This window comes from Vibrio sp. 10N.261.51.C6 (genome assembly GCF_041471785.1).
GTDB classification, from domain to species: Bacteria; Pseudomonadota; Gammaproteobacteria; order Enterobacterales; family Vibrionaceae; genus Vibrio; species Vibrio crassostreae_C.
On the sequence record NZ_JBFRPB010000019.1, the window covers coordinates 90,934 to 148,604 of the forward strand.

Annotated in this window: 48 protein-coding genes and 1 pseudogene (1 of these 49 running past the window's edge); 30 read left to right on the forward strand and 19 right to left on the reverse strand. The window is 44.9% G+C overall.

Going from position 1 to position 57,671, the window contains the following annotated elements; all coding sequences use genetic code 11:
- Window positions 1–79 precede the first annotated feature (79 nt).
- On the reverse strand, window positions 80–559 hold the full coding sequence (locus tag AB4375_RS04755) for an Sbal_3080 family lipoprotein (protein ID WP_017068825.1): 480 nt from the start codon (window positions 557–559) through the stop codon (window positions 80–82).
- A gap of 195 nt (window positions 560–754) precedes the next feature.
- Between AB4375_RS04755 and AB4375_RS04760 the strand changes: the two genes are divergently transcribed.
- The 3 genes from AB4375_RS04760 (at window position 755) to AB4375_RS04770 (ending at window position 2,471) form a co-directional block, all read left to right on the forward strand.
- Window positions 755–1,153, forward strand: a complete 399-nt coding sequence (locus AB4375_RS04760) for a hypothetical protein (RefSeq protein ID WP_102398497.1) — start codon at window positions 755–757, stop codon at window positions 1,151–1,153.
- 789 nt (window positions 1,154–1,942) lie between these two features.
- Window positions 1,943–2,191: a type II toxin-antitoxin system Phd/YefM family antitoxin gene (locus AB4375_RS04765; RefSeq protein WP_004730320.1), complete on the forward strand. Its 249-nt coding sequence runs from the start codon at window positions 1,943–1,945 to the stop codon at window positions 2,189–2,191.
- The gene (locus AB4375_RS04770) at window positions 2,181–2,471 is read left to right on the forward strand and encodes a type II toxin-antitoxin system RelE/ParE family toxin (protein ID WP_372051112.1); all 291 of its coding nucleotides are present in this window, start codon (window positions 2,181–2,183) and stop codon (window positions 2,469–2,471) included. The genes AB4375_RS04765 and AB4375_RS04770 overlap by 11 nt, the downstream gene beginning before the upstream one ends.
- 125 nt (window positions 2,472–2,596) lie before the next feature.
- Here AB4375_RS04770 and AB4375_RS04775 read toward each other — a convergent pair whose 3' ends face one another.
- Together AB4375_RS04775 and AB4375_RS04780 are read right to left on the reverse strand one after the other, a co-directional pair.
- Window positions 2,597–2,941, reverse strand: coding sequence for a hypothetical protein (locus tag AB4375_RS04775; protein WP_017038978.1), 345 nt, complete (start codon window positions 2,939–2,941; stop codon window positions 2,597–2,599).
- Window positions 2,942–3,274: 333 nt separating this feature from the next.
- Window positions 3,275–5,857 carry a molybdopterin oxidoreductase family protein gene (locus AB4375_RS04780; RefSeq protein WP_372051113.1) on the reverse strand — a complete coding sequence of 861 codons (2,583 nt, stop codon included), beginning with the start codon at window positions 5,855–5,857 and terminating at the stop codon, window positions 3,275–3,277.
- 473 nt (window positions 5,858–6,330) lie between these two features.
- Here AB4375_RS04780 and nirB point away from each other — a divergent pair, with 473 nt between their 5' ends.
- The 4 genes from nirB to AB4375_RS04800 all read left to right on the forward strand — a co-directional run bounded on the left by nirB (window position 6,331) and on the right by AB4375_RS04800 (window position 12,888).
- A complete protein-coding gene (gene nirB / locus AB4375_RS04785; protein WP_372051114.1) occupies window positions 6,331–8,913 on the forward strand; it encodes a nitrite reductase large subunit NirB in 2,583 nt (860 codons plus the stop codon).
- Window positions 8,914–8,971: 58 nt separating this feature from the next.
- Window positions 8,972–9,316, forward strand: coding sequence for a nitrite reductase small subunit NirD (nirD, locus tag AB4375_RS04790; protein WP_136977923.1), 345 nt, complete (start codon window positions 8,972–8,974; stop codon window positions 9,314–9,316).
- Window positions 9,317–9,459: 143 nt separating this feature from the next.
- Window positions 9,460–10,929: a NarK family nitrate/nitrite MFS transporter gene (locus tag AB4375_RS04795; RefSeq protein ID WP_017060867.1), complete on the forward strand. Its 1,470-nt coding sequence runs from the start codon at window positions 9,460–9,462 to the stop codon at window positions 10,927–10,929.
- A gap of 168 nt (window positions 10,930–11,097) precedes the next feature.
- The gene (locus AB4375_RS04800) at window positions 11,098–12,888 is read left to right on the forward strand and encodes a protein kinase domain-containing protein (RefSeq protein ID WP_372051115.1); all 1,791 of its coding nucleotides are present in this window, start codon (window positions 11,098–11,100) and stop codon (window positions 12,886–12,888) included.
- 67 nt (window positions 12,889–12,955) lie between these two features.
- Here AB4375_RS04800 and cra read toward each other — a convergent pair whose 3' ends face one another.
- Complete coding sequence (gene cra, locus AB4375_RS04805; protein WP_048608697.1) at window positions 12,956–13,960, reverse strand: catabolite repressor/activator; 1,005 nt, start codon at window positions 13,958–13,960, stop codon at window positions 12,956–12,958.
- Between the two features lie 363 nt (window positions 13,961–14,323).
- Between cra and fruB the strand changes: the two genes are divergently transcribed.
- The 3 genes from fruB to fruA are packed head-to-tail and all read left to right on the forward strand — an operon-like array spanning window position 14,324 to window position 18,202.
- Window positions 14,324–15,457, forward strand: coding sequence for a fused PTS fructose transporter subunit IIA/HPr protein (gene fruB, locus AB4375_RS04810; protein ID WP_050646611.1), 1,134 nt, complete (start codon window positions 14,324–14,326; stop codon window positions 15,455–15,457).
- 9 nt (window positions 15,458–15,466) lie between these two features.
- The gene (gene pfkB / locus AB4375_RS04815; RefSeq protein ID WP_017060871.1) at window positions 15,467–16,444 is read left to right on the forward strand and encodes a 1-phosphofructokinase; all 978 of its coding nucleotides are present in this window, start codon (window positions 15,467–15,469) and stop codon (window positions 16,442–16,444) included.
- A 15-nt stretch (window positions 16,445–16,459) separates the two neighbouring features.
- Window positions 16,460–18,202, forward strand: a complete 1,743-nt coding sequence (gene fruA / locus AB4375_RS04820) for a PTS fructose transporter subunit IIBC (RefSeq protein ID WP_371724824.1) — start codon at window positions 16,460–16,462, stop codon at window positions 18,200–18,202.
- Window positions 18,203–18,367: 165 nt separating this feature from the next.
- On the opposite strand, the gene AB4375_RS04825 is transcribed toward fruA, so the two are convergent.
- On the reverse strand, window positions 18,368–18,691 hold the full coding sequence (locus AB4375_RS04825) for a DOPA 4,5-dioxygenase family protein (protein WP_017079771.1): 324 nt from the start codon (window positions 18,689–18,691) through the stop codon (window positions 18,368–18,370).
- A gap of 176 nt (window positions 18,692–18,867) precedes the next feature.
- On the reverse strand, window positions 18,868–19,725 hold the full coding sequence (yghU, locus tag AB4375_RS04830; protein ID WP_017067033.1) for a glutathione-dependent disulfide-bond oxidoreductase: 858 nt from the start codon (window positions 19,723–19,725) through the stop codon (window positions 18,868–18,870).
- Window positions 19,726–20,009: 284 nt separating this feature from the next.
- Between yghU and AB4375_RS04835 the strand changes: the two genes are divergently transcribed.
- Entirely contained in the window at window positions 20,010–20,354 is a 345-nt protein-coding gene (locus AB4375_RS04835; protein ID WP_017060876.1) for a YajD family HNH nuclease, read from the forward strand.
- 180 nt (window positions 20,355–20,534) lie between these two features.
- On the opposite strand, the gene AB4375_RS04840 is transcribed toward AB4375_RS04835, so the two are convergent.
- On the reverse strand, window positions 20,535–20,915 hold the full coding sequence (locus AB4375_RS04840) for a hypothetical protein (protein ID WP_017064770.1): 381 nt from the start codon (window positions 20,913–20,915) through the stop codon (window positions 20,535–20,537).
- Between the two features lie 594 nt (window positions 20,916–21,509).
- Here AB4375_RS04840 and AB4375_RS04845 point away from each other — a divergent pair.
- The 3 genes from AB4375_RS04845 (at window position 21,510) to AB4375_RS04855 (ending at window position 27,047) form a co-directional block, all read left to right on the forward strand.
- Window positions 21,510–22,748 (forward strand): OFA family MFS transporter, encoded by a 1,239-nt coding sequence (locus AB4375_RS04845; protein ID WP_017067032.1) that lies wholly within the window; start codon window positions 21,510–21,512, stop codon window positions 22,746–22,748.
- Between the two features lie 57 nt (window positions 22,749–22,805).
- A complete protein-coding gene (locus AB4375_RS04850; protein ID WP_372051116.1) occupies window positions 22,806–24,470 on the forward strand; it encodes a VRR-NUC domain-containing protein in 1,665 nt (554 codons plus the stop codon).
- A gap of 222 nt (window positions 24,471–24,692) precedes the next feature.
- Window positions 24,693–27,047 (forward strand): fatty acid cis/trans isomerase, encoded by a 2,355-nt coding sequence (locus AB4375_RS04855; RefSeq protein ID WP_372051117.1) that lies wholly within the window; start codon window positions 24,693–24,695, stop codon window positions 27,045–27,047.
- A 133-nt stretch (window positions 27,048–27,180) separates the two neighbouring features.
- On the opposite strand, the gene AB4375_RS04860 is transcribed toward AB4375_RS04855, so the two are convergent.
- Window positions 27,181–28,095, reverse strand: a complete 915-nt coding sequence (locus AB4375_RS04860) for a LysR family transcriptional regulator (protein ID WP_372051118.1) — start codon at window positions 28,093–28,095, stop codon at window positions 27,181–27,183.
- Between the two features lie 105 nt (window positions 28,096–28,200).
- Between AB4375_RS04860 and AB4375_RS04865 the strand changes: the two genes are divergently transcribed.
- Genes AB4375_RS04865 through AB4375_RS04875 form a run of 3 tightly spaced genes read left to right on the forward strand, consistent with a single transcriptional unit; the run spans window position 28,201 to window position 32,241 of the window.
- Window positions 28,201–29,526: a cytosine permease gene (locus AB4375_RS04865; RefSeq protein ID WP_372051119.1), complete on the forward strand. Its 1,326-nt coding sequence runs from the start codon at window positions 28,201–28,203 to the stop codon at window positions 29,524–29,526.
- 5 nt (window positions 29,527–29,531) lie between these two features.
- A complete protein-coding gene (locus AB4375_RS04870; protein ID WP_372051120.1) occupies window positions 29,532–30,656 on the forward strand; it encodes a DUF917 domain-containing protein in 1,125 nt (374 codons plus the stop codon).
- Window positions 30,657–30,660: 4 nt separating this feature from the next.
- On the forward strand, window positions 30,661–32,241 hold the full coding sequence (locus AB4375_RS04875) for a hydantoinase/oxoprolinase N-terminal domain-containing protein (RefSeq protein WP_372051121.1): 1,581 nt from the start codon (window positions 30,661–30,663) through the stop codon (window positions 32,239–32,241).
- A gap of 135 nt (window positions 32,242–32,376) precedes the next feature.
- Here AB4375_RS04875 and torS read toward each other — a convergent pair whose 3' ends face one another.
- A complete protein-coding gene (gene torS, locus AB4375_RS04880) occupies window positions 32,377–35,382 on the reverse strand; it encodes a TMAO reductase system sensor histidine kinase/response regulator TorS (protein WP_017060885.1) in 3,006 nt (1,001 codons plus the stop codon).
- 92 nt (window positions 35,383–35,474) lie between these two features.
- Here torS and torT point away from each other — a divergent pair, with 92 nt between their 5' ends.
- Window positions 35,475–36,503, forward strand: coding sequence for a TMAO reductase system periplasmic protein TorT (gene torT, locus AB4375_RS04885; protein ID WP_372051122.1), 1,029 nt, complete (start codon window positions 35,475–35,477; stop codon window positions 36,501–36,503).
- A 60-nt stretch (window positions 36,504–36,563) separates the two neighbouring features.
- Entirely contained in the window at window positions 36,564–37,019 is a 456-nt protein-coding gene (locus AB4375_RS04890; protein ID WP_372051123.1) for a methylglyoxal synthase, read from the forward strand.
- Between the two features lie 120 nt (window positions 37,020–37,139).
- Here AB4375_RS04890 and AB4375_RS04895 read toward each other — a convergent pair whose 3' ends face one another.
- Both AB4375_RS04895 and helD read right to left on the reverse strand, forming a co-directional pair.
- Window positions 37,140–37,490: a VOC family protein gene (locus AB4375_RS04895; RefSeq protein ID WP_017060889.1), complete on the reverse strand. Its 351-nt coding sequence runs from the start codon at window positions 37,488–37,490 to the stop codon at window positions 37,140–37,142.
- An 87-nt stretch (window positions 37,491–37,577) separates the two neighbouring features.
- Entirely contained in the window at window positions 37,578–39,653 is a 2,076-nt protein-coding gene (gene helD, locus AB4375_RS04900) for a DNA helicase IV (protein WP_017064779.1), read from the reverse strand.
- Between the two features lie 177 nt (window positions 39,654–39,830).
- Between helD and yccS the strand changes: the two genes are divergently transcribed.
- From yccS to AB4375_RS04925, 5 genes are all read left to right on the forward strand, one after another.
- Window positions 39,831–42,014, forward strand: a complete 2,184-nt coding sequence (gene yccS / locus AB4375_RS04905; RefSeq protein WP_136982148.1) for a YccS family putative transporter — start codon at window positions 39,831–39,833, stop codon at window positions 42,012–42,014.
- A 332-nt stretch (window positions 42,015–42,346) separates the two neighbouring features.
- On the forward strand, window positions 42,347–42,532 hold the full coding sequence (locus AB4375_RS04910; protein WP_017064780.1) for a hypothetical protein: 186 nt from the start codon (window positions 42,347–42,349) through the stop codon (window positions 42,530–42,532).
- Between the two features lie 121 nt (window positions 42,533–42,653).
- On the forward strand, window positions 42,654–42,974 hold the full coding sequence (locus AB4375_RS04915; protein WP_372051124.1) for a hypothetical protein: 321 nt from the start codon (window positions 42,654–42,656) through the stop codon (window positions 42,972–42,974).
- Window positions 42,975–43,135: 161 nt separating this feature from the next.
- Complete coding sequence (locus tag AB4375_RS04920) at window positions 43,136–44,398, forward strand: hydroxymethylglutaryl-CoA reductase (RefSeq protein WP_029235254.1); 1,263 nt, start codon at window positions 43,136–43,138, stop codon at window positions 44,396–44,398.
- 75 nt (window positions 44,399–44,473) lie between these two features.
- Entirely contained in the window at window positions 44,474–45,385 is a 912-nt protein-coding gene (locus tag AB4375_RS04925) for a LysR family transcriptional regulator (protein WP_017060895.1), read from the forward strand.
- Between the two features lie 75 nt (window positions 45,386–45,460).
- Here AB4375_RS04925 and AB4375_RS04930 read toward each other — a convergent pair whose 3' ends face one another.
- The 3 genes from AB4375_RS04930 to AB4375_RS04940 form a co-directional block, all read right to left on the reverse strand.
- Window positions 45,461–46,375, reverse strand: coding sequence for a YjjW family glycine radical enzyme activase (locus AB4375_RS04930; RefSeq protein WP_136977910.1), 915 nt, complete (start codon window positions 46,373–46,375; stop codon window positions 45,461–45,463).
- 56 nt (window positions 46,376–46,431) lie between these two features.
- Window positions 46,432–47,997 (reverse strand): YjjI family glycine radical enzyme, encoded by a 1,566-nt coding sequence (locus AB4375_RS04935; RefSeq protein ID WP_372051125.1) that lies wholly within the window; start codon window positions 47,995–47,997, stop codon window positions 46,432–46,434.
- Between the two features lie 330 nt (window positions 47,998–48,327).
- Complete coding sequence (locus tag AB4375_RS04940) at window positions 48,328–48,927, reverse strand: class I SAM-dependent methyltransferase (RefSeq protein WP_017064785.1); 600 nt, start codon at window positions 48,925–48,927, stop codon at window positions 48,328–48,330.
- A gap of 161 nt (window positions 48,928–49,088) precedes the next feature.
- Here AB4375_RS04940 and AB4375_RS04945 point away from each other — a divergent pair, with 161 nt between their 5' ends.
- Window positions 49,089–49,967 (forward strand): LysR family transcriptional regulator, encoded by an 879-nt coding sequence (locus tag AB4375_RS04945; protein ID WP_016797108.1) that lies wholly within the window; start codon window positions 49,089–49,091, stop codon window positions 49,965–49,967.
- A gap of 71 nt (window positions 49,968–50,038) precedes the next feature.
- Here AB4375_RS04945 and AB4375_RS04950 read toward each other — a convergent pair whose 3' ends face one another.
- Entirely contained in the window at window positions 50,039–50,389 is a 351-nt protein-coding gene (locus AB4375_RS04950; RefSeq protein WP_017065904.1) for a hypothetical protein, read from the reverse strand.
- 288 nt (window positions 50,390–50,677) lie between these two features.
- On the opposite strand from AB4375_RS04950, the gene AB4375_RS04955 reads away from it, so the two are divergent.
- Entirely contained in the window at window positions 50,678–51,574 is an 897-nt protein-coding gene (locus AB4375_RS04955) for a cation diffusion facilitator family transporter (protein WP_372051126.1), read from the forward strand.
- A gap of 47 nt (window positions 51,575–51,621) precedes the next feature.
- On the opposite strand, the gene yddG is transcribed toward AB4375_RS04955, so the two are convergent.
- Window positions 51,622–52,554, reverse strand: coding sequence for an aromatic amino acid DMT transporter YddG (gene yddG / locus AB4375_RS04960; RefSeq protein ID WP_372051127.1), 933 nt, complete (start codon window positions 52,552–52,554; stop codon window positions 51,622–51,624).
- Between the two features lie 164 nt (window positions 52,555–52,718).
- Complete coding sequence (gene yjjG, locus AB4375_RS04965; protein WP_004740299.1) at window positions 52,719–53,393, reverse strand: pyrimidine 5'-nucleotidase; 675 nt, start codon at window positions 53,391–53,393, stop codon at window positions 52,719–52,721.
- A 214-nt stretch (window positions 53,394–53,607) separates the two neighbouring features.
- On the opposite strand from yjjG, the gene AB4375_RS04970 reads away from it, so the two are divergent.
- The 3 genes and pseudogenes from AB4375_RS04970 (at window position 53,608) to AB4375_RS04980 (ending at window position 56,289) form a co-directional block, all read left to right on the forward strand.
- Window positions 53,608–53,784, forward strand: a complete 177-nt coding sequence (locus tag AB4375_RS04970; protein WP_372051128.1) for a hypothetical protein — start codon at window positions 53,608–53,610, stop codon at window positions 53,782–53,784.
- A 237-nt stretch (window positions 53,785–54,021) separates the two neighbouring features.
- Window positions 54,022–55,170, forward strand: coding sequence for an L-threonine dehydrogenase (yiaY, locus tag AB4375_RS04975; protein ID WP_017069430.1), 1,149 nt, complete (start codon window positions 54,022–54,024; stop codon window positions 55,168–55,170).
- Between the two features lie 195 nt (window positions 55,171–55,365).
- Window positions 55,366–56,289: pseudogene (locus tag AB4375_RS04980) on the forward strand (hypothetical protein).
- Window positions 56,290–56,393: 104 nt separating this feature from the next.
- Here AB4375_RS04980 and AB4375_RS04985 read toward each other — a convergent pair.
- Window positions 56,394–56,828: a YccF domain-containing protein gene (locus AB4375_RS04985; protein ID WP_004730224.1), complete on the reverse strand. Its 435-nt coding sequence runs from the start codon at window positions 56,826–56,828 to the stop codon at window positions 56,394–56,396.
- Between the two features lie 247 nt (window positions 56,829–57,075).
- Between AB4375_RS04985 and AB4375_RS04990 the strand changes: the two genes are divergently transcribed.
- On the forward strand, window positions 57,076–57,201 hold the full coding sequence (locus AB4375_RS04990) for a hypothetical protein (RefSeq protein WP_017060906.1): 126 nt from the start codon (window positions 57,076–57,078) through the stop codon (window positions 57,199–57,201).
- 102 nt (window positions 57,202–57,303) lie between these two features.
- On the opposite strand, the gene AB4375_RS04995 is transcribed toward AB4375_RS04990, so the two are convergent.
- Window positions 57,304–57,671: the final stretch of a low specificity L-threonine aldolase gene (locus AB4375_RS04995; protein ID WP_017069428.1), read on the reverse strand. Its footprint extends 709 nt past the window's final position; the window shows 368 of its 1,077 coding nt (coding positions 710–1,077); its start codon lies beyond the right edge, outside the window; the stop codon is at window positions 57,304–57,306.

Consider the following 57,671-nt stretch of genomic DNA (forward strand, 5'->3'; position numbering starts at 1 on the left):
TTCGTCTATTCGTCTATTCGAGCAGAGCTTAAAGAAAAATAGAAAGCGAACAAAGGTATAAGTTAGTAAACTAATTAGACTAGTTCGTCGCTTTTGAATCTGATGAATTAGCTGCTTTCGTTGCTTCTTCAGCAGTTTTCTTACCAAATACCGTATCCATCATAAAACCAATACGCTTAGCTGCATTACCAAATTTGTTTGGGTTAGCCGTGTATGGGACTTTAAATTCTACTTCACCTACTCTTTGTCCGTTCTGATAAGCATTGATCTCCGCTTGCTTTAAGAACAACGCTAAGTCCCAGCTCCAATGGCCTTCATACTCCAATGTCAGCTTATCAAGATCGTGCTTCGACTTATCAGGTACGACGGTGTAGGTATAATCGTTATCTTGCAGCCACGTTTCCATAGTATTTAAAAACCCTTCACGTGTTTCAGCGTCTTTAACGATAACAACATCAACTTCAGTCGTAGGTTCTGGAATCGCGCTCCCAGTGTAACGAGGGGCTCCACAACCAGCCAAAATTAAAACCGAAAGCGATAATAGTAGGTATTTTTTCACGTTATATATCCATTAACAGTTAACTGCGTGAATGATACCACATCAAAAAAATGACATATTATATAAGCAAAGGTTAATCAGACATTCCTTGTTACATAAGGCACTAAAAAACAACGAAAGAAAATGCGAAGGCTATGGGTCTCCTTTGATGAACATTTAAATCATCGCATCATTGAATGCATCATAAGGGATATCATGGAAAAGACACTTCAAACCAAACTGGCGACTAGCCTACTACTGCTGAGAATCGGCATTTTTATCGTCTTCTTGTTCTGGGGCTTAGATAAGATCCTTGTCCCTGAGCACGCGACAAAAGTACTGTCTGGCTTTTACGGCATCGACATCTCGAACAATGCGATGATGGCTCTGGGTGTCGCGCAGCTCGGATTTTTAGGCGCATTCGTTGTGGGCATGTGGAAAAAGTACACCTACGGAGCCATTTTAGTCCTTCATGCAGGCTCAACTTTCGCCTCTTTTGGAAAATACATGGACCCGTTCAATAACCTTCTATTCTTCGCCTCTTGGCCAATGCTCGCAGCCTGTATCGCAATCTTCTTACTTCGCAATTACGACACTTACAGCGTGTCCAACTAACACAAAGGGCGCCGTTATTGGCGCCCTGTTTGGTTGGGTTGATTCTTATCAACCTAAAATACTCTGTTAGCTGTATGACCCTATTTTACATTTCTATAAGTTACTAGAAACCCTGTCAAACCTATTGAGAGAGCAGCAATACATACTCCCCTCAGTATTGCATCATTGAGATAAGCTGAGTAGAAAAGCATTGCAATAAATGCACTACATGACACCAAAAAAGGTGCAATTGAACGATGGGTAAAACGTGAAGTATCAACCACACTATAACGATCTAGAACCAAATCCAAGAGCAAGAGCATGTGCATAACAAACAAAACATTTAGTACTGGAAGTACCCAGTAAAACCAACTATCTACAGGAAAGCTAAATAGTTGAACAAAGGTAAGGTGAGCCAATATAAAAAAACAAAATACTTTTCCAACCATTCGAACTACTTTGTACTCTAATGCGGTATGTTCGTCGGGCGACAGAAGCAAGTGGCTTGACTGAAGAAACCCAAATAGCCAACCAAACTATAAGTAATACCATGGTTCAAGAGCCTCTAAATTAAGGTTTACGCAGCTATTTTGAATTAGATATCTAGAACTATTATCCCAAGATATCGACACTTTACGCCTTGCTAAGGTGTGAGCAAACCAATACCTTAGCCTCCGCATAATACCTTAAACACATAAACCAACGCATAGTAAAAATGCCACGCGTTGCGAATTATTCTTAAGCAACTTGTTATACCTCTTGGTTGAGGCTAAAATGACCAAAACAAAGACCACTTAAGAGACCTATTACATGACCACTAGAATTTTAGCCGATGTTGCTGCAAGCATTACTGAGTTGAAAGCTAACCCTATGAAAGTTGCAACTAGTGCTTACGGTGAACCTGTTGCTGTACTGAACCGAAATGAGCCAGCATTTTATTGCGTACCAGCCGAAGCGTACGAAATGATGATGGACAGACTCGAAGATCTTGAACTACTAACTATTGCGAAAGAGCGTGAATCTGAAGAGAGTATTTCGGTAAATATTGATGACCTATAAACTCGACTTTAAAAAGAGTGCACTCAAAGAGTGGAAAAAGCTTGGCTCAACGCTTCAACAACAATTTAAGAAAAAGCTAATCGAGCGTTTAGATAACCCGCATGTTCCGGCTTCAAAACTCTCTGGAGCTGACAACATGTATAAGATTAAGCTGCGCCAATCGGGCTACCGTCTCGTCTACAAAGTTGAAGACGATGTCATCATTGTAACCGTCTTAGCAGTCGGAAAACGCGAACGTAGCGATGTTTACCGTACAGCTATGAAAAGGTTAGATGATTGATTGCGGTAGCCGCATTAAGTGGTGAGCAACGCACGACCACTGAACTTAAAGTATTGTGCCGTAGACACTTAACTTGAAGCAAACCAAAAATGCCGAGCGTTGGGAATCCCTCTTAAATGCTTTTGTTATGTCACTTTCCCAAAGTTAGAGACTTTACTTACTATGTTTAATGTAAACCACACGATAATCGGAGGAGTTACGATAATTACAAATATCTCAAAACTATCTAGCCTATCGAGAAATTGGATAAAGTCCTGAGAGAAAAAATGAACCGTCAACAAGTTAAGTTTAGAACCAAGCCATAACGTCATTACAAGAACGCAAATCGCCCACCAAACTAAAAATGTATATTTAACAAAGCTCCATTTAAACACAGAAAAACCTTTAGGATTCTTATATGCAAATGTTACTAAGGGGATAATGATAGCAACAATAACCCCTATAACGGCAATCAAGTTTGATAAATTCAAATTACCTCCTTATCTGGTGACATAACAGCTATATTAGACAGAATAATTCTATATTTTGTCCCTGAAACAATTCTGTCTAGTTTCCAAGACACACTACACTTAGTCTAATAACTCATTTAATAACATTATCTTACCTACTTATCTTCGTATCAAACATGACGAAAAGCAGAAATTTTCCATATAGTTTCTGCAAAATGCAGAAAACTCCCTAATGTGTGAGTAAGCCGCAGTTCAGGCAATAAAGGTTTTATCTTGGGAATCGTATTCTCAAACAAAAACGCCGACGTAATTGTCGGCGTTTTTGTTATAGGTATGATGAGTGAGAGGTAGTAACTACTTCGCCATAGTACTCAAAAACTCGGCTTCGAACTCTTCATCGGCTTCTCTTGTTAGGCACTCCACCAGCCAGTCGATGCTTTGATGGTCTAGCTTACTGTTCACCACGAAGGCTTGCTTTACGCCAGACTGACCCAGCTTGGCAGAGCCGTAGTTCTTGAATGATTTATTGCCATGATAATGGAGTGATTTGATCGCTTCTGCGTCAGGTTCTGGCAAGGCATCGAGGGTATTAGCAAGCTGAATCACCAACTCCATTGGGTTCTTAGAGGAAGATATTCGATACAGAAAACCGCCCTCCACTCTTTGGCGAACCCAGTAATCAAAGCCACTGCAGTCCATCACTTTGTCGCTGACCAGTGCGGCTTCACTACGATAACCACACGGCTCTACGACAACAGGTGTGTGTTTGAATTCTGGCTGACCTGATGCGGCATCGGTATGAGGCAAGATTAGTTCGCATGGTTTGCTGTCTTTGGCGGTGGGTGCGTTCCAGTGGATAGGCATGAAGACTTGTTCACGGCGCATCTCTTTGGTCACCACTAAGCGGGCTTGGCACTCCCCTTGTGCGCTGCGCACTTTCACCACTGGATTAATAGTGGCGTGGTTGAAAGCATCTAGCCCAAACTCATCCAAGTTCAGTTCTGAAACGGTATCTGGGTGCATCGCAACAAAAGGCTCAGGGGTATGCTCACCTAAACCTGCCGCCAAGCCCGTGCGGCTCATGGTGTGCCATTGGTCTCGGATTCGCCCTGTGTTCATGATAAGTGGGAATTCAAGGCTGGTATCGGCAATCGGTTTGTCGTGCTCAACTGCAATAAACTGCGCTTTGCCTGATTCGGTAAAGAACTCACCATTGGTGAACATGCGCTGTTCGATGATCTCAGGTTGATACTCAAGTACTGGCCATTGCTGTGGAGTGAGTTCGCCATAGCCTTTTTCATCCAGTTGCGTGAGTCCAATTAAGCACAAGTCTCGCGCTTTGCCCGTTTCATTGCCGAGCGCTGTCATCTCGCAATACTCTTTGAAGATCTCGCCTTCGTGGCGGTAATCAAACTGCTCTTTGAATCCCATTTTTTGCGCCACTTCTTTCAAGATCCACCAATCCGGTTTGGCTTCTCCTGGGCTTGGTAATATACGGCGTTGGCGTGAGATTCGACGCTCAGAGTTGGTTACGGTGCCCGACTTCTCACTCCACCCTTGTGCGGGCAGCACCACATCGGCCAAGCGAGTGGTTTCAGTGTCGGCAATACAATCAGACACCACCACAAATGGGCACTTCTCTAATGCCGCTTTGATCTTTTCACTGTCAGGCAGGCTCACGACTGGGTTGGTTGCCATAATCCACACCGCTTTGATTTTGCCTTCATTCATGGCATCAAACAGGTCAATCGCTTTTAAACCCGCATGTGTGGCTAAGCTGTCGGTTTGCCAAAACTCGCTGACGGTTTGGTGTGATTGCGGATCACCAAATTCAAAATGCGCCGCTAAAGTATTGGCTAACCCGCCCACCTCACGTCCGCCCATCGCGTTCGGTTGTCCTGTGACAGAGAATGGCCCCATGCCCGGCTTGCCAATTTTCCCGGTGGCTAAATGGCAGTTAATAATGGCGTTTACCTTATCGCACCCTTGTGTCGATTGGTTCACGCCTTGGGAGTAAATGGTTAGCACCTTCTCGTTCGATGCAAACAAACTGTAGAACTGTTTCAGCTGCTGCTCTGTTAACCCTGTGAGCTCAGGAACGCTTTTGTCGCCCCAGCCCGACTCTGTATAACGATATTGAGTCGCAGATCGAATCGATTCAGTAAAGCCTTGAGTGTGGTTTTCTATGTAGTCTGTATCTAGCTTGTCGTTATCATCGAGGTAACCCAATAAACCATTGAACAACGCGACGTCTGAGCCTGATTCCAATGCCAAGTGTATATCAGCAATTTCACAGGTGTCGGTATAACGCGGGTCGATGACGATGACTTTCAATGCAGGGTTGGCTTGTTTTGCGACTCTTAATCTTTGGAAAAGTACCGGATGACACCATGCTAGGTTGGAACCTGTAATCACGACTAGATCGGCTTGCTCGAGATCTTCGTAGCATACCGGTACTGTGTCTGCGCCAAATGCTCGCTTATGCCCGACCACGGTTGAAGCCATACACAACCTAGAGTTACTGTCGATGTTGCCACTGCCGATGAAGCCTTTCATCAGTTTATTGACAACATAGTAGTCTTCGGTAAGGAGCTGACCAGACACATAGAACGCAACGGAATCGGCCCCAAATTCTTCGATGGTTTGATTGAATTTGTCTGCGACCAACTGAGTGGCACTGTTCCAATCTAGCTCTTGTTTTTGCTCATTCTGAATATGAGCAGGCTGTGTAAGACGACCTAAAGGCGTGACGGTGTCGCCGAGCGCAATCCCTTTAGTGCATAGCTTTCCATAGTTTGATGGATGATCTTTATCACCACGCACTTCTAGTTTTCCTAACGATGTCGGTCTCGCTTCTATTCCACACCCTACACCACAATAAGCACAGGTCGATTTTATCCAGCCGCTGTTTGAATCGGTCATCCGTTTCTCGCTCAATTATCCATAATTGTAATAACTGAAAATAAGCAAATAACACGCCACTTCATAGCAATCAACAAGCAAGAAATATTTAACAATAAAAACAAGAGCTTAATAAACACAAACCTATCAGAAATGAGCAAAATAGAAATTAACCACGATAGAAACTTAATTTTTGCACCATCTTGCAGAAAGTTGCACCACAAATGCTCATTTGTATAAATCTAACAAAAAATTTACATACTACTTTAGGGGTAATCATGTGTTACCCTTATTTTTTAAGACATTGAAAAATATGCATTAATTTTTATTTTAATGAACAAACCGTAATCTGGCACCCTCCTTGCTCAACTAAAAACCAAGAGTTGGAAAAAACATTTTTTGTTTTTCTTGATGATTATGAATTGAGTGGAATCTCAACCCGGTATTCATCTGCTAACTACTAGAAATTAGATGCTAGTGATGATAATGCCGAGAATAAGGAATGGATTATGAGCAAGAAGAAAATCGTCGTTGTTGGTAACGGCATGGTTGGACACAAATTTATCGACAACATCCTGCAATCAGACAGTGATGAATTTGATGTGATTACTTTTAGTGAAGAGCCAAGGTTAGCGTACGACCGTGTTCAGCTGACGGCTTACTTTAATGGTAAAAGTGCTGATGATCTGTCATTGACCAGTGAAGAGTATTACCAAAGCAACGGCGTGAACTACTTGTTGAACCAGAAGGTTGCCAAGCTAGACACTGCCAATCAACAAGTCATCACTGAAAGTGGTCACGTTGAAAGTTACGACAAGCTAATCTTGGCGACGGGCTCTTTCCCTTTTGTTCCCCCTATTCCCGGTAACGACCAAGAACACTGTCACGTTTATCGGACTATTGAAGACTTAGACGCAATTGAACTATCAAGCAAAGGTAGCAAATCTGGTGTGGTGATTGGTGGTGGTCTGCTTGGCTTAGAGGCCGCAAACGCAGTCAAAAACCTTGGCTTAGAAACCCATGTGGTTGAATTTGCGCCTCGCCTGATGGCGGTTCAATTAGATGACGGTGGCGGTGCCCTATTACGCAGAAAAATTGAAGACCTTGGTGTGCAAGTTCATACCGAGAAAGCGACCTCTGAAATAGTCGATGGCGAAAACGCTCGCTACCGCATGAACTTCGCCGATGGCACCCATTTAGAAACCGACATGATCGTATTCTCTGCGGGTATTCGCCCACAAGATGCTCTAGCTCGCAGCTCTGATATCGCCATTGGTGAACGTGGCGGCATCGTGATTAATGATCACTGCCAAACTAACATCGACAACGTGTATGCGATTGGTGAATGTGCGCTTTGGGACAACAAGATCTTCGGCTTAGTCGCACCCGGTTACTCCATGGCGAAAGTCGCGGCTTCGCATATTGTCTCCGGCGGCACTGACGATGCTGCATTTACTGGTGCCGACATGAGCACCAAGCTCAAACTACTTGGCGTCGATGTGGCCAGTATTGGTGAAGTACATGGCAAGACGGAAGGCGCTCAGTCGTATACCTATAACGATGAAATCGAACAAGTGTATAAGCGCCTAATCATCTCAGCTGACGGCACAAAGATTGTCGGTGCGGTATTGGTCGGTGATGCAGAAGCTTATGGCTCGCTACTGCAAATCAAGCAAAACGATATGCCCCTTCCTGAAAACCCATCAGTGTTGATTTTGCCTAATGTGGCCGATGATTCAGGCTCTGCAATGGGTGTTGAAGCTCTGCCTGATAGCGCTGTTATTTGTTCATGTTTTGATGTGACTAAAGGCGACATTAAAGACGCGGTATCTGCTGGCTGCACCACGATGGCTGCACTGAAAGAAACCACCAATGCTTCAACAGGTTGTGGCGGCTGTTCTGCTCTTGCGAAACAAGTTCTCGATAGCGAACTGAGTAACTTGGGTGTTGAAGTCTCTAACGATATCTGTGAGCACTTTGCTTACTCTCGCCAAGAGCTGACTGACATCATCCGCGTCAACAAAATCAAGACCTTTGATGAGCTGTTAGATTCTCACGGCAACGGATTAGGCTGTACCGTGTGTAAACCAGCTGTCGGTTCGATTCTGGCTTCGTACTGGAACGATTACATCCTTGAAGATCAACACATCGAACTGCAAGACACCAACGACATCTACCTTGGCAACATGCAAAAAGACGGTACCTACTCAGTGGTTCCGCGTATTGCTGGCGGTGAAATCACACCGGATAAATTGATCGTACTTGGTGAAGTCGCTAAAGAGTTCGACCTGTACACCAAAATCACCGGTGGTCAGCGTGTCGACTTGTTTGGCGCACAACTTAACGAACTGCCTATCATCTGGAAAAAGCTGATTGATGCAGGTTTCGAAACGGGTCACGCCTACGGAAAATCGGTTCGTACCGTGAAATCGTGTGTGGGTAGCACTTGGTGTCGATACGGTGTCGACGACAGTGTTGGCTTAGCGATTCGACTTGAGAACCGCTACAAAGGCCTGCGTTCACCACACAAGATCAAGTTTGCGGTTTCTGGCTGTACTCGTGAATGTGCAGAAGCCCAATCAAAAGATTTTGGCATTATCGCCACCGACAAAGGTTGGAACCTCTACATCTGTGGTAACGGCGGTATGCGCCCTCGCCATGGTGACCTTTTCGCTACCGACCTTGATGAAACCACACTCCTTAAATACATCGACCGCGTTTTGATGTTCTACACACGTACCGCAGACCGCTTACAGCGTACATCGGTATGGATGGAGAACCTTGAAGGCGGCATCGAATACCTCAAGCAAGTCGTGATTGAAGACAAGCTCAACGTTGCTGAAGAACTTGAGGCCGATATCGCCCTCAACATCGAAAAATACCAGTGTGAGTGGAAAACCACCATCGAAACCCCTGAAAAGATGAAACGCTTCCAGCACTACATCAACAGCGAAGAAATGGACACTAGCCTGTCATTCATCAAAGAACGAGAGCAGCGTTTTCCTAAGCCGAGCTTGAGCTCTTCTTCCGATTCAAAACGCGATGAAAAGCTCGCTAAAGCAGACCAAATCGAAGTGACTGAGGTTTCATAAATTTCATCAGGTTCATCAATAAAAAAATAAAAACTCAATTTTAGACTAGGAGAAAGTCATGGAAAATTGGACAACCGTATGCAGCACCAGCGATCTAACCCCAAACGGGGGAATTTGCGCCAAAGTAGACGATAACCAAGTGGCTATTTTTTACTGCAAGCGCAGCGACACGCTTTATGGGCTCTCTAATTACGACCCTATCGGCAAGGCGAATGTGATGTCACGTGGTATAATTGGTTCATTAAGCGGAGAACCTTACGTGGCCTCACCCTTATACAAGCAGCATTACCACTTAGAAACTGGCGAATGTCTTGAACAGCCTGAGCTCAAGCTCGTGAAATTTGAAGTTCGCAAACAAGGAGAACAAGTTCAAGTTCTCGCACCACTTACTATCGCCAGTTAACTAAACCGCCGACACCATCATGCAAACGCTTATTAGCGTGCGCAATTTCGGCACAGGGTTTATGCACATTAAAAGCGTTCTAAGTTCGGAAGTAACGCAGGTGCACAAACCGGGTAATTTTCCAGATTTAAAGGATTTAAACCATGGATAACACTAAATTTTCGCTGCTTTCATTTACGGGTAAGATGAAGGTCTTACACCTAAGCTGGATGGCCTTTTTCATTACCTTTGTTGTGTGGTTCAACTTTGCCCCACTACTGCAAATGGTAAAAACTACGCTTGGTCTTTCTACTGAAGAGATCAAAACCCTCCTTATCCTCAACGTTGCATTAACCATTCCGGCGCGTGTCGCAATAGGCATGCTAACCGATAGATACGGCCCAAGGTTGGTCTACTCTTCGCTACTCGCTGTCTGTTCGATCCCTTGTTTTATGTTTGCTCTGGCAGACTCTTTCATCCAAGCGGCAATCGCTCGTTTCCTACTGGGCTTCATTGGTGCAGGTTTCGTTGTCGGTATTCGTCTTGTGTCTGAATGGTTCCCACACAACGAACTGGGTACTGCAGAAGGTATTTACGGCGGTTGGGGTAACTTCGGTTCAGCAGCAGCAGCGTTCACACTTCCAACTCTCGCTCTAGCGTTTGGTGGTGAAGACGGCTGGCGTTATGCGGTCGGTATTACTGGCGTAATGAGCTTAGCGTTCTCGTTTATCTTCTACAAAAACGTGTCAGATACACCAAAAGGTTCGACTTACTTCAAGCCTGCTCAAGTAACAGCAATGGAAGTGACATCAAAGGGTGACTTTTTCTTCCTACTTATTATGAAGATCCCTATGTATGCCGCTTTAGCGCTACTGACTTGGAAGCTATCACCAAGCAACATCAACATGTTGTCTGACATGGCGGTTTACTCTGTGTATGCAGGTTTAGCAGCACTTTACGTGTACGAAGTGTCGCAAGTTTGGAAAGTAAACAAGAACGTATTTAAAGAAGAAGTGCCTGAGATTCACCAGTACAAATTCAAGCAAGTTGCGGTACTTAACGTATTGTACTTCGCGACATTTGGTTCTGAACTGGCTGTGGTTTCTATGCTGCCACTGTTCTTCTCTGAAACCTTTGAATTAACACCGGTTCTTGCAGGTATGGTTGCATCGGCTTATGCCTTTATGAACCTAATGTCTCGCCCAGGTGGTGGTTGGATTTCAGATAAATTCGGTCGTAAACCAACACTGCTTATTCTAACGATTGGTCTTGCTGTGGGTTACTTCGCAATGGGTCAAGTCGACAGCACATGGCCTGTATGGCTAGCGGTTGTTGCGGCGATGGCGTGTTCTTTCTTCGTGCAAGCGGGTGAAGGTGCGGTATTCGCAACGGTTCCTCTAATCAAGCGTCGTATGACAGGTCAAATTGCAGGTATGACGGGCGCTTACGGTAACGTGGGTGCAGTAGTTTACCTAACTGTGTTGTCATTCGTGAGCTACCAAACCTTCTTCTTAGTGATTGCTGCAACAGCGGTACTTGGCTTTGTGACTCTACTGTTCATGGAAGAGCCTAACGGTCAAATCGCCGAAGTAAACGACGATGGCAGTGTCACGCTGATTAATGTCTCAAGCTAGTCTCAGTACTATGAAGCATTGATATTATTGAATCGGGAGAAGCACCTTAGCGGATACATCAATGCTAGGTGCTTCGTTCAAAGGCTCTAAGTTCACTAGGGCTTTTGTTCTTCCTAGGATGTTCTGTCAAGGAAGCGGGAAGAAGAGCAGTTAAGAAGAAGACCAGTTATGACAATTTCATTCAGCCAAGGGCAAGTCATCACGCCAGAATCCAACAACCAGTTAACGCTTAAGTTTGGTGGTTATTCGAATCAAGGCGTACGTGATGAAAACCAAGACGCCATCATTGTAAAACACCCCAAAACTCGCGTAGAGCAAGAGTTGAAAGGTAGTGTTGCCTGCATAGCAGACGGCGCAAGTTGCAGTGAACATGGCCAGAAAGCCAGTCACACCAGCGTGATGCAGTTTATCGACGACTATTACGCAACTCCCCAAAGCTGGAGCATCCAACGTTCGGCGCAAAAGGTCTTAACGTCCCTCAATTCTTGGCTCTTCAACACGTCTGTTTCTAATATTCATCCCGCACAACAAGTGAACCACAATGCCCTCGTTTCGACGTTCAGCAGCGTGATATTAAAATCGAACACCGCACATATCTTCCACGTGGGCGACAGTCGCATTTACTTACTAAGAGATGGAGAATTACGCCAGCTAACGCGCGATCACACCCGTAAAAATATGGGGCAAAAGCATTATCTAACACGCGCCTTAGGCATGGACAACCAACTCAACGTTGACTATCAAACCCTGCCTATCAAGAAAAACGACTGCTTTATCCTGACATCTGATGGCGTGCACGAGTTTGTCTCTCCCAATACCTTCAAGGAACACATCGACAAACCCGGAGCAGATTTCGAATACGCAGCACAAACCATCTGTAACACCGCTTTAAGCCACAATAGCTCAGACAACGTGAGTTGCTTGATTGTGCAAGTCAGCCATCTGCCTAAACCTTCGCTGATTGAGTTCCATGAGAAGCTAGCTAAACGTGCCATCCCCCCCGCTTTAAAGCTCGGGCAAAGTATCGACAACTTCATGGTGCTTGAGGTGTTGTATGCAGGATCTAGAAGCCATGTGTATCGTGTGATGCAGAAAGAGACACAGACCGAGTTCGTGCTGAAAGTCCCTTCCGTCCAATATCACGATAGCCCTTCGCAACTCAGAGCTTTCTTTAATGAACAATGGGCGGGGATCTTGTTAAAAAACAAGAGAGTAATGAAGGTTTACCCGACGCCAGAGAACTCGCAATTCTTATACCAAATCTGCGAATGGGTAGAAGGCATCACGCTAAGACAATGGATGTACGACAATCCAAAACCGTCACTCAATGAAGTACGCGACATACTAGAAAAGATCACTCAAGGCATTCGAGTACTGCAACGTGCAGACATGGTGCACCGAGACTTAAAGCCGGAAAACATCATAATTCAACGTGATGGTGAGGTAAAAATCATCGACCTTGGTGCGGTGTTAGTGAGAGGCCTTGAAGAGGGAGAGCTCACCGACAAAGACGACACTCCATTAGGCGCGGTCAATTACATAGCGCCAGAGACCATCAAGCACAACACGGCCACCACAAGCTCGGATCTGTTCTCTATCGCCGTGATCGGCTATGAGATGCTAACAGGTGGATTGCCCTACTCTGAAATGACTGCACAATCGCTTAAGCAATCTCGTCATCATCAGTGGGAATACCAACCCATCACACAGAAACGAGCTGACTTGCCAAGTTGGGTAGATTTGGTGTTACAAAAAGCCTGCGCGGAATCACCAAGCGAACGTCATCAAGTGTTGGGGGATTTTGTAGCAGACCTTTACACACCAAACCAAAGCTTGGTGAAAAGCAAAGCCAAGCAACCTTTGATAAACCGAAACCCAATCCAGTTTTGGAAAGTGTTGGCTTTGTTGCTCGGCATTGTTGCCATTGTAGAAATGGGCTTATTGCTCAGTGCTAGTTAAAACCAAGTTCGAGTTAATTACAGGTTCGAGCTAAACGCGAGGCTTCTAGCTAAGCGTAAAATTCGAGCTAGCCACGCTTTACTAAGCTTCTTGGTACTAACTCAATACCCGCTTGGTAACGTTTAGCAGACGCGTTCAAAGCAAGTGCAAAGGCACTGTCTGCAATCACTTCGAATTGCTGTGGCAATGAATGGACTTTAAAAGGTAAGAAATCCAATAAACGGTTATCACCAAAGGTTGCCAGCTTTACTTGGCTGATCAGCTCTGGCTTTTCGACCATCACATCCAACACACCTTCTAGTAAGGTATAAGACATAGTGACAATCGCATCAGGTACTGTGCCTTTAGCAATCCACTCTTCAAAAATCTCACGCCCTGATTCTCGGTCAAAGTGCTCGCCATAACCGACAACCATCGGCTTGTTTTCGGTTAACCCTGTTTGTTGAGTATGTGCTTTATTCGCCGCTTCAAAACCCAACTGACGTTCACGTGAAATGTTCAGATCAGGCAGTGCACCAATCAAACCAACACTATGAATACTGTCATCAAGAATCGAATGCGTCAGTTCAAATGCAGCTTCGAAATCTTCACTGATCACACAGGCAAAGTGCTCATCATCTAAAGGACGGTCAATCGCAATAACGGGTGTGCCTGAGTTTTGCAACTTCAAGTAGAACTCATTGGCGTCTGGCATTGAGCTCGCCACCAGCAAGGCATCAATACGACGGCTTACCAAGGCTTCAGCGACCTTTCGCTCGGTTTCAGCGTCATCATCTGAGCAACCAATCAAAATCTGATAGCCCACTTTACGTGAGTTCTGCTCTATCAATTTTGCTAAACGCGCGTAACTGCTGTTTTCCAGATCAGGAATAATCAAACCAAATGAACGGCTATTACCAGCGCGCAGCGAGGAAGCAGCATGGTCTGGTCGGTAGTTATACTCTTCCACCACTGCCATCACTTTCTGCTGTGTCTTTTCACTGATTCTGTATTTCTGCGCCTTGCCATTGATCACATAACTGGCTGTCGTTTTCGATACACCGGCTAGTTTGGCAATCTCATCTAGTGTCATATGGGTGACCTGTATTTTGTGCGTAGGATCATATAACCAATCTTCTGATCCTTGGATTAGTTGAATTATATGCTGAATCGATTCAGTATAAAAGCTGAAAGGATTCAGCAAAATCTGAAAAGTGACTTCAATCATCCTTTTGAATGGATTGAGCGTCATTTGTCGTGATTCAGCTTCTTGTTGTTAACGAAACTGGAATTACGACACGCAGCAAAACTATTTTGAAAACCAAAATCGGCTTTGCTGAATTTTTTTACACTGAATGCTGAACCGATTCAGCAATCATAAAGCAGCGGGCAAATATTGCTCTAGACTGAATCGTAGCGATACACAAATTCTCAAGCGATACGCTAAAGAGGCACCATGCTTAAATTATCAAAATCTGACATCACTCTAGGCCAAACTGCCGAAGACAAATTCAAAGCAATCCAAAACATTGCTGGCGACCTGACAGCTAAAGGTTTAGTTGACTCTGGTTACGTTGAAGGAATGCTGAACCGTGAAAACCAGAACTCTACGTTCCTAGGTAACGGCATCGCGATTCCTCACGGAACGACGGATACTCGTGGCCTAGTAAAAGAGACAGGCGTTGCGGTACACCACTTCCCTGAAGGTATTGATTGGGCAGACGGCAACCGTGTTTACGTAGCAATTGGTATTGCAGCGAAATCTGACGAGCACTTAGGCATTCTTAAGCAACTAACAAAGGTTCTAGCGGCAGACGGTGTTGAAGAGAAATTAAAGCAAGCTAAATCAGAAGACGAAATCATCGCCCTACTTAACGGCGAAGTTCAGCTAGAAGCCGACCTAGACGCTTCTTTAGTTCAGCTACTGTTCCCTGCGAGCGACATGATTCAAATGTCTGCCGTTGCGGGTGGCCTACTTAAGAACACAGGTTGCACAGACAACGCATTCGTTGCTGACCTAGTAACAAAAACACCAACTCACCTAGGCCAAGGCCTGTGGTTGTTGGGCAGCGACAAAGGCGTAACACGCACTGGCGTATCTTTCGTTTCAACAGCGAACCATTGTGAATACGAAGGCACACCAGTGAAAGCATTAGTCGCATTCGCAGCTTGTAACAGCGCGCACCAATCTATTCTGGCAAACCTAAGCAAGATGGTTTTCGAAGGTAAACAGCAACAACTGTTAACAGCTGACGCAGCGCAAGTGATTGGCCTTCTGAAAGGTGAAGCGGTTTCTACAGCGTCTCAAGACGATGACAACTGCGCAGTATTCAAAATCAAAAACGCACACGGCCTGCACGCTCGTCCAGGTGCAATGTTGGTTGCTGAAGCGAAGAAATTCGAATCAACAATCCGCGTTTCAAACCTAGATGGCGACGGAAAAGAAGTGAACGCGAAGAGCTTGATGAAAGTCATCGCACTTGGCGTTAAACACGGCCACCAGCTTCAGTTTGTTGCTGAAGGTGACGATGCAGCACAAGCACTTGAATCGATTGGTAAAGCTATCGCTTCAGGCCTTGGCGAAGGTTAAGGAGTCGATATGTCTGATAAACAAATCAAAGCCGTTACCGTAACGCTTAACCCTGCTCTAGACCTGACAGGCGCTATCGACGCACTAAATGTAGGTTCAGTTAGCCTAGTAAACAAAGGCTCTCTGCATGCAGCGGGCAAAGGCGTAAACGTCGCAAAAGTTCTTTCAGAGCTTGGCGCGAAAGTGACCGTAACAGGTTTCCTTGGTCGCAATAACGAAGAAGCGTTCTGCCAACTGTTTGAAGAGATGGGCGCAACTGACCGCTTCATCCGTGTTGATGGCGCAACTCGCATTAACGTGAAATTGGTAGAGAATTCAGGCCAAGTAAGCGACATCAACTTCCCAGGGGTTCCTGTTGATGCTGACGCGATTAAAGCGTTCGAAGAAACCCTATTAGAACTTGCTGAAACGCACGATTATTTCGTCATTGCAGGCAGCTTGCCACAAGGTATCTCTCCTGAGCTTTGCGCTTCTTGGGTTCAACGCTTACACGATTTAGGTAAGAAGGTGCTATTTGATAGCAGCCGTGACGCACTTAAAGCCGGTATCAATGCACAACCATGGTTAATCAAACCAAACGATGAAGAGCTGTCTCAGCTGTTCAATGCAGAGCTGACAACTCGTGACCAATGCCAACACGCGGGCCAAGCCCTAAGTGAAAAAGGCATCGAGAATATCGTGGTATCACTTGGCGCTGAAGGCGTGATGTGGCTTAACCAAGGTGAATGGTTACATGCTCAACCACCGCGCATGCAAGTAGTAAGCACGGTAGGCGCAGGTGACACATTGGTTGCTGGTCTATGTTGGGGTCAAATGCAACAGATGCCAAAACCAGAACTTATTAAATTCGCAACCGCCCTATCTGCTCTAGCAGTTTCACAGGTAGGCGTGGGCATCACCAGCCAACAAGAGCTGGATTCAGTACTACAAAATATCCAATTACAGGCGCTTAGTGCTCCAACTAGCCAGTTAGACACAAGCAAATAGGACAAAAGGTTTATTATGAATATTACCATTATCACAGCTTGCCCAAGTGGCGTAGCAAACAGCATCATCGCCGCGGGCTTGTTAGAGCAAGCGACAAAAGCACTGGGTTGGAACGCCGCTATTGAATGTCAATCAAGCGTGTTACCTGATTCAACCGTATCGCAAGACGCTATCGACAGCAGCGACGTTGTGGTTATCGCAGCCAACACCAACGTTGATAAAGCGCGCTTTGTCGACAAGAAAGTATACCAAGCGGCTATCTCTGAATGCACTGCTGATGCAAAAGCATTCCTAGAGAAAGCGGTAGCAGAAGCAACAGTATTAGACGCTTCACAAGTTGAAAGCGCTGTTGAAGTGACTGGTACGTCACCTGCTACAGGTAGCAAAAAGATCGTAGCGATTACGGCTTGCCCAACGGGTGTTGCACATACCTTTATGGCCGCTGAAGCGCTTGAAGCCGAAGGCAAACGCCTAGGTCACCAAATCAAAGTAGAAACTCGCGGCTCTGTAGGTGCAAAAAACCAACTGACAGACCAAGAAATCGCAGACGCTGATCTAGTTATCATCGCAGCAGATATCGATGTTCCTCTGGATCGTTTTAACGGCAAAGCGCTATACAAAACCACAACAAGCCCTGCTTTGAAGAAAACAAAGCAAGAGATGGAAAAAGCATTCGCAGAAGCTAAACCATACCAACACACTGCTTCTTCAAATTCAGCACCTGCTGACGAGAAGAAAGGCGTGTACAAGCACCTAATGACGGGTGTTTCTCACATGCTTCCAGTGGTAGTTGCAGGTGGTTTGATCATTGCTCTTTCTTTCGTATTCGGTATCGAAGCGTTTAAAGAAGAAGGCACGCTGGCCGCTGCACTGATGACTATCGGTGGTGGCTCTGCATTCGCTCTGATGATTCCTGTTCTTGCTGGTTTCATTGCATTCTCGATTGCCGACCGTCCGGGTCTGGCTCCAGGTCTAATTGGCGGTATGCTGGCTAGCTCAACGGGCGCAGGTTTCCTAGGTGGTATCGCAGCAGGTTTCATTGCAGGTTACGCAGCGAAATTCATTGCCGACAAGGTTCAACTTCCACAATCCATGGAAGCCCTCAAGCCAATCCTGATCATTCCGTTTATCGCGAGTTTGTTCACTGGTCTTGTGATGGTTTACATCGTGGGTGGCCCTGTTTCTGGCGTGATGAGCGCAATGACAACTTTCCTAAACAACATGGGAACGTCTAATGCGATTCTTCTGGGTGTGATTCTAGGCGCAATGATGTGTTTCGACCTTGGTGGTCCAGTAAACAAAGCAGCTTACACATTCGGTGTTGGTCTATTGGCTTCGCAAACTTACGCACCAATGGCAGCAATCATGGCAGCAGGTATGGTTCCAGCTCTAGGTATGGGCCTTGCGACTTTCCTAGTGAAAGACAAGTTTGAAGCAGGCGAGCGTGAAGCAGGTAAAGCATCATTCGTTCTTGGCCTATGTTTCATCTCTGAAGGTGCAATCCCATTCGCAGCGAAAGATCCAATGCGTGTTATCCCAGCTTGTATGGCAGGTGGTGCACTAACAGGTGCTCTATCAATGATGTTTGGTGCACAGCTAATGGCTCCACACGGCGGTCTATTCGTACTACTGATTCCTGGCGCTATCTCTCCAGTACTTATGTACCTAGTGGCGATTGCAGCAGGTACGCTAGTAACAGGCTTTGGCTACGCAGCACTTAAAAAGATGAGCGGCTCTAAAGTAACGGCAGAGGCTTAATCCCCCTACTCTGGTTAACGGTTCAGCCCGATAACCAGAGGCTCTTGATAACCGGTTTCTTGGTAAAACGGCTCCTTAAAACAAAGGCTCCTCATTTGAGGAGCCTTTTTATTGTTCATGTATTTTCCGGTCGGAATGAGTTAAGTGCAATATTGGTATATTTGATTAGCTAGTAAGCGTTTCTTCAAAGACACCCAATTCACGACCAAGCCAGATCGCTCGTACTGTGTGATCCAAAGTTTCTTCACCGCCAGTTACAGGGTGAATAAGCACCGACATATCACCGCGTTCTTGCTCAAGCCATTCAACAATGCCCGACTCTTTGTTCGCAAAGTGAATCTCAAACATTGGCATCTTATGTGGACCAACCAAACGCTGTATTAATGGGAAAGTCTCTAATACATCTTTACGTTCCGATAGAATTTTCTGACGAAGTGTTTCTGCCTGCTCTGCAAATCGCAGAGGGAAATAGATATGACCGTGGTACATGGCACCATCCTTTAGAATTATGATGTCGCAAGTTTATACCTAAACCGCCTTTAATAGCCAAACCTAAATAGGTGAGCTTGCTTTCGGAAGGATCAATTTGAAATGGGAAAACTAGAGTTTGTTACTCGAACGAATCGAAAACAAACTCTAGTGATATTGACTATTTCTTTAAATCACTACGGGCGTAGCTTTAAAACTCGGTCAATGTCTTCTGCAGAGTGGCGCTCTGGTACTTGCTCCCACTCTTCGCCAAATGAACGGTTAACCACTCGGCCGCGTTGGAAACCTTCACGCGCTTCTAGCTGCTTCGCCCAGCGCACAACGTTGGTGTAAGACTCAACTTGTAGAAATTCGGCTGCGTCGTAAATTTTGCCAAGTACTAAGTTACCGTACCAAGGCCAAATCGCGATATCTGCAATAGACAGCTCTTCACCCGCAACGAAAGTGCTGTTAGCAAGTTGCTTGTCTAACACATCTAGTTGACGTTTAGCTTCCATTGCGAAGCGGTTAATTGGGTACTCTTGCTTTTCATCCGCGTAAGCGTAGAAGTGGCCGAAACCACCGCCTAGGAATGGTGCCGAGCCTTGTGCCCAGAACAACCAGTTAATGGTTTGCGTTCTTGCTGCCCCTTTTTTTGGTAAGAAGTGACCAAATTTTTCTGCTAGATGCATCAAGATAGATGCCGATTCGAATACATTCACGTCTTCGTCACCAGACTTGTCGACAAGTGCTGGTATTTTGGAGTTTGGATTCACGCCAACAAAGCCAGAAGAGAACTGATCAGCCTCACCAATGTTGATCAAGTACGCATCATATTCAGCTTCTTTAACACCCGCCGCTAACAACTCTTCCAGCAAGATAGTGACTTTTTGACCGTTAGGTGTGCCAAGAGAATACAATTGAAAAGCATGGTCACCAACAGGAAGCTCTTTATCAAAGCGAGCTCCAGATTCAGGACTATTGATGTTTGCCCACTTGTTACCACCAGCAGTATCGTTAACCCAAACTTTTGGCGGAGTGTATTGTTCTGACATGATATTTCCTTATTAATATAGGGTCTCACAAACTGATATTAGGTCACATGCCTGCGGTTAAAACCCCTGAATACGATTTATTTTCAAACTGTTAAGCATGGCTTATTCCAGAAAGACATAACCCGCTTAAGCGTTAGTGTGTAGAAGGTAAGTCTGTATTCAAACTTCAATCTAATATCGATAAGTCCACTGCATCATTTAGCAATGATTTTACGAACGACATACCGACAGCTTCAAGAAAGCTGTGATAAAATCGGGATATTACAATTGATAAGGATTTGGCAATGTCTTCTGATTTCACAGGTTCGAGTGCAGCGTATGCTCGCCAAGAGAAAGGCTACCGCGAAAAAGCACTAAAACTGTACCCTTGGGTTTGTGGTAAATGTGCGCGCGAATTTGTTTACTCAAACCTCCGAGAGCTTACCGTTCACCACGTGGATCACGACCATACAAACAACCCTGAAGATGGCAGCAACTGGGAGCTACTGTGCCTGTACTGTCACGATCATGAGCATTCAAAATACACTGACCATGAGCGTTATGGTGTGGATGCAAAAGCGAGTTTAGATGATCATCAGTCAGCGACACACAACCCGTTCGCCGATCTCGCTAAGATGATGAAGAAATAACACACCTTCAGAGTAGTCTTTGGTAGATGGTAACTGCTAGATAATAGATACATAACAAGTAACACCAGTATGTCACCATACTGGGGTTTCTTTTATCTGCCGTCATAACCAAATAATAGAGTTCAGGTAGGCAGGATCAAAAAAGCCTTCCGAAGAAGGCTTTTTAAGAATCAAATCGAATTATGCTGCCGCTTGCTTGCGAGACTCTTCTACCTTCTTAGCGCGTTGTTTTAGCGTCAATTTATCGCGGTATGCAAACCAAACGTAAGACACAACCACTAAGAAGAACAGGTATGACAATGAGAAAATGAACGGCGATTGAATGATATCGTTCGAGATACCCCAAGAAACACCGATAACAGTCACTGCAATTTTCGCAAAAAAGCCACACATCAATAGCACTAATGCCAACTGTGGGAAACGCGTACTGCGGAATGCAAGCCAGTAGCAACTACCAACTGCTAGAGCCGCAACATAGAAGCCGAATAGGAAAGAGTGAATATGGTCAGCTGCCGCTACACCACCAGAAATTGACATCAATAAAATTAAAAACAGTTTCATAATACTCGCCTCACCATAAGTTGGAAACGCATCCTTTCAAATTTGGAATCTCAGTTTGCATACTATTTTCCCACTTTTTACGGACAACACAACCCCTCCAATCGAACAAAATGTAAGCAAAAGTACTAACAAAAATCACCCTTAACAATTGCTTAACATTCTGTTTTTAATAAAACTCCGTTACTCCTTGTCTCATATGAACAAAGCGCTGTTACGATTTATTTTGTTACACAAATTTAACCTTGGAAATTAATTAAAATTATTTGTAACTCTGTGATATCCGCACGCAATACGCGTCTATTCAAAAACCATCACCTCAAAATCCCTGAAATAATAAGAAGACAGAGCGAAAAAGAACAAAATAGAGAGGTGTTAAAAACATTTCAAAAACCAATGAAAAACAACCTATTAACAAATTGAATTTAATTTACCAAAAATGGAAAAAGAGATTCCAATCACATTTCAATTGGTTATAATCCGCGCTCTTTTGCGCTATCTGTTGATAAACGCAAACTAATTTTGAAGAAACAATCACAATAACCCGTCTTTAGTTAAGTGGCTCTCCACTAACCGATGACAAAACTGAGAATAAAAATGAGCAAGATTGATAAAGCAACACGTATCCTGCTAGCAGGCTTCTGTATCAACCTTTGTCTTGGCATCCTGTATGCTTGGAGTGTATTTAACAAAGCGCTAGTAACTGAAGCTGGTTGGAGTGCTGCTGAAGCATCTTCACCTTACGCTATTGCAACTATCACATTCTCTGTTTGTCTTCTTGTTGCGGGCATCCTACAAGACCGTATGGGTCCACGTAAGATCCTTATCCTAGGTACAGCGCTTACAGGCCTAGGTATGATTGCTTCTGGTTTCGCTACAACGCCTATGATGCTGAACATCACGTTCGGTATTATAACAGGTGCAGGTATCGGCTTCGGTTACGCATGTCTGTCTCCATCAGCAATGAAGTGGTTCCACTCTTCTAAGAAAGGTATGGTTAACGGTCTTATCGCAGCAGGCTTCGGTCTTGCGGCTATTTACCTAGCACCAGTAACTTCTGCGCTAATCGACAGCATGGGTATCCAAACTAGCTTTATGATTCTTGGTGTTGGTGTACTTGCAATCGCAGTACCTCTAGCAGCAACAATCAACAACCCACCAGCGGATTACACGCCAGCTGAGCCTAAAGTAAAAGCAGGCCAAGCTCCTAAAGCGGTTAAGAAGACTGAAGACCTAACTTGGAAAGTAATGCTGAAGACTCCTCAGTTCTACTCTCTATGGATCATGTACGCATTCGCTGCATCTGTTGGTCTAATGATCATCGGTAACATCACTACAATTGCTAGCGTTCAAGCTAACCTGCCAAACGCAGTTTACCTAGCGTCTATCCTTGCAGTATTCAACTCAGGCGGCCGTGTTGCTGCGGGTATGCTTGCAGATAAAATCGGTGGCGTACGTACTCTACTTCTAGCGTTCATCCTTCAAGGCGCGAACATGGCTCTATTCGCTACGTTCAACTCTGAATTCACGCTAATCATTGGTACGGCTATCGCAGCGGTTGGTTACGGTACGCTTCTAGCAGTATTCCCAACACTAACTGCTGAGTTCTACGGCCTGAAAAACTACGGTACTAACTACGGCGTGCTTTACACGGCATGGGGTATCGGCGGCGCTATCGGTGCAGCAGTTGTTGGCTTCTCAATGTCAAACGGCGAAGGTTACGGCCTAGCTTACACAATCTCTGCGGTTATGATGGCAGTGTGTATTGTTCTAGCAATCATCACTAAACCAATCTCTGAAGCTAAAGTTGCTGAACTAAAAGCATCACAAGCTTAATCAACAGAAAAGATTGAATTTGTTACTGAAGAGCTTAACCTTAGGGTTAGGCTCTTTTTGTATCAAGCGACTTCTCCATTGACGACCGAAACCACTCTTCAGCTCTCCCCCACTTATTATCTCGACAACTTCAATCGACTGGTTGAACACGCTCAAACGCTCTACCCCGATCTTCTGAGTGATGACGAATGTCGTTGGTTGTCCGCATACAAACGTCTTTCTGTTTCAAGCCAATGCCTAATGGTTCGTTTGCTTTCTCGTAAAGGCCGTTGGTTTCGCAGCGATAAACTCAACTATGTTGAGATCCCAGATCTAAAGACCGTACTGCAAGAGCTAAACAGCTCAGGCTTCATTGGGTTGAGTCATCCCGAAGAACAGCATGACCTCGCCATTAGTGAGGTCGAGCTCGGGTTGCACTTGCTCACCAAACCAGAGCTGTTGAGTGTATTCCCCGCCCTTAAGAGCCATAGAAACGCCAAGAAAGACGAGCTGTTGTTACGGCTTGATCAGCAACCTTTTGACCAATTTCAAAACCTCTCTTTCGACTGTATTTACGTCATCGAATCTCAAGTGATTGATGTATTACTGTTGCTGTTCTTTGCCAACACCTATCAAGACTTAAGTCAGTTCGTGTTAAGCGACCTTGGGCTAAACACCTTTGAGAACTACCCATTAAGCAAGCAACGCCGCTTCTTCACCTCTAGGGATCAGCTCAATCAATTAATCCAGATGCGCGATATTCAACGCTTGTATTCAGAAGGTGACCGCAAAGATGGCGAGTTTCTGGAACTGCTTTTAAATGCGATTCCTGAAGAATCAGAACACAGAAGTATTGCCAGAAAACGATCGCGTTTGATCAATGATGTTGCTCGCGATCTTGAAAGGCTTAATCTAAACGACCAAGCTATCTTTTGGTTCAGACAATCTACACTTCCTCCGAGCAGAGAACGACTTGCACGCATCTATGATAAGCAAGGTACGCTAGACTTAATGTGTGACATTGTCACGCAAATGAAAGCTACTCCATCGGATGTGTCAGAGTTGGAAGTCGCTATTAAGCTTGAAGACCGGCTGCTACGGAAACAGGGGCACAAAGTTTCACGAACCATAAAGCCGAGCTGCAAAGAGTTAAAACTGGAATTAGACCTCAGCCAAACTCGAGTCGAGCTTGCGGTAAAGCAGCATTTTGAGAACCAAGGTTGGGACGTCTATTTTTCAGAAAACAGTTTTCTGTGTGGCTTGTTTGGTTTGGCTTTCTGGGATGTCATTTTCGCAGACGTTGAAGGCGCCTTTATCAATCGTTACCAACATCGACCATTGGATCTGTACCATTCAGATTTCGTAGACAAGCGAGCCGAACAGATTGAAGCCGTGTTTCAGACGATATCCAAACATGGGCTGAACCATTTTCTTGATACTTACGATGAAAAGCAAGGTATCGCGAACCCCTTTGTTCATTGGAATTATTTTCCTAAGGCACTCATCGAACACGGCATGGCTTCAATTCCAAATGCCTTGGTTGTAGACCTCTTCAAAGTGATATTGAGTGACTTAAAGCTATTTAGAACTGGGATGCCGGATTTGATTGCGTTCAAGGGCGATGAGTTTCATTGGATTGAAGTCAAAGGCCCTGGCGATAAACTGCAAGACAACCAGTGGCGCTGGATCAAAGAGTTTGAGCGATTGTCTGTCCCCTTCTCTGTTTGTTACGTCAATCAATGAGTCTTAGCTCTTAGCTCTTAACTCTTAACTCTTAACTGCTAGCTTTTAGCTCTTGGGACTTAAATCTAGCTAAGTCTAAACACCAATTTCTGAGCACTAGCGAGTGACGCGCATCGACAAGTCACTCGTCCCATCAAGCTCTTGTCTACAAAATTGTTAGAACATGAGCATTTTCAATCATTTTCGATATAATTATAGAAAATGCCTAATATTTAAATACGTATGAATTTGAAAAAACTCTTCATTTTAGCTTTTGTTAGCGTCTTCTCAGGTTGTGCCGTCTACGCGGGTTTAAACTTCGACGAACTGTTTGGTGAACAACAAGTACGCGATCGCCAAGCACCTATTCTTTCAGCTCAAGCGCAGCACTTCATTGACGAAGTAAAGCCCATCATTGATAACCGATGCGTGGTTTGTCACGCTTGTTATGACGCCCCTTGCCAACTCAAAATGTCTTCAGTGGAAGGTATAGACCGAGGCGCGAGCAAGGCACTCGTTTATCAAGGCACCCGCTTAACGGCATCAGCCCCTACTCGCTTGTTTGAAGATGCATTAACTACGCAAGAATGGCGTGAGGCGGATTTTCACCCTGTACTTAACGAACGTATGCAGAACCCAACCGCCAACCTCGATGCTGGGCTTGTTTCTCGTATGCTGAAGCAAAAAGAAAACCACCCTCTTCCTGATCAAACGCAGCTCGAAGGCTTTGATTTCTCAATAGACCGTGACCAACAGTGCCCAACCATTGAGGAGTATGCCAAATATGAAAAAGATTACCCAACTTGGGGAATGCCTTATGGGATGCCAAACTTAGACAAAACCGAATACGCGACTTTAATGAGTTGGTTGGAAAATGGCGCGTTAATGAACGACCACATTCCATTGACTGATGCAGAACAAGAGCTCGTTAATGTCTACGAAAGCTTTTTAAACAAGAGCGACAATAAGAGTCAACTTTCAGCACGTTATATCTACGAGCACCTGTTTTTATCTCATGTCTATTTTTCTGATTTAGCTCAACCAACGCGTTTCTTTACTGTTGTTCGCTCTGCAACACCACCAGGTGAAGCGGTACAGCGCATCACGACTCGTCGCCCTTATGACGATCCAAAAGTAGACCGTGTTTACTACCGTCTGATTCCAGAACAAGGCACTATCGTCGACAAAACGCACATGCCTTTCGCACTTAATAAAGAGCGTCTACAAAAGTGGAACACCTGGTTTGTCGACGTAAATTACGAAGTAAAACAACTACCTAGTTACGACATCGATGTTTCAGCTAACCCAATGACTTCGTTTGAAGCACTGCCAGTAAACTCGCGCTTCAACTTCATGTTAGATAATGCGCAGAATACCATTATGGCCTTTATCAAAGGGCCGGTGTGTCGTGGTCAGCTTGCATTAAATGTCATTAATGACCGTTTTTGGGTCTTCTTTGCTGATCCTGAAAAAGCGGATCTACCAGAGATAAACACCTTCTTTAAGAACCAAGAAAAAAACTTAAAGCTACCAAGTGAGCTCAGCAGTAATACACTCCCAATAACTAGCTGGATACACTACTCAAAACAACAAGCACGATACCTCGATGCCAAATCAAATTTCACGAATCAATGGTTTAAGAATAGTGAACACCTAAATACCGATCTCATTTGGGACGGAAATGGCACCAACCCAAATGCAGCATTAACGATCTTCAGACACTTTGATAGTGCCTCTGTTGTCCAAGGTCTGGTTGGCCCTCAACCTAAAACTGCATGGATTGTAGATTATGCGCTTTTAGAGCGTATTCATTACCTTCTTGTCGCGGGCTTCGATGTATATGGTAACTTCGGCCACCAACTCATGACCCGTATGTTTATGGACTTCTTGCGTCTTGAAGGTGAGAGTAACTTCTTAAGCCTTCTTCCTAAAGACGTTCGTCACATTGAACACTCTAGTTGGTACCAGAACCAAAGCGCACAACTGAGTGACTATTTGCAGCGAAACATTGCACCTTTTGATCAGCCGACCAGCGTGGTTTACAAAACGGCGGATCCGAAACACGAACTGCTTGATATGATCAAAGATAAGCTCGCACCTGTTCTCGATAATCGCTTTGAGATTGTTGAAACAGGTTTTGGTAGGAAGAATGAAGCACTGCTTAACCAAGTGAATTTGATAAAGGGCGAAGGCCTGCGTCATGTGCCTCAATTAGTGATGATCATGATTGAAGGCGAAAACGGCGAAGAGCAACTGTTCACCATGATTCACAATAACGCGCACAGCAACATTTCTAGCTTGTTTAATGAAGAAGGTAACCGTGATTACGCCAATGATGACCTTACCCTCGTACGAGGCGTTGTCGGTAGCTACCCTGCGGCTTACCTATCATTAACCGAGAGCGAGATTCCTACTCTGGTTAAAACGCTGCAAAACTTAAGCACAGAAGAAGACTACGTGGCGCTGCTAGATAAGTTTGCGGTACGACGCAGTTCTAGCGAGTTCTGGCCATTCAGTGATCGCGTGCATCGTTGGTATCAACAAGACCAACCGATCGAGTTCGGATTGTTGGATTACAACCGCTTCGAGAACCGTTAGTTTTCACTCATAAAGCATAAAAGCAAAAATCCTCTGTCTTGGTAGAGGATTTTTTGTATATGAGAAAGTATCTTAAGTGCTATTGAGAAGCGAGAAGTGCTCTTAAGAAGCGAAAAGTTCTCTATATTGAATCCTATGCTTCCGGTTGGTGTAGCTCATCAAAAAACGCACGCGCGGCGGGGGAAAGGGAATCTACAGGTTGCTTCAACACCACATAAAACTGACTCTTAAGGCTCCACTTCTCGGGCTGAAGCGGAATCAAGGCTTGGTCATAATGGCCACGGTCGATTAAATGAGACGGTAAAAAACTCAGGTGTGTGCCCGCCAAGGTTAAAATTACACCCGACTCGACATGCCAGCCATCAAAAGGCTTTACGGAATCGTACTGCTCAATATTCAGTAGTCGGAACATCTCATCTTTGGCATAGCCGCCCATGTTGATACGACAGCCATCCAATGAGAAATCTTTGTCCATGATCTTCTCGGCCAGATCCTTACGCGCATACAGATAACTGTGCTCTTCAAACAGTGGGTATTTATGTTGAAACGCTGATTTTTGATGTGACCCTAGAACCACTATCATCATATCGATCTGGCTCTTTGCTAGCTTCTCATTCAACTGGGTGAAATCGCCAACATCAACACTCACCTCAACACTGTTACTGCGTTGGTAAAACGTCTCGATCGCTTTGGGAAGTGGGTTATAGGGCAAAGTGACGGTGTTATCCAAACATCCAATTCGCACATACCCAGAGAGTTCTGTCTGTACACCTCGTAACTTATAAGCGAAGTCGGTTAAGGTCGATTTTAGTTGGTTCGCATATTTATACACTTGCTCACCTTCATGAGTCAGCTTAAAACCCCTTCTTCCACGTTGACATAATGTTAATTCTAAGCTTTTTTCCAAGGCAATAAGTTGATTACTCAGCACAGGTTGGCTAATCCCAGTGCTTGCGACCGCCTGATTGATGCCTCCTTGCTCTACGATTTCACAAAAAATCTCTAATCTTCGCAGGTCTCTTTTATCTAACTTATTGTTTGAATTCATTTTGCCACTTACATTTGTTTTTTATTATGTTTGCATCTGATTATATTCATTTATTAACAATAAATACATCAGTATGCTTTATTCACACTTATGGAATAACAATGCATGGATGGCACTATGGCGGCAGAAACTTACGTGAATAAACCCGAAGTAACACACAGCCACAAAAAGATAGATGACTTCGAATTGGAACCTGTTCCCGAGAAGGCCAAACGATCTTGGTGGGTCATCAGCCTTATTTGGTTGGCAATCGGCATCGACATTTCGGGACTGTTTCTCGGCTCGATTCTAAGCAGCGGTATTGGTTTTGAAGACGCACTGCTTGCCACGTTTATTGGTTCAGGCTTATTGGCGATCATCGCGATGCTGTGTGCCAACATTGGCTTTCAAGCTGGCGTGTCTACCCCGCTGGTGAGCAGCGCGGTATTTGGCCGTAACGGCGGTAAAATTCTTGGCTTCATCAACGGCATCTCATTAGTCGGCTGGTTCGCATTCCAGGCTGATTTCTTCGCTTTCATCATGGTCGATGCACTGGCGAAATACGACATCATAATTTCACACCTCAGCGCTCTTATTGGCGGCAGTGTGTTAATGATGATGACGGCTATCTATGGCGTTCGTGCTTTAGGCAAACTCAGTACCTATTCTGTTCCATTGATGGTGACGTTGATTACCATCGGTTTGTTTATGGCTGCTGATTATCAAGGTGGCGCAGCGCCATCGATTGAAGATCCTTTGACGCTTGGCCAAGCCATCTCTTTTGTTATGTCTATCTGGATTCTAGCTGCGGTTGCTGCACCTGATATTGCTCGCTACGCCAAAACACGCCGTGATGCTATTTTAGGAGCGGGTATCGGTTTCCTCGTCGGCAACAGTGCCATCATTCTTATCGCATTGATCTTGACCAAAATGACCGGCACCGACGACCTAGTCGAAGTCTTCTTCACCCTAGGTTTAGGCATGGCGGCCATTATAGTACTGGTATTCGCACAATGGACCACCAACAGTAGCAACCTAACCTCTGGCGGCTTATGCATGTCGATGGTTCTACCTAAGATTCCGCGCCCTGTTCTGGTTGTGATCATGACCATCGTCGGTATTGGCATTGCTCAGCTCGGCATGGTGAACAAATTTACTGATTTCTTAATGCTCCTCAGTGTAACCATTGCGCCTGCGGCAGGTGTCTACATCGTTCAATATTATGTTTTAGATTCGACAAAAATGAGCTTTGAGAACATCCAGCAAGTTCCAGCTTGGATGTTTAGAGGCTTGGCTTCTTGGGCATTTGGTACTGCATTCAGCGCTTGTACCGCGCCAGAGTTTTTCAACCTGTTTTCGTTCACCAGTATCTCGGCGTTAGACGGCATTCTTGCCGCTGGTGTGATTTACCTCGCCCTAATGAAGCTTTCTCCTTCAAGTGATAAGGAATAGTAGTTGTGATTATTACTGAACAAATGATTGATGATATCGCGCTTGGTGCGACGGTATTAGGTACTGGCGGCGGCGGTGACCCATACAGCGGTGCCTTGATGGCGAAAGTAGCCATTGCAACGGCAAAACAACCCGTACGCATGATTCCTTTAGAAGACGTGCAAGACGATTGGATGACAGTGCCCTCTTCAATGATTGGCGCACCAACCGTCGCAGTAGAGAAACTCAATTCGAAAGATCAAATGTTGATTGCTTTCGAAGCGATGGAAAAAGCGCTCGGCACTGAGTTGGCGGCAACGTTTCCTATCGAAGTGGGCGGTTTTAATTCATTGATTCCAATTCTCGTTGCAGCGCAAAAGAACATTCCTGTGATCGATTGTGATGCGATGGGACGTGCTTTCCCAGAAGCTCAAATGGTGACTTTCTTTCTTGATGGTCTCCCGTCTGCTCCAAACACATTGGCCGATGAGCGAGGCAATGTCGTCACACTTTACCCAATTGACGGTATTTGGTCTGAAAAGTTTGCGAGACCAATTACCGAACAGATGGGTGGCTCTGCAGCAATGTGCGATTACCCAATGAACGGTAAGAACCTAAAACGCAGCGCACTGCCCGCAACACTGACCCAAGCGATGAAAATTGGTGAAGCGATTAGAATGGCGAACGACAACAATCAGAGTGGCACACAGGCCGTCTTAGACATTGTCGGCGGCCATACCATCATCAGTGGCAAGATTGTAGATATTCAAAGAGAAACCGATGGCGGCTTTGCAACAGGCGGTGTCGTGATTGAAAAGCTGGCTCAGTTTGAAGATACCGGCGTCGATAACGTGTTTGTGCAGTTCCAAAACGAATTACTTCTCGCGCACAAAGGTACAAGCCGCGCAGACATGAGCCAAGATAACCTGCTGGCATCAACACCGGATCTTATTTCGATCTTGGATCATGAAACGGGTAAGCCAATCACAACCGAACAACTTCGTTACGGGCAGCGCATCGACCTTATCGCTTACCCTTGCGACCCCAAATGGCGCACTGACAAAGGTATTGAAGTCGCGGGCCCGAGTTACTTTGGCTACACAGTCGAGTATCAAACCATTGAACAATTAAAGTCTGCATTGAAGAGGTAGTAGCATGACAAACATTACGCTTGATTACTGCCGCCTTGGTATTGACGTAGGTGGCACCAATACCGACGGTGTGCTGCTCGACGCAGACTTAAATGTGATTGCCAAAGTAAAAACCGCAACCACACATGATGTTTCAACAGGGATCGACAACGCGATTTCTGCGCTATTAAACCAAGCAAACATTGATGGTCAGCAAGTGAAACACGCGATGCTTGGCACGACTCAATGCACCAACGCAATCGTTGAACGAAAAGGCTTAGACAGAGTCGGCATGATTCGCTTAGCGCTTCCCAGTGGTGATAGCGTCCCGCCCCTTTGTGGTTGGAGTGAAGCGTGGCAAAACCTGCTTGGTCAGCACTTCTACCAAGCACACGGCGGCTATGAATATGACGGCCAGTTGATTGCCAACATTCAAGAGTCTGAGATCCGCGAGCTTTGCCAGAAAATGAAAGGCCAAGTGGATTCCATTGCTATCTGCGGAGTGTTCTCTCCCGTCAACGGCGACCAGGAGCTTCAAGCAGCAGAATGGATTCAACAAGAACTTCCGGGCGTGAACCTATCGTTATCCCATAAAGTGGGCAGTTTAGGGCTTTTAGAGCGTGAGAACGCCACTATCCTCAATGCGGCTCTGCAAGGGACAGCAAAACGATTCGTTGACGGCTTTTGCAGTGCACTCATCAATCATGAAATCCACACCACGCCTTATTTCGGTCAGAACGACGGAACACTGATGTCACAGCAGTTCGCATTGATGTACCCGATTCTTACCGTGGCTTGTGGGCCAACAAACTCGATTCGTGGAGCGAGTCACTTAACTAAGTTAAAAGACGCGATTGTGGTCGATGTGGGCGGCACTACGTCTGATATCGGCGTACTGACTCACGGCTACCCAAGAGAATCGAGCTTAGCAGTAGAAATCGGTGAAGTGAGAACCAACTTCCGTATGCCTGATATTTTGGCGTTAGCCATTGGTGGTGGTACCAAGGTTCGCTTTGAACAGCAGCGTATAGAGCTAGGCCCAGAAAGTATTGGCCATACCTTGACGCAAACGGCGCGTAGCTTTGGTGGTGATGAACTTACGCTCACCGATATTGCACTCAAAACAGGACAAATGCAGTGGCAGGCAGAACATCAACTGAGTGATGAGATTGGTGTTTCAGCCGAACAAGCAAGCAAGATTTATCAACAAATGGTCACGGATGTTGAAGAAGGCATCGATAAGATGAAGACCTCTGCGGCGAGTGTACCCGTAATCATGGTTGGTGGTGGTAGTGCCCTATTCCCAGATCATTTTGAAGGCGTGAGCCAAGTGGTTCGTCCTGAGCACTTTGAAGTGGCTAATGCGATTGGTGTTGCGTTGGGTGAAATATCAGGTCAATTCGATAAGATCGTACCGATTGACCCAGCATCACGTGAAGAGACCTTAAAGGGCTTGGAAGCGCAATCAAAGCAACTGGCGATTGAAGCTGGCGCATGCAGCGATAATGTCGCGATCATTGAACGCAGCGAGATTCCATTAAGCTACCTACAAGGCAATATGGTTCACGTTAAGATCAAAGCTGCTGGACATATCAAGATGGCTTAGAGCCGTTCCTTGAAAGCCTTACTTAGATTCTTATTCGACAATAAAAAAGCAGGTCACTTCTTCATATTAAAACGGAGAAATAGCCTGCTTTTTGTTTTCTGTTCTTATTTTGGGGCTTTCCGCCCAATAGCCACTCTATAGTTGCTCTCGGAGCGCTGCTAACGAGTCTTTCACCAATTCAGGTAATGAGTCTGCATTATCGCGATATTGAAGTAATGGATCCTCGCTCGCTTCAATGCTCTGGCATAAAGCAAACAGTGCAGATAATCCTAGGCTGCCGGCAGACCCTTTCAGTTTATGAGCTAAAGACTTAATTTCACGAGCGTTGTCAGCGGCACTTGCCACAATCAGTTCATCGAGAGTGACTTGGCTGCTTTGGTCAAACAACCCAACAATCTGCACTATTTTTTCTCGACCGAGAATGGCCAAGTCGTCTTTGATAATCTTAGGGTTAATCATCTGCACAATCGGTTCTCCTTGATTATGTTCCGCGTCTTGGTTTGCTCGTTGTGTCGAGCTTGCAAATGCCAATGCTGATAAGTCTAGCTCGGTTTCCTGAGGTTTAGAGTTTAGCTGACAGCAAACAGCATCTGACGGATCCGGCTGAGGCAGCAACAGCGTGTGACCGTCCAACTGCTCAACAATCAATTCCGATAATGCTTCCTTCTCTAACGGCTTAGGTAAGAATCCATCAAAGCCAGACGACAAATAGCTTTCCACTTCTTCGTTAAACACATGAGCCGATACTGCGATCATTGGGGGTACTTTTCGAATTACGTCTTCTTCACTTTTATGCTGAAGCGCATCGTCTTTGAGTTGTTGAATTAACTCGACGCCATCGCAGTCGGGTAAGTTAATGTCCACCAGCGCAATATCGAACTCTTGCTCACTGAATATGGCTCTCGCTTCTTGTCCGGTTGTCGCAATCACAACCTCGTGCCCCAAGTTATGCAAGAAGCCTTCAGCAACGATGCAGTTTACGGGGTTATCTTCAATCAGAAGTACTTTAGCTCGAATACACGCTTCAATGACCGGTACTTTCGTTTCTATCTTCTCACCGGCTTCAAGTGGCAGTGAGAACCAAAACTGGCTACCCTCGCCTTCTTCAGAATGAACGCCAATATCCCCGTTCATTGCCAACATGATGCTTTTACTGATCGCTAATCCAAGCCCTGTGCCGCCGGTTTTGTTGCGACCGCTATCGGTTTGGGTAAAGGCATCAAACAGACAAGCTTGTTCGCTAGCATCAATACCGACACCTGTATCTGACACTTCAAACATCACTCGATTTTCATCTTCGATATCTAAGCTGATAAAGATATCGACCGAGCCACTTTCCGTAAACTTAATCGCGTTACCGACCAAATTATTCAAGATTTGGCTGATTCGCGTTACGTCACCACGCCAATAGCGTTGCACATCACTTTCAATATGGAAATCAAAGTTCAGCTTCTTCTCAGCGGCACGCCCTTCCATCAATTGGTAGGTATCTTGAACCATCTGATGAAGATCAAACGAAGCAGTGCGGATTTCTAAATGCCCTGCTTCAATCTTTGAGTAATCCAACACGTCATTCAAAATCGCGAGTAGGTTCTTACCGCTGCGGTTAATGATGTCTGCATAGCCGGATTGCAGCGGGTCTAACCCGGTATCTTTGAGCAATCTTGCAGTACCTAATACACCGTTCATCGGCGTTCGTATTTCATGACTCATCGTCGCAAGGAAAGCGGATTTTGCGCGGCTTGCTTGTTCTGCGGCGTTACGAGCCTTAGCGTGGTTCCCTACCTCGATGTTCAGCTTCTCATTGGTCTTTTGCAGCTGGTAGGTTCGGTCTGTGACCAACTCTTCTAAGTGTTCTTTGTGCTCTTCAAGTTCGCGTTTCGCCTTTGCTTCACCCACCGCAACCACTTGTAGCGCCTGCGCGGTGTTTCTGGCAGTGATGATCGCCTCGCCCATATGAGCCAGCTCATCATTACCCTTTACCGAGATATCAATATTCAGGCGACCTTGTGCGATAGACATCAAGGCCGATGAGTATTCAGTAAGACGTTTAACAACCGAGATATACACCACTCGCCACACGATAAATGCAACGATAACCAAACCAATAACCGAAATCACAGACAGTGACCATTGAGCCAAATTCAACGTGCTGGTCAGCTCATCAACCGCTTTTTTGGTACTGCGGTTTGAATCATCAACCAGTTGGTTAACCGTTGTATTCAGCTGAGAGAACAGCTCCAACGTATTTTGCATCAGAAACTCTGACTTTTTGGTGTTCTCATATTGTTCTAATGAAATATCGAACACGACTTGGCGTTTTCTGAGCTCTTCTAGAAGCTGAGACATCTGCGCTGAACGAGTAGGATCTTCGACCGCTTTAACGCGGCGCGCCATGATTCTTAGGTTGGATTCAAATTCTGATTGGATTTGATGAATACGCTCTACGTTGGTAACGGTTTGCGTTTCTTCAATTTGGTTAAGCATTTTGAACGCCAGCAAATGCAATTCGTGTAGGCGCTCAGACAAATCAAGGTCAACCTCTACAAGCGCATCTAAGGCTTGGTAGGCTTTATCCGTTTCTTTGGTTTCTAGCAGGTCATAGATATGCGTGACGTTAGCAACCGCAATGGTAGCCGTGTTCAAAACTTGGGTTCGCGTCAACTGCTCTAGCTCTTCGGCCAATAGGCGCATCTCTTCGACACGAGACGACAACTCTTTGCTTAACCAAAGCTTACGCTCAACCGACACACCCAACTCAGCCAGTGTGTTAATAACGCTTTGAACATTGTTTTCGAGTTTATTGAGGAGCTGAGAATCGAAACTGTCGACACCAAGCTCTTTGATATGTTGAAGAAGCGACTCAAGTTGGTCAAACAGTACGGTGCCAGCCTCTTTTCTTTCAGCTTCGTTTCTCGCATTAGAAAGTGTTTGTACTGACGAAATAATACGGTTACTCAACTCAGAAACCTGACGAGCTTCGATCATGGCAGGAAGCGCCGAATCAACGACGTTTCTTTCCGTTTTGGCTACAAAGCTAAAACCAGAAACACCGATCAATGCAGACAATAGAACCAACAGTGCCATCACTAAGAATGAGGCCAGCAGCTTGCGTCCAATACTCGCTGAAGCTAACAACATAAACTCTAAACCTTAAAACGTTCTTCTTTACCCATGCAGAATACGCTATATTTTGCAGTGTTTCTTATCTAAAACCAATAAAACGGCAATTCATGCTATCTAGACCTTTCGCTTCAATAATTCTTCTCTCACTACTGTGCTCAGTAACCACTGTCTCAGGGGCTAGCGAGCCTTTGAGCCCAATAAAACCAGCCGAAGCCACATCACAAAAAGAGAAAATCTGTGCCATTTATCCGCACCTCAAAGACTCTTATTGGTTGTCGGTAAACTATGGAATGATCTCTGAAGCAGAAAAGCAGCAAGTTGAGCTAAGAGTATTGGAAGCTGGCGGTTACCCCAACGTGGCCAAACAAGCCTCGCAACTGGTGCTTTGCACGCAATGGGGAGCCGATGCCATTATTTTAGGTACGGTTTCACCCGATGCGTATCATGACAATCTCAGCGATTGGGTTGGCTCGACGCCTGTGTTTGCTACGGTAAATGAGTTAACCGTCAATGAAGAACAACAGAAGGTATTAAAAGGTACGGTCGGTGTCGATTGGTACCAAATGGGATACCAAGTCGGAGATTTTTTGTCGAAACGACACCCGAAAGGATCAGGCGAAACACCTATCGCCCTGTTACTTGGCCCACAAGCGAGTGGCGGCACTAAGCCTGTAGCACTGGGGTTTTATGATGCGATCAAGTCGAGTGATATCAAAATTGCGATCAGCTATTGGGCAGATAACGATAAAGAACTTCAAAGAAATCTAGTACAGCAGGTGATAGAAGAACCTGATATCCAATATATAGTCGGAAGTGCCGTCGCGATTGAAGCAGCGATCAGTGAGCTACGAGCGGCCGATAAAACCGAAGAGATTGGGTTAATTTCGAGTTACTTAAGTCACGGAACCTACCGTGGTTTACTCCGTAACAAGGTACTTTTTGCGCCAACAGATAAAATGGTTGAGCAAGGTCGCTTGTCGGTAAAACAAGCCACGAGTTACTTACGCGGTCAACCTTACGAGCAACACAGCGCACCGATTATCGAAGCGCTGACACCTGCAACTCTCAAAGATCAAATTATCGCCGACTCATTGTCACCTTCTGAGTTTCGTCCGGTATTCAGTGTGAATCCTTAGTGCTATATTGGCTGAAGAACTCAAAACAATAAAAACGAAACAACAATTTAGGGAACATTCATGCAAAAAACGACGCGTACTATGCCAACACATAAGCATATCGCTTTGGTCGCTCATGACCACTTCAAACCTGAGCTACTAAGATGGGTCAAAGAGAACAAAGAAAAACTACAAAAGCACTTCCTTTACGCAACGGGCACGACTGGTTCTATACTAAGTAAAGAGACAGACTTAGCAATCAAGAGCATGATCAGCGGCCCTATGGGCGGTGACCAACAACTTGGCGCGCTTATCTCTGAAGGCAAGATCGATATGCTGATTTTCTTCTGGGATCCACTTAATGCTGTACCACATGACCCAGACGTAAAAGCACTGCTTCGTATCGCAAGTGTTTGGAACATTCCTGTGGCCACTAACCGCGCTACCGCTAATTTCTTGTTTAACTCTTCACTGCTTGAAGAAGAAGTAATCATCGAGATCCCAGACTACGAAGCGTACCTAGCTGAGCGCACGTAATCGCACGTTAAATGTGCTCTCTACTGAACAGACTAAAAAGCCTGCATTTTATCGCAGGCTTTTTTATGTCTCGTTTTCAGACATTAAACAGTTCAATCATAAAACAGTGCGAGAGTCTCTCTACTTATCGCTCCACACTGCCATCTCGTTGCCACTTGGCTCTCTGAAATGGAAACGTCTGCCGCCGGGAAAGCTAAAGATCTCACGGTTTATCTGACCACCAGCATCAATTACATCGCGCTCGGTTTGCTCAAGATCTTGGCTATAAAAAACCATCAGCGCCGCGCCATTATCCGTATTCGACGCCAGATCCGCCAAATAGAAGCCGCCCATTAAGCCTTTGCCTTCAAACGCAGAATACTCAGGGCCATAGTCTTCAAAGCTCCAACCAAACACTTGGCTGAAAAACGCCTTAGTTGCTGAGATGTCTTTCGCAGCAAATTCAATGTAGTTAATAGAGCCGTGTTCCATAGCAAATTCCTTATGCTTTATGCGTCTACCTTGTGATATTAAGGCAGGGATTGAAGATCTAATCTTAGACAATCAAGTCAAGTAACATCACTTTTTACGAACAACTGGGTAATCAGAACCATGCAGCTCCTGCACAAAGCCAGAGCCGTCGCCACTGTGCGTGATCCATACTTTCTCTTTTGCCCGCGTCATTGCTACATAGAATAAACGACGCTCTTCAGCATAAGGGAACGCGTCTGATGATTCAGTCAATGCGCCATCAATATGCAGCTGTTTCTTCTTGGTCGGGAACTGTCCTTCGTCAACACAAAGAATAATGACAAAGTCCGCCTCTTTACCTTTACTGCCGTGGCAAGTCATGAACTTGATATCAATGGAAGTGAAGATCTTCTTCCAGTCTTCCAACAACTCTGGCTTGTGGTAATGATTACGTCCAAGTAGCAGCACCGATTTATTGGTTTTGCCTTTGGATTGACGGTTCAGTTGATCAAGAATCTTCTCAACTTCTTTACTTGGCGCACTGTACACCGCCTTCTGCTTCTGTTGCTTGAAGCTGTTCAGTTCTTTCGGAATCTGAATTGGGTTTTCTTGTACAAAGCGATTAGCCACCGCACCTAACTGATTGTTAAAGCGGTAAGTCGTATCTAGGTGATGAATGGTCGAGCTTTCAAAACGATCCTTAAAGCCCGTGGTCAAATCCACATCCGCACCTGCAAACTGGTAAATCGACTGCCAGTCATCGCCTACTGCAAAAATAGAGGCTTGATGCTCGGCTTTAGACTGATTACACAGTGCTTCAACCAAGGCAAGACGATCAGGTGAGATGTCTTGGTACTCATCGATCATGATGAACTTCCAAGGTGAGATAAACTTGCCCTTCTCGACATACTGGGTCGCTCGGCTGATCATGATTGAGAAGTCGATATGATTCTGTTCTTTCAGCTCCTTTTGCCACGCGGTTACACATGGCCAACACAGTGACAGTTCGCTGTTGAGGCGCGTATAGTCTCGATGATCAATCAGCTGTTGCTGTACTTCTTTTTTCGTTAAGCCCGACGCATTCAACTGTTCTAGCTGCTTTTCAAGCCAACCGATCAATTTGAGGTTTGAAACGTGGCTACCAAGCTCATCGTCACCGGTTAAATAAGCGATTGGCCATTTAGACAAATGCTTTTGCCAACGTTTAAAGTTGGTCGGTGTCATCCAGTGCTTCTTCAACCAATCAATGCACCATGCTTGGCGTTGGTTGTCATCGAGCGCTAAAGGAGAAATAACCACACGTTCGGGTTCAACTTGATTCAGTATCTTTAAACCCAACTGGTGGAAAGTGCTGACTTGCACCTTCTCTGCTGATAAACCAATTTTGCTGTCGAGACGTTGCTTCATCTCTTCTGCCGCTTCACGACCAAAAGCGAGCAATAGCAACTCTTCAGCTTGAGCTTGATGGCTTTGCAGTAAATACGCGACGCGAGCCGTTAGAACACTGGTTTTACCCGAGCCTGCACCCGCTAAAATAAGGTTGTGATCATCATTCATCAACACCGCATATTGCTGCGATAAGTTCAGTGGTGACGACTCACATTGCGCAAACAACACTTCCCAGTTTTTTCGCTCGGTCTCTAGCCATTGCTGGTTTCTTTCAGCTTGCTTGATTTCCGTTTCAGATAACCATGGCTGCATTCTTGCGATTCGGTTTGGCATGCGTTGTGCGGCCTCTTCTAGCGTCATTGTCATACTCTCTAAGCCTGAGTTGACCATATCAACCCAAGTGTTGACCTTAGAATGCGGTAGAAAGGCTGGTAATTGCTCAAGACGTGTTAATTCAGCTTCCCACTGAGGTACGTGTTCAGCCAATTGTTCACATTGAGTGTCGTGCCACTTCTGATAAGCACTAACTGACGCGCGTGCAAATTGACGGCATTGATCCCAAGGTAAGCCTTGTACTAACCAACTGCGCTGTGTTCCATCTTGTTGATTAGCAAAAAATTGTAGCGATCCCCAGAACAATCCGCGCTTTATCGCGATCTTGCCACTCCAAATAGTAAATGGGATACGCTCTTCACTGCCTACTGAAGATAACAGCAAGCGTGGACCATCAAGTTCAACCTGATGATATTCATTTTGAATAAAAAACTGTGCAGTCTTGTTAGCGCTTAGCTGCATTGGAGTGTGCTCTTAATTGGGAATATTGAATTTATATCATGATGCAATGAGAATTAATAATATCTCATATCTTATCGACGCTTTCATGACCACCTACGGGCAATTATGGATAAGTATCAAATTCTTGTGCTTGATTTCTGTTAGGATTATGGTTTTTAGTGTGTCAAGTGAGCGACTGTGGACTTTTCAGCCAAATTACGCCTCTATTGGGCGAATAAAACCATAAATTACAGCGTATTAATTCTCATCACTCTGCTCGGCGTGGTGGTGCCTGCTTGGTATTATGGACAAAACACACTGATCACGCCTTTGATCTTAGGCGTTATTGCTGCGGCTCTTGCGGAAAGTGATGACAGCTTTACCGGGCGCTTGAAAGCACTCACGCTGACCTTTATCTGTTTCGCCGTTGCGGCTTTCTCTATTGAGCTTCTCTTCGATACGCCTTGGCTGTTCGCGATAGGGCTTTTTGTTTCAACCTTCTTTTTTATCATTCTCGGGGCAATTGGCCCTAAATACGCGAGTATCGCGTTTGGTTCTCTCTTGGTTGCCATCTATACCATGCTTGGTGCACACGAGAGCACCAACCTTTGGTTTCAACCGCTTCTACTGTTAACTGGCGCCGCTTGGTACTACTTCATGTCGATGATTTGGCAGATAGTGTGGCCAATGCAACCCGTGCAGCAAAACTTAGCCACGGTATTCGATCAAATCGGTAACTACATCGATTCAAAAGCGGAACTCTTCTACCCCGTTTCTGACTTGATTCCCCAGCCACACCGAATCATTGAAGCCAAACTCAACGCGAGTACCGTTAACGCACTCAACATGTGTAAGGCGACGCTACTTAACCGCTCTAAGCGCGGACACATTGACGGCCCTAGTGACCGATTTCTTAACACCTACTTTATCGCACAAGATATTCATGAACGCGTAAGCTCAAGCCATTATCGTTATCAAGAGCTAGCAAAACACTTTGAACGCTCTGACGTGTTGTTTCGATTTAAGTATCTACTGGAAGCGCAGGCCACTGCGTGTAAAGAAGTGGCGAGCTCGTTGAAAGTTGGCGCTGAATACCAGCATGGTGACAAGTCTGTATTGGCACTCGATGAGCTGATGTCTTCGCTCAATCATCTGCACCAACAGAATAATCCTAAATGGAAATCACTGCTGAACCAGTTGGATTACTTATTCAATAACCTAGCAACCGTTGAAAAACAGCTCTCGAATATCAGCAACCCAGATGCAGAGAAGATTGAAGAAGGTGTATTGAACGATACCAACCCTCATACTTTGACGGCAATGTGGCACAAGATCAAAGCTAACTTGCACACCGATTCTATGCTATTCCGCCACGCGATTCGCATGGCGATCACTTTGACGCTGGGCTACGGGATTATCCAGGGTTTTGATATCGAACGAGGTTATTGGATTCTACTGACGACACTGTTTGTGTGTCAGCCAAACTACAGTGCAACCCGTCAAAAACTGACGGCGCGTGTCATTGGCACGGTCGCAGGCTTATTGATCGGAGTACCGTTACTGACTTTCTTCCCGTCGCAAGAGAGCCAATTAGTGTTCATTGTGATCAGTGGCGTGATGTTCTTTGCGTTTCGAATCAATAACTACGGGTTTGCGACCGGCTTTATCACACTGCTTGTGCTCTTCTGCTTTAACCAATTAGGTGAAGGCTACGCGGTAGTATTGCCAAGGTTAGCGGATACCTTTATTGGTTGTGCTCTCGCCGTGCTTGCTGTCATTTATGTGTTGCCTGATTGGCAATCGAAGCGACTGCACAAAGTGATGGCGGATGCGCTCGATTCCAACAAGAACTATCTCGCTCAGATCATCGGCCAATACCGTGTCGGTAAGAAAGATAGCCTAAACTATCGTATCGCTCGTCGTAGCGCTCATAATAATGACGCAAACCTGACTGCCGCCATCAGTAGCATGTTGGTTGAACCGGGTAAGTACCGTACCTCTGAAGATGAGAGCTTCCGATTCTTAACACTCAATCATGCTCTGCTTAGCTATATCTCGGCTCTGGGTGCTCACAGAACGCGTATTGATGATGAAGCGACACACAAACTGGTGCTAGATGCGCACAGAGTAATCCACCAGCATCTCGACGCTCTAAATGATCAGCTCTATTCTCATAAAGAGCATTGTGAAGTGAAAAACGCTTATGACCCGGAGCTGGATAAACGTTTGAGTGAATGGCGAGAAGAAGATGAGAATTCTGTCAAAATGGTTCTACAACAGCTCCATTTGATCTATCGCATGCTTCCAGAACTGCATACCTTAGCGACCAAGTTTGCAGTTAAGGTTAAGATCGACAAGTCGTTTGAAACAGAAGCTTCTTGAGCAACAAACAAAATACCGTAAAAACAAAAAGATAACGCCAATTGCTTATCTTTTGATCATCACAAATATTTATACATTGCTTTACCCATACCCCTAATTGGGTAGAGCAATTACTTACCTACCCTTGTGCCACAAGGGTTGAAGGCATTTTTACATTGTAGGAATTTTCTGACTTTGATTGACCAAGCCTTAACTTTTCCTAACATTTCTCGGACAAAAAACGACCACAGGAATTTATAGTTGTCTTAGTTTCAAGAAACTTCAAACATCATTTAAAATTCACTTAATCTTGTTTGATTTCCTGAATCAGTAGGCTATGCTCTAAAGAGCATATGAATTTGAACAAAGGTCACACTATGAATACACAGCAATTTGAAGCATTTAAGCAGCAAATACAGCTTCTTAGCCCACAACAATTAAAAGCACTTCAGGGTGAGATCGACGGCAACCTCGAAACAGAGAAGCCTTCTTTGCTTACTGATGAAGAGTTAAACGCGCTAAATGACCTGTTCAGTTAATAGACAGACATCACTAATTTAGCTTAAGTTCACATTTTCACCATAAATTTCATCTGTTCACCATTGCGCTCAAAATATCGTCCGCCTAGACTCATTCCATACGTCAATAAAAGGTTCTGATATGTCGATATCTGGTATTCAATCTGGTTACGCCATTATTCAGCAATCCACCAACATGGCTGAAGAAGCCGCAATCGAGCTCAACCAAGCCTCCAAACACGCTCTAGAATCCGACGACACTTTCGAAGCTAGCGATCTCAGCTTTAATCAAATAGAGCCTGAACAAGCCATTTCCTTTAAAGACAAAGAACCTGAACCTGCTTCATCTTCAACCGATTCCTTGATTAAACTGACACAAAGCGCAAGTTATAACCGCGTTGGTGCAAGTGTGGTTGATCGTCAAAACGAAGCCATCGGTAGCCATCTCGACATTCATATCTAAATTTCGCTCAAATACAGCCTATATTTCGCGAAACTTCGCTGCTTTTTGCTTCAACAACCACACAAACTGTAACTCATTATATCAGGCGCTTGTTTCTGGTTTATTACTCGGTAGAATCAGCGCAAACCAATTTGCTGCACAAACTTTACTTCATACTATTTATGCCAAAACTAAATCTGCATCGCCGTGACTATGTTTCTATTTTAGGAGGCGACATCTCCGCAGACGAATTAGAAAAAAAGCTTCAGCCTCATTTTGAAAAGCCAGTAAATAAGCTGACACCTAGCCCCTACCTGACAGAAAAGAATCTCACACGTCGCTGGACAGCGCTCGATAATGCAGATTCACAGCAAGAACTGCTCGACCCTCATACACAAAGTCAGTTCCAAGCTTATGAGAAAAACATTGAGCACTTTATTGGCACCGTTAAAGTCCCTGTGGGAATATCTGGCCCTTTAAGAGTCAATGGCCTATTTGCTACGGGCGATTACCTCGTACCACTCGCGACCACAGAAGCTGCGCTTGTCGCGTCTTATAACCGTGGTTCTAAGCTGATTACGGCTTGTGGTGGCGCAAGTGCTATGTTGCTCAATGAAGGCGTAACACGTACTCCTGGCTTTGCATTTCAAGGATTAGTTGAAGCCGGACAGTTTGTGGCTTGGGCTGTGACTCAGTATGACCAGTTCAAGATCTTGGCAGAATCAACAACATCACACGGCAAGCTGACCGACATTAATATCAACATCGAAGGTAACCATGTTTACTTGGTGTTCGAATTTCTAACCGGAGACGCTTCTGGTCAGAATATGGTGACCATCGCAACCAATGCCGTGTTTGAGTACATCATCGAAAATACGCCAGTTAAGCCTGACCACGCTTTCCTTGATGGCAACTTGTCAGGCGATAAGAAAGCCAATACCCAAACCTTGCGCAGCGTTCGTGGCAAAAAGGTAACTGCTGAGGTTAATATCCCTGCAGAGCTTGTCGCGAAGTACCTACACACGACACCAGAGAAGATGGTCCAGTTTGGCCAAATGACCACAGTCGGTGGCGCTTTGAGCGGCACTATCGGTATCAACGCCCATTATGCGAATGCACTGGCGGCACTTTACATCGCTTGTGGCCAAGACGCGGCCTGTGTCGCCGAGTCAGCGATTGGTATGACGCGTATGGAACTCAACAAAGAAGGCGGTTTATACGCTAGCGTGACACTGCCTAACCTAATGGTGGGGACTGTCGGCGGTGGTACTGGCTTGCCAAGTCAAAAAGCCTGTTTAGATTTACTTGGGCTGCATGGTAACGGTAAATCACAAGCCCTAGCTGAAGTTTGTGCTGCACTGTGTTTAGCGGGTGAACTATCGATTGTGGGCGCATTTTGCGCAGGCCACTTTTCACGAGCGCACCATAAGCTAGCTCGTAAATAACCTTTATCCAATTTGGCTTGTTCGATTTTGTCGTTCATGCAAAATCACAAGCCAATCTGAATGCGTGAGTCATAAATGGATTACTTACACTTATCTAGGGTGAGCCTTAAGCACCTCACTGCGCTTCATATTATGCTGAACACCCACAGCGTCACTCAGACCTCAGAGCAACTCTGTGTCAGCCCTTCGAGTGTAAGCAAAACCCTGTCTCAGTTGCGTGACATCCTGAATGATGAGCTTTTCTATCGAGATGGTACCAAGCTTATCCCGACTCCCTTTGCTCTGAAGATAGCGCCCACTGTTCACGCAATTCTTTCAAGCATGAATGGACTGCTTCATCAAAAGAGTTTTACCCCTCAAGAGTACCAAGGCAGTTTTTCACTTTCGATGCGTGAAAGTACCTTCGAAGTATTTGCCTCTAAGATAAGTAAAATCACTACTGAACTGGCGCCAAACGCGAAGCTCAACATCTATTCGAAACAACAGCTCGGCTTCGATGCTTTACTCAGTGGCAAGGTCAATTTGATCTTGTTGCCTCATGATATATCTCAGCCGCCGACCGATAACAAAGAGCTGGTTTGGGAAACAATTCTTCCAGATGAAATGGTTTGTTTGATGGGCGCACACCACCCTCTCGCTCAGCAAGAACTGACGGTAGAAGGCTACTTAGATTACAAGCACATTGGGATTTTAGATAACGAACTGTCTCAGCCTTACTTTGAACAAAACTTGGTTCAATGCCACCAACCAAGAGAGATGGCAATATCGGTCGCGGACTTCGGCGCTGCGGCTGTGTTGTGTCACCACACACCTTTCCTGTTCACTTGCTCTAAACAGTGGGCTGAGCATGCTAAACAAGCTCAGGGCTTAGTGAGCAAGCCCTTGCCTTTTGATTACGGTAAGGTGGCGTACAGCTTGGTGTGGAATAAACCCAACATGAATGATCAAGCGATCAAATGGTTGTGTGACCTGTTTTTAGAAGCTTAATATTTTTAGAGACTTAATATCTTTAGAAAGTTAACGTTCTTAGAAGCCTGATTGACCGCCTAAGAAATCTAAAGACTAGGTATAAACCTCAGGAGTTTGCATCGGTCTTTGAACTATGGTGTAGAGCTTATCGTGAAAGCTCTGCATCTGTTTTTCGGTGCATTTCGGCCAATCTAACGCGTCGCCAATGACACCATGATGCTGAAACGCATTGAGTCGAATTCGAACATCACTTGGTAGAGTCTTCAAGTAACGCCCCACTTGTTCAATTTCGTCCTCAAGATCGCTTTTATTTGGGATATGTAGCAACCTAACTTCGTGCAGTTTTCCTTTATCTGCTAAGTAGTTAATGGTTTCAAACACCCTATGATTACCTCTACCCACTAACCATTGATGTGTTTCCGATTGCCATGATTTTAAGTCAATCATCGCGCCATCAAGATAAGGCAACACCTTGTCCCACCCTTGAAGTGACAGCGAACCATTACTATCAATAAAACACGTGAGATGCGCTAACTGTGGATCACGTTTAATCGCTTGAAACAGCTCTATGATAAACGGCAACTGCATGGTCGCTTCACCGCCAGAAACGGTAATGCCACTCAAGAAAAACTGATTATGCCTGACAAGCTCCAGAACCTCTGAGACCGTCATTGTGGTAATTTTCGGGCTCGACTTATGGTCGCAGATATCAATGCACTTATCGCAGTTGGTGCAAGCTGCTGGGTCCCACTTCACTTTGCCATCAACCATGCTTAAAGCACGGCTTGGACAGCCGCTAATGCAGTCTCCGCAATGGTTACAGTGATTAATAGTGTGTGGGTTATGGCAGGTTATACAATCGAAATTGCACCCTTGTAGAAACAGCACTAGGCGATTTCCCGGTCCATCAACACAAGAAAAGGTCAGCACACGGCTGACCTTCGCTTGTTTTTCTGTCTTATTATTTTTAACCCTAGCCATTTGAGTTGTTAGATCAGAAATTTTCATAATTCACATTGTTCGTATTCGAAACGCACCATACACATAACGCACGCACGTTAAAGCTATTCGTATGTCGGCGACATCTCTAAACTCGCCACGCGTGGTTTACGCTCTAATATGCCCGTGTTCTTCGCAGCTTCGGCACCTAAAAAGGTGGTATTGGTGCGTGAGCCTTGCTCGTCATATTTGGCAATGTCAGATAGCTTAATCATGTAACCCGTGACACGAACCAAATCATTTGATGCAACGTTAGCCGTGAACTCTCGGTAACCCGCTTGAATCGCGCCTTTACACAAGTTGAACATCGCTTCAGGGTTAGATTTCACTGTTTCGTCGATGGTCAGAATGTCACTGATGCCCGAGGTGTAGAACTTATGGTGACCCGCGGTTGCACGAACGTAAGAGACAGGATCCGGTTCGGTACCATAAGGAATACGGACACCCGGCGTCACATCTTCATCTAAGCTAATACCGCCTTGAGCATGCAGCAGAGCTTTACCTTCTAACCCATACTTCACGTCAGAGCGTTCAACGATCTCAGCCAGTTTTTCGGAGATACGGTGACCAAGCTGATTTGCCTGTTCATCGTGACCATAGCGCCCTGCTTGGCCCTCTTTCTCCATCAAGATGTTGACTGCTTCCGCCATGCCATAAATACCAAACATTGGCGCAAAGCGATCTTCTTCGATAAGGCCTTCTTTGGTCAGGAAACCTTCGAAGAAGTTAGACTCTTCATGCAAGAAGCGGCTACGAGCGTTCATCAACTCAACCATGATGCCACTGTAGTTCGGCAGTACTTGTTGTAAGAAATCAGCACTGTCCTCAGACTTCAACGCCACTTGCTTAAGGTTCATACGCACCAAGGTGTTTGAACCACCCGCTAACGGCAGAGAGTTGTAGCAGCTCACAATACCAAAACGCTTATCGCCGTAAGCCTCGGCATGCGCTGGATAGTTTGCAATATGTGGTTTACTGCATTCACAGATGTTGCTCGCCGCATGACGAAGTAGATCATCAGGTGTCAAGGCTGGGTCGTACATAAAGGTTAAGTTTGGCGCGATCTGCTTCAATTCAGCGTCTACACGTAAAATCGTACGGCAGATAATGTTGTCTGTCGGGCCGATATTCACATGCATAAAGGCGTCTGGCAGTGTGCGATCCAACATGATCCAGAACAGCTTAATCTTTTGGTATACCTGCTCTTCTGTTAAGTCGCCCACGAAAGGCATCAACACATCATCCAACTGACCTAGGTAAACCGGAATTGAAGTGACAGACGGAACATGGTGGTAAAGGATGGTAAGCATGTTCAATGCTTCATCGAAGTTGGTTGCCGCGCTAAGCTCTAAATACTCTGAGCCTTGATGTAAGTATTTAGAATAATCTGGAAGTACATAGCGCGGCTTAAATGGGGCGTGCCCTTCAAACATGTCACACAGCACACCTTGTTGTAAGGCTTGCTCTACTTCTTTGCTTACCGGCATATACGGTAAGCTGGCTTCAGCTTCTAAGGCAAGATAGCTCGACTTCTGTTTTGGTGACAGGTTGGCATCTGAAATGATATTGCTAAAGCGTTGTTGTTGCTCTGAAAGTGGTGAAGAAGTAGATGACGCAGATTGGTGGCTCATGATTAAACCCTTAGTGTTGTTATGGGCTTATTTTATATCTCACCGTTATATTTCCACTAATGAAATGTATGCAAGACTACATTTCCAAAATGGAAATAAATAATTTGTAAATTAGCGGTGTTGAGTTTTCTATGAGCGAGATGAGAAACAGAGAAATAGAGAAATAGAGAAACCAGAGTTAGTAGTGAAGAAATGAGAAAGCGCTAATTCGTTCTGTTTAAAACGATAGCGCCAAAAAGAGAAAACCCACATAACTGACGTTAGAGTCGTTAATGTGGGTTTAGTAGTTTAAATGAGCATTCTGAATGCTAGCTCAAGGCATACACACGATTACAGATCTGGAAGCGCTTGTTTACGTCCAACACCCATTAATACCTTTAACTCTCCTTGTGGAGTGTCAATCGAGAACGGTGTAGAGACTTCAACTACTGCAAAGCCCGCTGCACTCAATACATTTTCTGAGCGCTGTTGGCTTACACCGTAGTCTTCACTGTCGCTTTCCAAGTACCAATCCCAGTGTACAAACGTACCGTCGTTTTCAAGCAGCGTGTAAATCAGACTGACTGTGTCTTGTAGGTTCGGGATAAAACCACACACCGAAGAGGCTACCACTAGGTCAAACTGGTTTCTGAATGCTGGATGCTGCGCTGCAAGTCCGCGCGATAAAATATCAACTACCGGTTCAACGTTAGGTAACTCTTTCTTATCTAACTCTTCAATCATCCCTTCAGAGATATCAAGTGCGATGATCTCTTTTGCTAAAGGAGATATTTTCTGGCTGAGTAGTCCTGTACCACAACCAAAATCAAGGACACGGGTTCCGTTTAAATCAACGAGCTGTGTTAACTGGTCAAATACGGATTGTGCGAATACTGCAGTTGCGGGATCTTTATCCCAATCAACGGCGTATTCGTCCCATTGTTTCGCCATCATGGCCTCCATCTTTACTTCTTGTAGGTTCGGAACTTCCCCAGAGTAAACCAAATTAGTCAATTCGTCATAGAGTTATCATGCAAAGATGGACTATTTCTAAGATAGTCAGCACAATATTCAGATAATATGCACCAACCCCCGCTCAATATGGAAATGAAATGAACCTTTCTCAAGTCCAAGCCTTTTGTTCCGTTGCTGATTTAGGATCAGTTTCTGAAGCTGCACGCCAGTTAGAATGCAACCGAACCAAACTCAGCATGTCGATTAAAGCCTTGGAAAAAGAGTTAGATGTCGAGCTGTTCGTCCGCAGCGGAAACCACGTTGAGCTTTCAGAAGCGGGTAAAGCGATTTACAAAGATTGCGAAGGCATGTTGGTGACAGCCGCGCGTATTAAACAAACCTGCTTGCATGTTTCGGGCGAATTCAACGCAGAAATTTGGATAGCACGAGATGACTCCCTACCCGATGAAATGTGGCAGGACTTATCTCACGCCTTAAATAACAAGTACCCTTCTACCTCATTCAACTTCGTTCTCGCATCGAGCGGTGACTTAGCTAATCTAGTTGAAACTCAGCAAGTCGACTTCGCATTTGGTGTCGATTACGAACGCGTCGATGACCCAAGAATTATCTACAACCCGCTTGGTAAGATTCGAATGATGTCTGTATGTAAGAAAGGACATGATTTGAGTGCGATGCGACGAGTGTCTGATGAAGTACTGAGAAATTCGATGCAAGCAACCATGGTTTATCTTAATGAAAAGGATAATCCTGAGCTTGAGCCCTTCTCGCGTCGTTACATTGGCTTCTCTAGCTTCGACTTTATGTTGGATACGATTCTACGTGAAGAAGCATGGGGCGTAATGCCTGAGCCATTGATTCGCCATTTACTGCGTGAACAAGAGCTTGCCGTGATCAAACACACCTACGGTTTAACACAAGAAGACTACTGTATGTTTACCGCAGCTGGCATGGCAGAGCACCCAGGAATGAATTGGTTGGCCGACCAGCTTAGTGATTACTTGTTTGATTTTTAGCTCGCGCTTATTGCTTATCGCCTATGGCAAAGGGCAAAGGGCAAAGGGCAAAATCACGAACAACACCGCTTCTAAAAAACCATCACGTGATCCACTAAGTAGCGTCCGTCTTCTTCAACCAATACCATTTCGGCGACAAACTCACCTTTAGCGATGGTGTAAGCTTGTTTCCACACAAAGGCGATGGAGTCTGAACGTCTAAATAAAGTAACTTGCTCACGCTCAGCAAAAAAGCCATTACTGTGCTGATAATGGTGACACACCTTTTCTAAATATTCTGGCGTAACAATGTCTTTCATCCTTTGAGTAAAATCTCGACAGTGCTGTTCATGATCAACCTTAGTTGAACCATCCATCAGATTATCCATGATCGGGTTAGCAATCGCCCACAACTCATTATCACTGATATCGTCAAACTTCATATTGATTCACTCCTTGTCCATCGCAGTCGCAGTCAAATCTAGAAGACCAATAAGACCTTAGCGACTAATGTGTTTTATTAATCATAAACGATCCTATTTCAGTTGCACACCATCACCAAAAAACACTCAACGTCAACTTTATTGACACCACGCCCTGATCTTAAGTCACTGAATTTTATTGATTTATATGTTCAAATTAAATAAGACATATAAACATCATCAGATAAAGTTTGTAAAGTTAGCTCATTATTAGAACAATGAAGTTATCAAAAACATCTGGAAAATATTATGTGTGACAGGAAAAGCCAAAACGAAAATCGAGTACTATTGTTCTCAGCCCTTTTAGCATCGGGCTTCGCAATTGGCGGATTGGTGTTGGGTCTTCTCGTTGGCTCTCTGGTCATAGTATTTGACGGTGTCTATTCTCTTATCAGCTTACTGTTAACTTTATTGTCACTAGCTGCCTCGAAATACATCAATCGCCCTTCGGACACTGAGTTCCCGTTTGGTCGAGCTATCATCGAGCCGATTGTGATTGCGATTAAAGCCGTTGTGATTCTTCTTGTGGTTGGTTATTCACTTTACTCTGCGATTGGTGCCCTAATGACGGGTGGCCGTGAAGTTGATGCTTCTATCGCAACTCTGTTTGGTATTTTCAACGTACTGGGTTGTGGTTACGCTTGGTGGTACATCGCGAATAAGAGTAAACGTATTTCTTCAGGTCTGATTCAGGCTGAGTCTAAACAGTGGCAGATGGATACACTATTGAGTGTCGCGGTAACGGCTGGTTTCGTCGTAGCGTGGGCAATGACATTCTCACCTCTTGCATCATACGCAGTATATGCCGACCCAATGATGATGTTGCTAATGTCTTTCTACTTCATCAAAGTGCCTTTCGACATGTTACGTGAGGCGATGCGCGAACTGCTTATGATGTCGGCAAACAAAGATATTTGTGATGCGGTAGATAAGAACGTTGTCGCGGTAGACAAAGAAGCTGAGCAAGATTTGGAGCTGATGGGTGTGACTAAGGTTGGTCCAGAATTACGAATCAATGTTGATATTCATATCAACGGCCAACAAGCGATTGCGGTCGATGATATTGAACGTACGCGCCGCCAACTTAAGCGACGCTTATCGAAGATGCCTTATGAGCTTCAATTGAATCTCAATATCGCGAGTTAAGAGTCGAGAGTTAAGAACCAAGAGCTAACCAATCAACCTCTCGCTGACTAAGACTCTGATTGAACCTTTTTAGAAGCCGACGCCGTAACCGTCGGCTTTTTGTCTCTGGTTACCCACCAGCAAGCTAAAGAGCCAATCGTTACCATACAAACGCCCTGCCAAAACATCATGCTCAATGACAAACCCAAAATAATAGAAGACAGTAAGGTCGCAAAAATAGGCGTGAAATACGACATGGTCGCCAAGAAGACCATATTGCCGCCAAGTATCGCTGTATTCCAAAGCGCGTAACCTGCGCCCATACACACGCCTGCCAACACTAAGTCAATCGCAGCACTGGTTGTCATCACCATGCCGGTTTCGTTACTCAATGCGTATTTGATCCACAAGGTGATTGCCGTTGCGATAAAGAACAACACAATCGCATTCTGCCCTTTCGCCACTTTCTGAGTGTAATTACAGTAAACCGCCCAAATAATCGCGCCGAAAAACGCCATTGAATAAGTTTTTGGGTTAGTAGCAACATTGGCAGCGATTTGTTCAACAGAAAGCCCCTGATCGCCGCTGATGCTCCAAGCGACGCCAAAGAAGGCCAAGAAGATACTTGGGTAAACCAACCAGTTAATTTTCTTGTCGCTCAGCAGCACCGCAAATAACACCGTCAGTGCTGGCCATAAGTAGTTGATGACAGCCATTTCCAAGGCTTGATGTCTATTGTTTGCCATTCCTAAAGCCAGAGCCAAGAAGATCTCATAACAAACGAACAAGGTGCCGCCAATCAGCAAATAAGACTTAGAAAAGCGTGACAGCTTTGGTAGACCCATAACACAGATCAACAACAGCGCACTCACCGTGTAAAGGCTGGCCGCACCACCGATTGGGCCCAGTTGCTCTGACACACTACGAGACAATGCAATTAAGCAGCTCCATAGTAAAATGGCAGCAATGCCGTAGCAGCTATGGCGATGAGATTTCAGCACGCTTATTCCTTCTATTTGTTATGAGTGGTTATCGTGGCAGCTTAAAGCATAAATGTGCTTGAGTACCACTATCGAAAAGTGAAACCTGTAGAAATTAAGTAGCCGAGAACAGAATTGTACTCGGCTACTAGTGACCAACGAATAAAGCTAAAGTTGGTTAGCCGTTACGCTAGCAGAAGTGCTTGCAGCTCAGCCAAAGACTTCACTTGATAATGAGGGTTAATACCTTCTGGCGTCGCCTTTTCTTGACTGTTTAACCAACAGGTCTCGATACCAAAGTCTAAGCCACCTAAAATATCAGAGTGTGGGTTATCACCCACCATCAAAATGCGCTGCTTTGCTGGCAGGCCAACCAGCTTGTGTGCATGTTCAAAGATCTCAGCATCTGGCTTAGCAACACCGACTTCTTCAGAAATGATCACGTGTTCGAAGTAATCAGTCATGCCAGTGCGCTCTAAACGGATCGATTGCAGCTCAGTGAAGCCATTGGTAATAATGCCCATGTTCACTTTGCCTTGTAACGATTCCATTAGCTCTTTTGCACCTGGTAGCAAAGAACAGATGTCCGCCATTGCTGTTAGAAATGCGCTGTTTAATTCTGCAGTCGTCGTTTCTAACTTTTCAGCCCAGCTTTCGAAGCGTGTGTGCTTCAGTTGATCAGCCGTAATTCGGCCATCTTGATAGTCTACCCATAGTGGTAGGTTAACTTCTTGATAAACTGAATAATCCTGCTCGCTAAAATCCACACCAAAACGTGAGAACATTAGCTTCATTCCTTGAAAAGCGTCAAAGTGGAACAAGGTTTCATCCGCATCAAAGAATATCCAATCGTACTTCATTATCTGTCCTATTATTCGCGCTATCGAGCCGTATTTATATTTTGTTCTTTCCTAACCTCACGGTTAAGTGAGCATTCTACTACCATTTTTGTGAGCCTGAATATAGTTCTAAGAATTTATAGAAAACAAGCAGCAAGTCATGATGTATCGCAAATTTTGCCACATATTAAACCAATACCATAAAGGAAATACATGAACTGTACCGGGAGGTACTATGAAACACTTCTTACCATCATCCGTCATGCTCACCCCATTCCTGGTCAAATACTACGATGAAGAGCCACTAGAGGCGTCAGATTCGCCGGAGCAACCAGAAACTCAGATTGAGTGCTGTGCTGATTCTGTTCAAGAGCTAACAACAGAAGAACGCGAACCTTCACTGTCTGAATAACCTTATTTTTCATGGTTATAGAGCTACATACTGGCCATAATTCTATCAATCATTCGCTATCCATAACTGACAATATACACATCAGAAAACCATAAAAACGATTGCTATATGAGCCCTATCACAACCAATAACTAGAAAGTGGTAGTTCGGAATCAAAGTTGTTCCAGATCAATGGTCGACCACTTGAATGCCGACAACATGTAGGAAATTAAAAATCATAATTAACGGAGTTTTCCAATGTCTACTGCATTTTACATCCCTACAATCAACTTCATGGGTACTGGCTGTCTGAAGGATGCTGCTGATAGTATTCAGTCTCAAGGCTTTAAAAAAGGTCTGATCGTAACTGATAAGATCTTGAATCAAATTGGTGTAGTTAAGCAGGTACAAGACCTTCTTAGCCAGCGAGGCGTAGACGCAGTTGTATTCGATGGCACTCAACCAAACCCAACCATCACGAACGTTAACGATGGTCTTGAATTGCTGACTGACAACGATTGTGATTTCGTTGTTTCTCTAGGTGGCGGTTCTCCACACGACTGTGCAAAAGGCATTGCTCTGGTTGCTTCTAACGGCGGCAAGATTGCAGACTACGAAGGTGTCGATCAATCTGAAAAGCCAATGATGCCTCTTATCGCTATCAACACGACTGCGGGCACCGCTTCAGAAATGACACGTTTCTGCATCATCACTGATGAAGAGCGCCACATTAAGATGGCTATCGTTGATAAGCACACAACACCGCTTATTTCAGTAAACGATCCTGAACTAATGCTTGCTAAGCCTGCATCACTGACTGCTGCAACAGGTATGGATGCGCTAACACACGCAATCGAAGCTTACGTTTCTATCGCAGCGACACCAATTACAGACGCTGTAGCGATTAAAGCCATTGAACTTGTACAAGCTCACCTAAGAACGGCAGTAGCGCACGGCGAAGACATTGAAGCACGTGAACAAATGGCTTACGCACAGTTCATGGCGGGTATGGCGTTCAACAACGCGTCACTAGGTTATGTTCATGCGATGGCGCATCAGCTAGGCGGCTTCTACGATCTTCCACACGGTGTGTGTAATGCTATCTTGCTACCACACGTTCAACGCTACAACGCGCAAGTTTGTCCTGAGCGTCTACGTGATGTTGCAAAAGCAATGGGCGTTAACGTTGAAGGTATGTCACCAGAGCAAGGTGCAGAAGCTGCGATCGAAGCAATTGTTCAACTAGCAAATGACGTGAACATCCCAACAGGTATCGCGCAACTTGGTGCGAAGCTAGAAGATATCCCTACTCTGTCTGACAACGCACTGAAAGACGCATGTGGTTTTACTAATCCTAAACAAGCGACCCACGAAGAAATCTCTGCGATTTTCGAAGCGGCAATGTAATCTGCCATTAAGTCACTTATAAACTTATCGACAAACGGGCTCACCTACTGAGCCCGTTTTCTTTACCTGCCATATGTTATTCAAGTCTCTGTTTTGAATAGCCACTGATTAAGATAAATCTCTTTAAAAGTCGCATTGTCATAACTGCTTAGTTATAGTCAAACTATTGATACATAGAATGACAAACAGGTTCCATTGAGTCGTTGGATAGTTAACTCCTCATTATTAGCATCGCTCGTTTCCCACTCTGCCTTCGCGGAGGAACAGGATGAGTGTCACAGCCAACCGTTAGAAGACACGCGCGTCGAAAAAGCTTACCACTACCTAAACAGCAAGTTTTGTCAGCCCGCAATATGGTTCGATAACTTCTTTGTGGATGACCGTATTACCGAGGACGCCAGAGCCGGAACCTCTGTACGTTGGTATAATGATTTCATCTATTCTGAGGGCGGTGACGTGGATTATTCCACCAAGCTCAACGCACGCCTGCATTTACCCTTTGTCAGCAAAAGGCTTAAGCTAATCTACGAGTCTGTTGGCGATGAAGAATTCTTAGACTTCTTCCCACAAGATTCTGAAGAGTTAGAAAATGCACTTGGCCTTCGTTATGACGCCTATGCCAAGGGTTACAGTAGTTTCAATATCAAAGCGACATTACGCCCAAGAATAGAGGCTCGCTATCGTTTTACCTACCCGCTCACCACAGATGCAGTATTCCGGCTAACCCAACGTGTGTATCAAGAGAAGAAAGAGACGGGAGAGATCACTGATATCGATTTTGACCTCTCTTTGAGTGACGATTTCTTAGCGCGTTGGTCTAACTTTGCTGGCTATAACGATGACCTCAAAGGCTGGGAGTATGGTACGGGCATTACCTTGTACCATTACCTTTCTCAAGACCAAGCTCTGTAATACAGCGCCACGATAACCGCGACCAGCGAACCGTATAACCACAACGAATATTCGCAAGTGTCTGTAACGTATAGAGAAAATGTATGGAAGGAATGGCTGTTTTACGAGGTCACCCCGCGTTACCAGTGGGAACGAGAGCCTTACGAGAAACACACGGAAGAAGCCAACATCACCCTTAGGCTTGAAGTCTTGTTCAACAATGTCTAGTGAGTGTTTGTGAGATTGGGGCATCGTTAGATAGAAAACGAGGCACAAAAAAGCACATCATGTGATGTGCTTTTTCAGTTCTATATAAGGCTTAAACTGTAGTCTTAACCCTTGTAGTTTCTTACTCGCGCCGCTTCTGCTTCACGTTTATCGACAACCGTCTTACCGATTGGCGCCAGCGAGATAACCGCTAATTTAAGGTGCTGAATCGCGAACGGAATACCGATGATGGTAATGAAACACGCCACAGCTGACATGATGTGACCAATCGCTAGCCAGATACCCGCAAATAAGAACCAAATCACGTTACCAATCACGCCTAGCGGGCTCGTGCCGATGTCCATTTCATTGGTTAGCTCGTCACGCGAAATCGCTTCCTGACCAAATGGGAAGAATGAGAAGTTACCCATAACGAAACACGCTCTACCCCATGGAATACCAACGATGGTTAGGAATGCGAGCAGTCCGAAGAACCACCAAGCTAGTCCCATAAATACGCCACCGAACAGAAACCAAATGATGTTTCCTATTGTTTTCATTCTGTATTCTCCAAATCTTTGAATGCTATTTATTTAATATGCCGAGTAAGGCAATGATTGTTGTAATAGGTTCATTATTGTTGAACCTTTATGAACCGTTTATGAATCACTTACATTTTATGTGATTGATATACACCACGGTTCTCTAAATCTACATAGGGCTAAACCCATTTATTTGATACCATACACTTAGATTTTTAGTACCAAAAAGCTAAACAGACTCAACAACGAATTTAAGGCCGAATTTATGAATAACACTGAGCAACCTAAAAAGAAAATGAAAAACTGGGTGCCAATCGTCTTCTTCGGACTTCTCAGCACTGTTCCAGTGTTCATGTTCTTAGTTGATGTGTACATCAACCAGTATATGTAACAGAGCCGGACATCCTAGCTATATAAATGGATATAAGAACCCTTTCCTGTATCCATTTCAGTTCCAATTAGATCAGTTCTTCTTCAGCCAGCTCTTCGTTAATCAAATCAGCTCTTCGCTAATAAAATCTAGAATGTCTATCAGCTCATGATCAGGCAAATTTAGTAGGTTATCCCCTACATACCATTCAATCTTACATTGGTTTGGCAACTCACTGATCGCTGGGTTTCCTATCCAAATCTTGTGTTTCTTCGCTATGTTATCTCTCACAATAATGCCGTCTTCATAGCTCACAGGTAAATATAGGTGAAGCATGTTGACCTGCGGTTGCTGCGGATTAACAGTGAACTGAGGATAGTCTAATAAGATTTGGTAGATCTGTTTTGTTCGCTCAAACAGTGATGGCATCAACTCTAATCGCTCATCAAACTGCATTGCTGCTGAAACCACATAAGGCGTTCGGTGATAAA

Excerpts from the sequence above, each read along its gene's own strand:
- AB4375_RS04915 (WP_372051124.1), top strand. The coding sequence starts at position 42,654 with ATGTCGATATCTGGTATTCAATCTGGTTACGCCATTATTCAGCAATCC.
- AB4375_RS04855 (WP_372051117.1), top strand. The coding sequence starts at position 24,693 with ATGAATTTGAAAAAACTCTTCATTTTAGCTTTTGTTAGCGTCTTCTCA.
- AB4375_RS04910 (WP_017064780.1), top strand. The coding sequence starts at position 42,347 with ATGAATTTGAACAAAGGTCACACTATGAATACACAGCAATTTGAAGCA.
- AB4375_RS04875 (WP_372051121.1), top strand. The coding sequence starts at position 30,661 with ATGACAAACATTACGCTTGATTACTGCCGCCTTGGTATTGACGTAGGT.
- AB4375_RS04940 (WP_017064785.1), bottom strand. The coding sequence starts at position 48,927 with ATGGCGAAACAATGGGACGAATACGCCGTTGATTGGGATAAAGATCCC.
- pfkB (WP_017060871.1), top strand. The coding sequence starts at position 15,467 with ATGTCTGATAAACAAATCAAAGCCGTTACCGTAACGCTTAACCCTGCT.
- cra (WP_048608697.1), bottom strand. The coding sequence starts at position 13,960 with ATGACACTAGATGAGATTGCCAAACTAGCCGGTGTATCGAAAACGACA.
- AB4375_RS04955 (WP_372051126.1), top strand. The coding sequence starts at position 50,678 with ATGTGTGACAGGAAAAGCCAAAACGAAAATCGAGTACTATTGTTCTCA.
- AB4375_RS04760 (WP_102398497.1), top strand. The coding sequence starts at position 755 with ATGGAAAAGACACTTCAAACCAAACTGGCGACTAGCCTACTACTGCTG.
- AB4375_RS04800 (WP_372051115.1), top strand. The coding sequence starts at position 11,098 with ATGACAATTTCATTCAGCCAAGGGCAAGTCATCACGCCAGAATCCAAC.
- AB4375_RS04845 (WP_017067032.1), top strand. The coding sequence starts at position 21,510 with ATGAGCAAGATTGATAAAGCAACACGTATCCTGCTAGCAGGCTTCTGT.
- AB4375_RS04825 (WP_017079771.1), bottom strand. The coding sequence starts at position 18,691 with ATGTACCACGGTCATATCTATTTCCCTCTGCGATTTGCAGAGCAGGCA.
- yghU (WP_017067033.1), bottom strand. The coding sequence starts at position 19,725 with ATGTCAGAACAATACACTCCGCCAAAAGTTTGGGTTAACGATACTGCT.
- AB4375_RS04840 (WP_017064770.1), bottom strand. The coding sequence starts at position 20,915 with ATGAAACTGTTTTTAATTTTATTGATGTCAATTTCTGGTGGTGTAGCG.
- AB4375_RS04865 (WP_372051119.1), top strand. The coding sequence starts at position 28,201 with ATGGATGGCACTATGGCGGCAGAAACTTACGTGAATAAACCCGAAGTA.
- torS (WP_017060885.1), bottom strand. The coding sequence starts at position 35,382 with ATGTTGTTAGCTTCAGCGAGTATTGGACGCAAGCTGCTGGCCTCATTC.
- AB4375_RS04925 (WP_017060895.1), top strand. The coding sequence starts at position 44,474 with ATGGATTACTTACACTTATCTAGGGTGAGCCTTAAGCACCTCACTGCG.
- AB4375_RS04985 (WP_004730224.1), bottom strand. The coding sequence starts at position 56,828 with ATGAAAACAATAGGAAACATCATTTGGTTTCTGTTCGGTGGCGTATTT.
- AB4375_RS04895 (WP_017060889.1), bottom strand. The coding sequence starts at position 37,490 with ATGGAACACGGCTCTATTAACTACATTGAATTTGCTGCGAAAGACATC.
- AB4375_RS04860 (WP_372051118.1), bottom strand. The coding sequence starts at position 28,095 with ATGAATTCAAACAATAAGTTAGATAAAAGAGACCTGCGAAGATTAGAG.
- AB4375_RS04945 (WP_016797108.1), top strand. The coding sequence starts at position 49,089 with ATGAACCTTTCTCAAGTCCAAGCCTTTTGTTCCGTTGCTGATTTAGGA.
- fruA (WP_371724824.1), top strand. The coding sequence starts at position 16,460 with ATGAATATTACCATTATCACAGCTTGCCCAAGTGGCGTAGCAAACAGC.
- AB4375_RS04920 (WP_029235254.1), top strand. The coding sequence starts at position 43,136 with ATGCCAAAACTAAATCTGCATCGCCGTGACTATGTTTCTATTTTAGGA.
- yiaY (WP_017069430.1), top strand. The coding sequence starts at position 54,022 with ATGTCTACTGCATTTTACATCCCTACAATCAACTTCATGGGTACTGGC.
- AB4375_RS04930 (WP_136977910.1), bottom strand. The coding sequence starts at position 46,375 with ATGAAAATTTCTGATCTAACAACTCAAATGGCTAGGGTTAAAAATAAT.
- AB4375_RS04970 (WP_372051128.1), top strand. The coding sequence starts at position 53,608 with ATGAAACACTTCTTACCATCATCCGTCATGCTCACCCCATTCCTGGTC.
- helD (WP_017064779.1), bottom strand. The coding sequence starts at position 39,653 with ATGCAGCTAAGCGCTAACAAGACTGCACAGTTTTTTATTCAAAATGAA.
- AB4375_RS04835 (WP_017060876.1), top strand. The coding sequence starts at position 20,010 with ATGTCTTCTGATTTCACAGGTTCGAGTGCAGCGTATGCTCGCCAAGAG.
- AB4375_RS04935 (WP_372051125.1), bottom strand. The coding sequence starts at position 47,997 with ATGAGCCACCAATCTGCGTCATCTACTTCTTCACCACTTTCAGAGCAA.
- nirD (WP_136977923.1), top strand. The coding sequence starts at position 8,972 with ATGGAAAATTGGACAACCGTATGCAGCACCAGCGATCTAACCCCAAAC.
- yjjG (WP_004740299.1), bottom strand. The coding sequence starts at position 53,393 with ATGAAGTACGATTGGATATTCTTTGATGCGGATGAAACCTTGTTCCAC.
- torT (WP_372051122.1), top strand. The coding sequence starts at position 35,475 with ATGCTATCTAGACCTTTCGCTTCAATAATTCTTCTCTCACTACTGTGC.
- AB4375_RS04990 (WP_017060906.1), top strand. The coding sequence starts at position 57,076 with ATGAATAACACTGAGCAACCTAAAAAGAAAATGAAAAACTGGGTGCCA.
- AB4375_RS04770 (WP_372051112.1), top strand. The coding sequence starts at position 2,181 with ATGACCTATAAACTCGACTTTAAAAAGAGTGCACTCAAAGAGTGGAAA.
- AB4375_RS04890 (WP_372051123.1), top strand. The coding sequence starts at position 36,564 with ATGCAAAAAACGACGCGTACTATGCCAACACATAAGCATATCGCTTTG.
- AB4375_RS04950 (WP_017065904.1), bottom strand. The coding sequence starts at position 50,389 with ATGAAGTTTGACGATATCAGTGATAATGAGTTGTGGGCGATTGCTAAC.
- fruB (WP_050646611.1), top strand. The coding sequence starts at position 14,324 with ATGCTTAAATTATCAAAATCTGACATCACTCTAGGCCAAACTGCCGAA.
- AB4375_RS04795 (WP_017060867.1), top strand. The coding sequence starts at position 9,460 with ATGGATAACACTAAATTTTCGCTGCTTTCATTTACGGGTAAGATGAAG.
- AB4375_RS04765 (WP_004730320.1), top strand. The coding sequence starts at position 1,943 with ATGACCACTAGAATTTTAGCCGATGTTGCTGCAAGCATTACTGAGTTG.
- nirB (WP_372051114.1), top strand. The coding sequence starts at position 6,331 with ATGAGCAAGAAGAAAATCGTCGTTGTTGGTAACGGCATGGTTGGACAC.